The following is a 53,820-nucleotide window of genomic DNA, read 5'->3' as shown; positions in this document are numbered from 1 at the left end:
ATGTTCGGCACCAAGCTCTATCGACGTCCTCCGGACGGGCACCAGCCCCGATTTTCCCGGCCACGGGGCGGGACCGACAGGGCCCGGGATGACTACCAAACCCGACACCCAACCGTCAGGCCGATGACCCGACTTCACCCAATCAAGTTCAGTTGCCATGATGGACATCCTTCCGGGGCGCAACCCCTGATCTCGGAGATGCCCGTCGAAGCGGATCAAACCCACGTGTCCGCCGGTGCATCGGGCACGATGAGTGCCCACTCCCTCGATACTTCACATGCCAGAACCAGCCCGGCAGGAAGCAATACCGTGCGAATCGGCCGAGACCGGCGTGGCGGACAACCCGCCCAGCCGCCACACGACCTTACTCGGCCAGTCGTTCCGGACTATGCACATCCGATCACGCCAACTGATTCACGAGCTCAGAACAACATATTCGGGTGCCTGGCGGTGGATCCCCAGCGTCCTACTGAGACCGGAGCGGGTCGGGTCACACCTTCTTGACGACGATCGTGTCCGGCACCAGCTTCTCCAGGTCGTCGACGTCCGATGTGAAGACGGTGACCTGTCCCTTCTGCTGTCGCGCGATGACGGCGAGCACGGCGTCGATCGCGTACTTGTGGCCGTGCAACTTGGCGTCGGCCAGGAGTCGGCGTGCCTGGCGGGCCTCGTCCTTCCCGACGTCGACGACCTGGAGCCGGGACAGTACCCAGTCCCAGCGCTGTTCGGTGGTTCTGCCGTCGTACGCCTCGACCAGTGTCATCGGGGACGTCACCACCTCGGCTTCCCCGCGCGCCGCGAGGTCGAGCCAGGCGATCATCTTCCGGTCGCCGCGTACCGCAAGGGACAGGGCTTCACAGTCCAGTACGAAGACACGGAGGGGCCGCTGTCCGTGCTCACCGGTTCGCTTGTTCACGCAGTCTCTCCGGCGTTGTGCTTTCCGGTGGTTCGACGCCGCTCGTGTTCGGCGTCGAGTTCCTCCAGCTTGTCGAGCGCTGCCGCCTGCTCGACCTCAGTGACGGGGCCGTGCTCTTCCTGCAGCCAGTCGACCAGTTCCCGGAGCCGGTCCCGGTCGCGCTTGAAGCGCAGAGCCTCGGCGACGTACGCCGAGAGACCCCGCTCGGCCGCGTCCGCGCGGATCTCGTCCAGGAGATCCTCGGGAATCGTCACCGTTACCTTCTTTGTTGCCATACAAGAGACCATACTCTTGGTATTGCACTCCTTACCAGTGGGTCACGTGATCGATGCTCGGCGATCAGGCGGCCGTGGCGGGGCGTGGGCTGCCGTGGAAGACCTGGCTGGTGTGCCAGGAGCGGTGGATCGCCGCGACGGGGTGGGCACCCGGTTGGGGACCGATGAGCGGGCGGTCGGCGAGCGCTATGACGTGCTCCCGGGCGGCAGGACTCTGGCCGACGAAGCGCTGCGAGACCAGGATGCGGTGACCGTCACCGATGCCGAGGACGCCCTTGTCGAAGAGCTTGTGGTGCAGCGAGCACAGGCACAGTCCGTTTTCGACGTCGTCCGGGCCGTCGAACGCCCACCAGCGCACATGTGCGGCCTCCAGCCCGACCGGCACCGCGCCGATCCTGCCGTCGTAGCCGCAGAAGGCGCACTGGTACTCGTATGCCGTCAGGACCTGCTCCCGCATCCGGGGATCCCGCCGCCTGCGCACGGCCGAGAGCTGTTCGGTCTCCGCCGGCTCCAGCTCCAGGCCGACGGATTCGCACAGATCGCCGTGGAGCGAGGGCGGGAAGTTCAGATCGAGCAGGACCCGTGCCATCCGGCCGAGCAGCGACGGCTCCCGCCGCAGCGCCGCCCTTAGTTCCGGCGTCAGCCGCCCTGCGGCTCCGACGGCCCGCAGCTCCCGCACGCCACTGCCGGGGCTGCCCGGTCCGCCATCGGTGCGCACCTCCCACACGCCGTCGCTCACCAGATGGTGGAACGGGTAGGCGGGCGTCGTTCTGTTGGGTGGGCCGTACTCGGCCAGTAGCCGTCTGAGGTCGTCCTCCACTGCGCTGTACCGCAGTTCACCGTCCGCATCCTGCTGGAACCGGCCGAGCGCGTACAGGAACAGCAGCGGCTTGTGCGGAGCGCGGGTCCCGCTTCTGCTCCACTGCCTCAGCTTCGCGGTGCGCTCCAGCCAGTCCATGACCGGCGATCGTAGTGGTGTTGGGGTGCGGTGGTTTCGAAGGGGCTTGGGGAGCGAGTCGACTCCCAGATGGCGCCCAGACACCCTGCGGCATCAGCCTGGGGCCGCTGGCTTCGTGCCGACGTTGCCCGTTGTGGCCTAACGAGCCGTGCCGAGGCGACTTCGACGTGTCGTATCCAGGTGGCGCCATCGTTCGCGGGTCTGCCGCTCTCCGTCGATCCACTGTGCTCGCGCGGTGTGCTCGGGAAGCGGAAGGCCGGCCATGAAGTGCGCGATTTCGACGTAGTAGGCGTAGCACCGCTCTGCGTAAGTTCGCGCAGGCGGGTGATCGTGGTGGCAAGGTCGTCCTGGGCGTCGAGGGCGGCGTGGTGGAAGCACAGGGCCAGTTGCAGTTTGGCCGCGGCGTAGGAGATGCCGGAAACGTCGATTTCGGCGAGTAGGACGGCTGCCCGGTCGGGCAGGTCGGCGGCGAACCCGGCGTCGCGTACGAGTGTGGCGATGCGAGCGGTCATCTCGGTGGAGCGCAGGCTGAGGCGCGACAGCAGCCGGTCTGCCAGGTCGAGCTCGTCATCGGCCCGAAGCGGGTCAGTGAAGGCGACGGCGAAGGCGAGATGCGCCTGGACCATATCGGTCTCGCCGACCACACCGTGCTCTTCTGCTTCGCTCCGGGCTGCCAGGTAGGCGGCTGCCGCCCGCTCCATGTCACCTTGCACCCACCACACGTCTCCCGGCACCCGATGATGCCGCCCCTCCCAGCCCAGCCTCCCTGTGGCTTCGACCGCAGTCGGGAAGTCTCCGGACAATCGGCTCAGGTGTGCCGGACCGCGTCGAGCGGCAGAAGCCAGCCGACCGTCGGCGGAGGCGACGTGCTCCATGCCCTGGCGTGAATCGTCGGTCAGTCCGAGGTCCCGCTGGGCCTTCGTCAGGTAGTACGTGGCCAGTTCGCGGCTCTCACGGAGGTCTGCGCCGCGGGCACGGCTAATGCTGCCGACTCCGCGAGGAAACGATGGGCGCAGGGGCAACGAGCCGCAGCCCGTTTGAATCTTCGGTACGCGGTCGCAGTCGTCCGCGTCGCAAGCTTCAGCGCAGTCCTGGCTGGGTTCATCGCGGGGTTCTTCGGATTCCTGGCCATCGGTAAGAAGGCCGCGGACCGGGCCCACGACGCTCGCGAACTCGCCGAGTCCGAGATCGCCAAGACGCGCTCCGCGCTGGGGGAGACCATCGACGGGGGATGATCTCGCTCCCACGCCGTGCCGAAGTCTCCGCGGGCACGGTGGTGATCACACGGCTGCGCGCCAGGCCGGATCCGGTTCCACTCGGTCTCGTCCTCGCCAGTCACCCTGAGCAGGCCGAGGAAGAAGTCCCCGCCCGCCCGCTGTACTTCAGGTGGTATCCCTCGGGAGCACACTGCCGCGCTGCGTCGAAAGCCCTGCGGTAGCGTGCCCGCGCCTCGTCGTTGGGGTTCGGGATCCGGAGGAACCGCCTAGCCTGCTGTACCTCCGCGATCAAAGCGGCGCCGACTTCCGCCGGCGACGGCCGTGGGGACTTCGCTGCGCGCTGCGGCGCCGGCTCCGTCTTGGGCGAGGCGTGGCTTGCTCCCGCGGGGGAGGAGCCGGTCGTGCCTTTGGCTCGGAAACCCTCGAACGCCGCTCGCGCGGAGCCGGTTCCGGCCGGTCCGGGTGGTGGCCGTGCTCCAGGTGGAAGCGTCCCGCGTCGGTGATCTCCGCAGTCGGCTCCCAAATGGCTCCCAAAATGGGCCCGCGAAGCAAATCAGGCCCGGCGCTGATCTCTCAGCACCGGGCCTGACCTGGTGTTTCTCTGTCGGGGTGGCGGGATTTGAACCCACGACCTCTTCGTCCCGAACGAAGCGCGCTGCCAAGCTGCGCTACACCCCGATCGTCGCCACTCGTCGCGGCGACATCGATTACTTTAGCGGACCGACGGCCGGAGACGAAATCCGGTTTTCGCGAGGCCGCAGGCCAGGGGGCCCCGTCCGGCCGGGGTCAGTCGCGGGCGGTCAGCGTGAGGAGCGTCGCCTCCGGTGGGCAGGCGAAGCGGACGGGCGTGTAGCGGTTCGTGCCGCAGCCCGCCGAGACGTGGAGGTACGAGCGGTTGCCGGCGGCCCGGTGGGTGGAGAGGCCCTTGACCCGGTCCGTGTCGAGGTCGCAGTTCGTGACGAACGCCCCGTAGAAGGGAAGGCACAGCTGCCCGCCGTGCGTGTGGCCGGCCAGAATCAGCGGGTAGCCGTCCGCGGTGAACGCGTCGAGCGTGCGCAGGTACGGCGCGTGGACGACCGCGAGGGACAGGTCGGCGCCGCTCTCCGGGCCGCCCGCCACCCGCTCGTACCGGTCCCGCTTGATGTGCGGATCGTCGAGGCCGGTGAAGGCGATCTCGTACCCGTCGATCTTGAGCGTGCCGCGGGCATTGCTGAGGCCCAGCCAGCCCGCGGCGTCGAAGGCCTCGCGCAGCCCCTCCCACGGGTTGTGGACGACGTCGACGGCGGGCGCGTTGCCGTTCAGACCGTGGCGGCCCTGGGCCTTCTCGATCAGGTAGCGGGCCGGGTTGCGCAGCTTGGGGCCGTAGTAGTCGTTGGAGCCGAAGACGTACACACCGGGAAACTCCATGAGCGGCCCGAGCGCGTCGAGCACCTCCGGCACGCCCTCCGGGTCGGACAGGTTGTCTCCGGTGTTGACGACGAAGTCGGGGCGCAGCCCGGCCAGCGACTGGAGCCACCGCCGCTTTTTTTGCTGCCCGCTGACCATGTGGATGTCGGAGACCTGCAGGACGCGCAGCGGGCGCATGCCCTGCTGGAGTACCGGAACGGTGATTCGCCTGAGTCTGAAGGACCGGGCCTCGAAGCCGGCGGCGTAGGCGAGACCGGCCGCGCCGACTGCCGCGATTCCTGCGGTGATTTTCAGGGGGGCTCCGAAGCGTGCGCGCATGCGCCCATCGTCGCAGACGGCGGTACGCGCAGTCCGCGCCCCTGGGGAAACTGACAGGCGTTCGTCCGCGGCCACCTGCAACACTGGGGCCCATGACCACGCTCAAGTCCAAGCTGCAGGAAGACCTCACCGCGTCGATCAGGGCGCGCGACGAGCTGCGCTCCGCGACGCTCCGACTGACACTCTCCGCGATCACCAAGGAGGAGGTCGCGGGTAAGTCGGCACGCGTGCTGTCCGACGACGAGGTGCAGAAGGTGATCGCCCGCGAAGCGAAGAAGCGCCGTGAGGCGGCCGAGGCATTCGCCCAGGGCGGCCGACCCGAGCAGGCGGAGCGGGAGAAGGCGGAGGGCGTGATCCTCGCCGAGTACCTGCCCAAGCAGCTGTCGGACGAGGAGCTGACCGCGATCGTCACCCAGGCCGTCGAGGAGGCCAAGGCGGCGGGCGCCGAGGGGCCCCGCGCGATGGGGGCGGTCATGAAGATCGTGAACCCGAAGGTGGCGGGCCAGGCCGAGGGCGGCCGGGTGGCCGCCGTGGTGAAGAAGCTGCTCGTCGGCTGAGCACTGACGGCCGGCCGGGAGACACGGGACTGCGGAGCCCGGGCAGGTACTCGCGATGTAGCAGATAAATGGAGGGGGGCACCCGGCGGGCGCCGGGTGCCCCCCTCTGCATACGCGCCCAGGTGAGCCTCTGCATAACCGCCCGTGTCTCGCCGCGGCTTTCGGGGCTTACGGCCCGTTGCCGCCGCCGTCCTGGCCACCGTTCGTCTGGCCACGGTTCTGGCCGCCGCCGATCAGGTCCGGCGGGAACGAGATTCCCGGCCAGGGGTTCTGGCCACCGTTCCCGCCGCCGCCCGGCCGGCCGGGCCTGCCCGGCTTGTCGTCTTCGGGCCGCTCCTCGTCCTCGCGGTCGTCCTCCCGCGGTGCGTCGGGGATGTGGACGGTGTTGAAGGAGGGAGCGGGCTTGCCCTCCAGCGCGCCGCTCACCGCGTCCTTCCAGATCGGGCCGGGGACCTGACCGCCGAAGACCTTGCCGTGGTACCGGCCGCCGATGGTGATGTTCTCCATCTCCACCTGCTGGCTGGCGCTGCCGACCCAGACCGCTCCGGAGATGTTCGGTGTGTAGCCGACGAACCAGGCGTTCTTGCGCTCGTCCGTCGTACCCGTCTTGCCGGCGCTGTCCCGGCTGCCCAGGCCGGCCTGCTCACCGGTACCGGAGTCGATCACGCCGCGCAGCAGGGTGTTGACCGTGTCGGCGGTCTGCTCCGACATGGCCCGCGAGCAGTGGGACTTCGGCACCGCCAGACTGTCGCCGTTGGCGGTCTGGATGGACACGATGGCGATCGGCGTGCAGTACGTGCCGCGGTTGGCGAAGGCTGCGTACGCGTTGGCCATCGTCAGCGGCGAGATACCCGTCGAGCCGAGGGAGAGCGAGGAGGGCACCTCCGGCAGCTTGCTGCCGTCGCCCTGGACGACGCCCAGCTTGTCGGTCATCTCGATGACCGGGCACATGCCGGTCCGCTCGAGCATCTGCACGAAGTAGGTGTTGACCGACTTGGCCGTCGCCTCCTTCATGGCGTACGGCCCGACCTCGGACTCGTTCTCGTTCTCCACGGTGAAGCCGCCGTTGTTGACCCACGGCCTGCCGCTGCACGTCTGCACGGAGGCCGGGTAACGCATCTCGTACGGCGCCGGGAAGGTCTGTGTCGGCGGCATGCCGCCTTCGACGGCCGCCGCGGCCAGGAAGGGCTTGAAGGTCGAGCCGGTCGGGAAGCCGTAGTTCGAGCCGCCCATCCGCTTGTTCACCGAGTAGTTGATCTGGGTCTCGTTGTTCCCGAAGCCGTACGGCTTGGACTGGCCCATCCCGAGGATCCGGCCGCTGCCGGGCTCGACCAGCGTCACCGCCGCGGCGACCTTGTCCCGCTGGTAGACGTGCTTCTTCACCGAAGCCTGGACCGACTCCTGGGCCTGCGGGTCGAGCGTCGTACGGATCGTCAGGCCGCCACGGTTCCAGATCTTGGCCCGCTCCTCCTTGGTCTTCCCGAAGACGGAGTCGTTGAGGAAGACCTCGCGTACGTAGTCGCAGAAGAAGCCGGCCCCGCTGACCGCGGTGATGCAGCCGTTCTTCGGCTTGCTCACCTTCAGCCGGATCGGTTTCTCCTTGGCCCGGTCGGCCTCGATCTGCGAGATGTCGCGGACATCGGCCATGCGCTGCAGCACGATGTTGCGCCGCTTCGTGGCCTCTTCGGTGTCGTTGACCGGGTCGTAGCGGCTCGGCGACTGGACGATCCCGGCCAGCAGCGCGGCCTCCTCCAGCGTCAGGTCCTTGGCGGGCTTGGTGAAGTAGCGCTGCGCCGCGGACTGGATTCCGTACGCCTGCTGCCCGAAGAACGTGATGTTGAGGTAGTTCTCGAGGATCTTCTTCTTACCGAGCTCTTCCTCGACCTGGATCGCGTACTTCAGCTCGCGGATCTTGCGGCCGAGGCTCTTCTGCTGTGCTTCGGCGACCTTGGTCGGGTCGTCACCCGCCTCCTCGACGAAGACGTTCTTCACGTACTGCTGAGTGAGGGTGGAGGCGCCCTGTGCGGCGACTCCCGACTGCGCGTTGCGGTTGAGCGCGCGCAGGATGCCCTTCAGGTCGATTGCGCCGTGCTCGTAGAAGCGCGCGTCCTCGACCGCGACGATCGCCTTCTGCATGTACGGCGAGACGTTCTTCAGCGGCACGACCTGGCGGTCGCGCGAGTAGACGGTCGCGATCTGACCGCCCTTGGCGTCGAGGATCGTGGTGCGCTGACTCAGGGGCGGTGTCTTGAGGTTGGCCGGGATCTCGTCGAATCCCTCGACGGTGCCCTTGGCCGCGAGGCCGAGTGCTCCGGCCGCCGGCAGCGCGATGCCGGCCAGCACGATTCCGGAGAGCACAGCGACACCGAGGAACTTTGCGGCCTGCTGGGTCCCGGTAAGACCTCCGCCCGAGCGCGTGTTTGCCATGGAGGGCAGCCTACGTTCTCATTCGCCGGACACGCGTATATGCCTTGGCCTAAGCTGCTCTCAACTGTCACAGCAGTGGGGTTTTGTATCAACCCCCATCGTGGATTCCGCTTCCCCCGAATGAGGCGGACCCATGTCCGAATCCGCCTCATGCGTCATTCGGCGCCCGTTGTGACCCAACTGACATTTCCCGATTTACCGGGCATCTCACACATGTCGCCCGCTCACTCCGTCGGGTGATCTGCCGCTTACGCATAGTCCGTTCGGACCATTCAAGATTGGGCCCGAAGGGGGTGTTGCGCTGTGCCCACCTTCCGTAACGTCCTCAACTGGCAGCGGTGAATATGCCGCTGCCGCCGTGGGGGAGCCTCGATTCGGGAGAGGACGGCGCCGGCATGGGCTGGGTAACCGACTGGAGTGCGCAGGCAGCCTGCCGCACTACCGATCCGGATGAACTGTTCGTACAAGGGGCAGCGCAGAACAGGGCCAAGGCGGTGTGCACCGGTTGTCCGGTGCGGACCGAGTGCCTGGCCGACGCACTCGACAACCGCGTCGAGTTCGGCGTGTGGGGTGGTATGACCGAGCGGGAACGCCGCGCACTGCTGCGCAGGCGTCCCACCGTCACCTCATGGCGTCGGCTGCTCGAGACCGCTCGCACCGAGTACGAGCGCAGCACGGGCATACTGCCCGTCGATGTGGAGGCCGACGAGGCTTACGAGACATACGCAGCGGTGGGCTAGCCGACCGACGGCCCGCCAGGGCGTACCGACAGCTCAGGCCGGACGACCGGTCGCGAGCCGGTCACCGATGGCCCGCAGGCCGGTGAGGTCGTGCACATCACCGGCAAGGGCGGCCACTTCGGCCACCGCCACTTCGGGGTGGAGCGAGGTGAAGCGGTCACGCGTTCGCTGTTCACGCGTGATGACTTGCATGCGTTCGGCATGCAGTCGCAGCAGGCCTGCGGTCAACTGCTCGACCGAAGGCTCGTCCGGCTCGTCGTCGGATTCGGTGGGATCCGTGGCGGGTGAGAGGCCGGCATCGGTGACCGGGTGGGGGTCGGTGACCGGGTCCGCATTGGTGACCGTGACGTCACCCACACCAGCCTTCCCGGCCTCCTGATCCACAATGCGGGTCTCGTCAAGATTTTCTGCGGCGGCAAGCGCCCGCTCGGCCGACAGCTGGGCGGCGCCGCTGCCGTGCACCCGGTTCAGCACGAGCCCGGCGAGAGGCATGTCCTCCGCGGCCAGCCGCTCCACGAAGTACGCCGCCTCCCGCAGCGCATCCGGCTCGGGCGCCGCGACCACGAGAAACGCCGTGCCGGGAGCCTGGAGCAGCCGGTAGGTGGCGTCGGCACGGGTCCGGAAGCCGCCGAACATGGTGTCCATCGCACTCACGAACGTCTGTACGTCGCGCAGCAGCTGACCCCCCAGCAGTTTGCCGAGGGTGCCGGTCATCATCGACATGCCGACATTGAGGAACTTCATCCCGGCCCGGCCGCCCACCTTGGCGGGCGCCATCAGTACCCGGATGAACTTGCCGTCCAGGAAGGATCCCAGCCGCTTCGGCGCGTCCAGGAAGTCCAGTGCGGACCGGCTCGGCGGGGTGTCCACGACGATCAGGTCCCACTCGTCGCGCGCCCTGAGCTGGCCGAGCTTCTCCATCGCCATGTACTCCTGCGTGCCCGCGAAACCGGCCGACAGGGACTGGTAGAAGGGGTTCTCCAGGATCGCGCGGGCCCGCTCGCCGTCCGCGTGCGCCTCGACGATCTCGTCGAAGGTGCGCTTCATGTCGAGCATCATCGCGTGCAGTTCGCCCTGACCCTCGCCACCGGTGCCGTCGGCGCCGTCGATGCCCTTGACACGGCGCGGCACATTGTCGAGCGAGTCGATGCCCATGGACTGGGCGAGCCGACGGGCAGGGTCGATCGTGAGGACCACGACCTTGCGGCCGCGCTCGGCCGCCCGTACGCCCAGGGCCGCCGCCGTCGTCGTCTTGCCGACTCCGCCCGCCCCACAACAGACGATGATCCGGGTACCCGGATCATCGAGCAGGGGGTCGACTTCGAGCAGGGGCGCCGCGTCCAGAGTCATGAAGTCCCTTGCCTCCGTAGTTCGGTTGCCAGCCGGTAGAGCCCCGCGAGGTCCATACCCTCGCCGACCAGCGGGAGTTCGTACGTCGGAACGTCCAGCCGGGCCAGTACGGACCGCTGCTCGCGCTCCAGCTCGACCCGCTCGGCATGTTCCCTGGCCTGTTCCAGCAACGGGTCCACGAGCCGCTCGGCGAGACCGCCACGGCGCGCCCCGCCGAGGCCCGCCTGGGAGAGCGCCTTGGCCACGTCGGTGCGCCGGTCGCCGGCCGCGGACCGCAGGGCCTCCTCGTCGAGGAGGTGCGGCCTGACCATGTTCACCACGACCCTGCCGACGGGCAGTTCGGCGGCGCGCAGTTCGGCGATGCCGTCGGCGGTCTCCTGGACCGGCATCTCCTCGAGCAGAGTGACGAGGTGAACGGCCGTCTCGGGGGACTTGAGGACCCGCATCACGGCCTGCGCCTGGTTGTGTATCGGTCCGAACTTGGCCAGGCCCGCGACCTCGTCGTTCACATTGAGGAAGCGGGTGATGCGGCCGGTCGGCGGGGCGTCCATCACCACGTAGTCGTACGCGTACGTGCCCTGCCCGTGCTTGGAATCAGGAGGAGTCTTGCGACGGACGGCCTCGCAGGCCTTCCCCGTCAGCAGCACGTCCCGGACGCCCGGCGCGATGGTCGTCGCGAAGTCGATGGCGCCGAGTTTCTTCAGCGCCCGGCCCGCACCGCCCAGTTTGTAGAACATCTGGAGGTAGTCGAGGAGCGCCCGCTCGGCGTCGATGGCCAGCGCGAACACCTCGCCGCCACCTGGTGCGACCGCGATTTTCCGTTCCTCGTACGGGAGTGCCTCCGCGCCGAAGAGCTGTGCGATGCCCTGCCTGCCCTCCACCTCCACCAGAAGTGTGCGTCTGCCCTCGGTCGCGAGGGCGAGCGCGAGTGCGGCGGCGACCGTGGTCTTTCCGGTACCGCCCTTGCCGCTGACGACCTGGAGCCTGCTCACGTCTTCGAGCCTAACCAGTCGGGCCACGGGCTACGCACGAGGCTGCCCTTCTCAGGCATTACGCTCGGCTCCATGACGAAGTGGGAATACGCGACCGTGCCGCTGCTCGTGCACGCGACCAAGCAGATTCTGGACACCTGGGGCGAGGACGGCTGGGAGCTCGTCCAGGTCGTGCCCGGGCCGAACAACCCCGAGCAGCTGGTGGCTTACCTGAAGCGGGAAAAGGCATGAGCGGGAGCGCCGGTGCTGTCGAGGCCAAGCTCTCCGAACTCGGCCTGACCCTTCCGGCGGTCGTCCCGCCGCTGGCCGCGTACCAGCCGGCGGTCCGGTCGGGCGTGTACGTCTACACGGCGGGCCAGCTCCCGATGGTGGAAGGCAAGCTTCCGGTTACCGGCAAGGTCGGCGGTGAGGTGACCCCCGAGGAGGCCAAGGACCTGGCGCGCATCTGCGCGCTGAACGCCCTGGCCGCCGTCAAGTCGGTCGCCGGCGACCTGGACCGTATCGCGCGGGTCGTGAAGGTAGTCGGATTTGTCGCCTCGGCCTCCGACTTCACCGGCCAGCCGGCCGTGATCAACGGCGCGAGCGAGCTGCTGGGCGAGGTCCTCGGCGAGAAGGGCGTGCACGCCCGGAGCGCGGTGGGCGTCGCGGTGCTGCCGCTGGACGCGCCGGTCGAGATCGAATTCCAGGTCGAGCTCGTCGAGGACTGAGCCACCCGACGGCGCGGGCTCCGGCTGGTTGCCTCTCGAACATCTCAGCGGCAGCGCATAGCATCCGGCCATGTCCAATGGTCAGTGGTACCCGCCGGAGTGGCCCGACCGGATCCGCGCCCTCGCGAACGGCGAGCTCACCGCGGTGGCCCCCAAGCGGGCCGCCACCGTCATGCTGCTGCGCGACCCCGTGGACCACGGGGACGCCGGTGGCGGGCCGGCCCTGTACATGCTGCGCAGACGCGCCTCCATGGCCTTCGCCGGAGGCGCGTACGCGTATCCCGGCGGCGGAGTGGACCCCCGCGACGACGACCACCTGGTCGGCTGGTCCGGGCCCTCGCTCGACGAGTGGGCCGTGCGGCTGGGCGCCGACACCGCCTCCGCGCAGGCCATCGTGTGCGCGGCGGTCCGGGAGACGTACGAGGAGGCGGGCGTCCTGCTCGCCGGGCCCACGGCCGGCACAGTGGTCAGCGACACCACAGGTGACGACTGGGAGGCGGACCGGGCCGCGCTTGTCGCCCGCGAGCTGTCCTTCGCGGACTTCCTGGACCGGCGGGGCCTGGTACTGCGCTCGGACCTGCTCGGCGCGTGGGCGCGCTGGATCACGCCGGAGTTCGAGCCGCGCCGCTACGACACCTGGTTCTTCGTGGCCGCCCTGCCCGAGGGACAGCGCACCCGTAACGCCTCCACCGAAGCGGACCGGGTGGTGTGGATCAGGCCCGCCGAGGCGGCCGAGGCGTACGACAGGGGCGAGCTGCTGATGATGCCGCCCACGATCTCGACGCTGCGCGAGCTCCAGCGGTACGCGACGGCCGCCGAAGCGCTGGCAGCCGCGTCCGGCCAGGACCTCACGCCCGTGCTGGCTGAGGCACGCTTGGAGGAAGGCGAGCTGGTGCTCAGCTGGCCGGGCCACGAGGAATTCACCAAGCGCCTCCCGGCTGGAGGTACCCCATGACCGACGCCACAGCCCTCCCCGGACAGCCGCGCGGCGGTGTCCTCTCCGGTCCCGCGACCCCCCGGGCCGTCAACGTGCTCGCTCCCAACGCCTCCCCGATGACCCTCGACGGCACCAATACGTGGATCGTCTCCGAGCCCGGTTCCGACCTGGCCGTGGTCATCGACCCCGGCCCGCTGGACGACGTACACCTGCAGGCGGTCATCGCCACCGCCGAGAAGGCCGGAAAGCGGATCGCCCTCACCCTCCTCACCCACGGGCATTCCGACCACGCGGAGGGCGCCGGACGTTTCGCCGAGCTGACGCGTACTCCGGTACGCGCCCTCGACCCCGCCCTGCGCCTCGGCGACGAGGGCCTGGCCGCCGGTGAGGTCGTCACGACAGGCGGTCTGGAGCTTCGCGTGGTGCCGACTCCCGGCCACACCGGCGACTCGCTCTCCTTCCATCTCCCCGCCGACCGGGCGGTGCTGACGGGCGATACGGTGCTCGGCCGCGGTACGACCTTGGTCGCCCATCCCGACGGCCGCCTCGGCGACTACCTCGACTCGCTGCGCAGGCTGCGGTCCCTGACCGTCGACGACGGGGTGCAAATGGTGCTGCCGGGTCACGGGCCGGTGCTCGACGACGCCCAGGGGGCGATCGAGTTCTACCTGGCCCACCGAGCCCACCGGCTGGCGCAGGTCGAGACGGCGGTGGAGAACGGATACTCGGCGCCGGCGGCCGTGGTGGCCCGCGTATACGCGGACGTGGACCGCTCGCTGTGGCCGGCGGCCGAGCTTTCGGTGCGCGCGCAGCTCGAGTACCTGGAGGATCACGGGCTGATCTAGGGGCTGAACGCCCCGGCCCCCAGCTTGGCGGCGGCCGCCCGGTCGCCGTCCGTCGGCTCGTCGTACCGCGCGAGGAGCACGTCGAGGTCCGAGCGCCCGGGACGGGCATCGCCGCGCGGCACCGAGCCGTACAGGTACGCGCTGTGCAGCCGGCGTCCGAAGACCCGGGGCAACCGCTCCCGTACGGCGGCGACGACGGCCAGGAAATCCGGCTGCACGTGCCCGAGGGACCCCTCTCGCTCGATGCAGCCCCTACTGTCCTGCCCGGTCCCGTTCATGTCGCCAACCGTGCCCGCCCGTACCCCCGGGCACCCTGCTGACACGGAGTCCTCGAGGGTGCCCTACGCTCCGGTCGCAATCTTTCGACGTTCCTGGGGGGAACCGCTGTGTTCGTGCTGTCCATCCTGCTCGTCATCGCCGCGGTGGTGCTGTACTTCGTCGCCCGTGCGCGCGACACCAAGGGACTGAAGGCCGGCGCCTGGGCGACCGGCGTGGCCGGCCTGTTCGCCGCCATGGCCAGCTGTCTGTACGTGGTGAGTGCCTACGAGGTCGGCGTTCCGGTGGCGTTCGGCAAGGTCGGTGCGCCCATGACGTCGGGCATGCACCTCAAGTCGCCGTTCGCCAACGTCACCTCGTTCTCCACCCGCCCGGTGGACCTCAACCTCTCCGACAAGGACGTGATCGAGGTGCGCTCCTCGCAGGGCGGCGTGATGTACGCGGAGGTGACCGTGAAGTGGGCGGTGACCCCGTCCAAGGCCGTGGAGCTGTACCGGCTCGCCGGCAGCGAGTCCGCCATCCAGCAGCGGCTCGTCTACCCCGACAGCCGGGAGATCGTCCGCAACGTGTTCGCTCGGCACACCAGCGAGCAGGGCTACGCCAGCGCCCGGGAGAAGATCAACACCGAGATCGCCGAGCTGATCAAGGAGCGCCTGGCGCCGCGCGGGATAGCCGTCACCACCGTGAACCTGCGCAATGTGAAGCCCTCCGACCAGCTGCAGAGCCAGATCGACCGCAAGATCCAGCAGCAGCAGGCGACCGAGCGTGCGACGGAGGCCTCCCGTACGGCCAAGGCAGAGGCGGAGCGCCGCCGGATCGAGGCCGAGGGCATCGCCAAGGCCAACAAGATCCTCAATGAGTCATTGAGCGACAAGGTGCTGCTCAACCAGTGCATCGAGGCGTACAAGGAAGCCGCGCAGAAGAACCCGGTGTACGCCGTGCCCTGCGGGTCGGGCGACGGCACGCCGGTGATCGTGGACGGCACCAAGCGCTGAGGCACCGGGCACACGCGAAGGGGCGCCCCGCCGGCTGCGGGGCGCCCCTTCGTATGCCTTCGTCTGTACCAGCGGTGTGCTGCGCGGCGGTGCCGTCAGCGCGAGCGCTTCGCGAGGCGCTCCACGTCGAGCAGGATCACCGCGCGCGCCTCCAGGCGAAGCCAGCCGCGGCCGGCGAAGTCGGCGAGGGCCTTGTTGACCGTCTCGCGGGAGGCGCCGACCAGCTGCGCCAGCTCCTCCTGCGTGAGGTCGTGCACCACGTGGATGCCCTCCTCCGACTGCACGCCGAAGCGGCGCGAGAGGTCGAGGAGCGCTCGGGCCACGCGGCCGGGCACGTCGGAGAAGACCAGGTCGGACATCTGGTCGTTGGTCTTGCGCAGCCGGCGGGCGACCGCGCGCAGCAGAGCCGTGGCCACCTCGGGGCGGACGTTCAGCCAGGGCTGGAGGTCGCCATGGCCGAGGCCGAGCAGCTTGACCTCGGTCAGCGCGGTGGCGGTGGCGGTACGCGGGCCCGGGTCGAACAGCGACAGCTCGCCGATGAGTTCGCCGGGGCCCAGGACGGCCAGCATGTTCTCGCGGCCGTCGGGGGAAGTGCGGTGCAGCTTCACCTTGCCCTCTGTGACGACATACAGCCGGTCACCGGGGTCGCCCTCGTGGAACAGGGCGTCGCCGCGTGCGAGGGTCACCTCGCTCATCGAGGCGCGGAGCTCCGCGGCCTGCTCGTCATCGAGCGCCGCGAAGAGCGGGGCGCGCCGCAGAACGTCGTCCACGAGTTCTCTCCTATGTCGACCTGCTCAGGGGACCGTGGTCCCCATTTTGCCGGACGGTTCAAACAGTGCGATCAATCACAAGTTTGCCGGACGCGTGTGGCGTGCTGTGCGGCAGGGGGCCAATTGGAGGGCCGTTCCGCCGGGGCCGGGGCGAATGTCAGTCCCTGCCTTTAGGCTGGCCGGGTGTCCAATACGCCGGTGAGAGCACAGGCCAAAGGGGCCGCGCGAGTGAACGCAGCCCACGATTCCGCTGTGGGCGAACGTAAGTCCGCGAAGAAGAGAGCGCCCATCGAAAAGGCGACAAAGCAGTCAAAACCATCTAAGTCGGAATCCAGACTAGCCATGGTCCGCCGTGCGCGCAGGATCAACCGGGAGCTGGCCGACGTCTATCCGTACGCCCATCCGGAGCTCGACTTCCGGAATCCCTTCGAGCTCCTGGTCGCGACGGTTCTGTCCGCCCAGACCACCGACCTCCGGGTCAACCAGACCACCCCCGCCCTCTTCGCCGCCTATCCGACGCCGGAGGACATGGCGGCCGCGGTCCCGGAGGAGCTCGAGGAGCTCATCCGCCCGACCGGTTTCTTCCGGGCCAAGGCCAAGTCGCTCATCGGCTTGTCGACGGCCTTGCGGGACAATTTCGGAGGCAATGTGCCGGGCCGCATCGAGGACCTGGTCACCCTGCCGGGCGTGGGCCGGAAGACGGCGTTCGTCGTCCTCGGCAATGCCTTCGGCGTCCCCGGGATCACGGTCGACACCCACTTCGCGCGGCTGGCGCGCCGCTGGAAGTGGACCGATCAGGAAGACCCGGTGAAGATCGAGGCGGAGATCGCCGAGATCTTCCCCAGGAGCGACTGGACGATGCTTTCGCATCGCGTGATCTTCCACGGCCGCCGGATCTGCCACTCCCGCAAGCCGGCGTGCGGCGCCTGCCCGATCGCGCCGCTCTGCCCGGCGTACGGCGAGGGCGAGACGGATCCGGAGAAGGCGAAGAAACTTCTTAAGTACGAGAAGGGCGGCTACGCGGGCCAGCGGCTGAGCCCGCCGGAGGAGTACCTGGCAGCAGGCGGCATCCCCGCCCCGCCGGCGTCGCCGTCGGAGGCGGGCGCTTGAAGGGCGACGCATGGAGGGTGACGGCCCGAGCGGAACGATCTGCCGGACGCCAGGCGTTGTGACGAACGACGGGGGTGCCTATGACACGCGCTAGCGAGACATACGACGGCGAGATCGCCGTGACGAGCCGGGGTCTGCCCGAGTGGCTGACTCCGGTGGCGCGTGCCGCGGAGAACGTGCAGCCCCAGCAGCTCAGCCGCTTTCTTCCTCCGGAGAGCGGCGTGGGCCGGCAGTCCGCAGTGCTGATCCTCTTCGGAGAAGGCGAGTCGGGTCCCGAGATGCTGCTGATGGAGCGTGCGAGCAGCCTTCGCTCGCATGCGGGCCAGCCTTCCTTCCCCGGTGGCGCGCTGGATCCGGAAGACGGTGATCCGCAGACTACCGGGCCGCTGCGGGCGGCCCTGCGCGAGGCGCGGGAGGAGACGGGGCTGGACCCGGCAGGGGTCCAGCTCTTCGGCGTGCTGCCCCGCCTCTACATCCCCGTGAGCGGCTTCGTCGTGACCCCGGTCCTCGGCTGGTGGCGTGAGCCGACCCCGGTCGGCGTGGTCGATCCGGCGGAGACGGCCAGGGTTTTCACGGTGCCCGTGGCGGATCTCACGGACCCGGACAACCGCGTGACGTGTGTGCATCCGCGGGGCCACCAAGGCCCGGCATTTCTAGTCGAATCGGCTTTGGTGTGGGGGTTCACCGCCGGGCTGATCGACCGGATCCTGTACTTCGCCGGATGGGAGCGCCCGTGGGACCGTGCCAAGCAGGTCCCGCTCGACTGGCGCGCATGAGACGGTGGCCCACGTGAACGTGCTGGACATTCTGTTGCTGGTTGCCGCCGTGTGGTTCGCGATCGTGGGCTACCGCCAGGGCTTCGTCGTGGGCATCCTGTCCGTGATCGGCTTCCTGGGCGGTGGACTCGTCGCCGTCTACCTGCTGCCTCTGGTCTGGGATCAGCTGACCGGCGAGGCCGAGGTGTCGACCACCGCCGCGGTTGTCGCGATCGTCATCGTCATCGTGTGTGCCTCGGTCGGGCAGGCGTTCACCACCCATATCGGCAGCAGACTGAGACGGCAGATCACCTGGTCGCCGGCGCGCGCCCTGGACGCCACAGGCGGCGCGCTGGTGAACGTCGTGGCGATGCTGCTGGTGGCCTGGCTGATCGGCTCCGCCCTCGCGGGCACGTCGCTGCCGACACTGGGCAAGGAGGTCCGTAACTCCAAGGTGCTGCAGGGCGTCTCACAGGTGATGCCCGAGCAGGCCGACACCTGGTTCACGGACTTCAGCTCGGTCCTCGCGCAGAACGGCTTCCCGCAGGTCTTCAGCCCCTTCTCCAACGAGCCCATCACGGAGGTCCAGGCACCGGACCCGGCGCTGGCCAACAGCCCGGTCGCGGCGCGTGCGAAGCAGTCCATCGTCAAGGTGGTCGGTACGGCGACGAGCTGCAGCAAGGTCCTGGAAGGGACCGGCTTCGTCTTCGCCGACCGCAGGGTGATGACGAACGCCCACGTGGTCGGCGGCGTCGACGAGCCGACCGTCCAGATCGGCGGCGAGGGCAAGCTGTACGACGCGAAGGTCGTGCTCTACGACTGGCAGCGCGACATCGCCGTCCTGGATGTGCCGACGCTGGATGCGCCCCCGCTGCGGTTCTCCGAGGCCGATGCGCGCAGCGGAGACAGCGCGATCGTCGCCGGCTTCCCTGAGAACGGCTCGTACGACGTCCGCGCCGCGCGCGTCCGCGGCCGTATCAACGCCAACGGTCCGGACATCTACCACCGCGGCACCGTGCAGCGTGACGTCTATTCGCTGTTCGCGACGGTCCGCCAGGGCAACTCCGGCGGCCCGCTGCTCACGCCCGACGGCAAGGTGTACGGCGTCGTGTTCGCGAAGTCGCTGGACGACCCCAACACCGGATACGCACTGACTGTCGACGAGGTCCGCGAGGACATCCAGCTCGGCCTCGCGGCGAACCAGCAGGTCGACAGCCAGGGCTGCGCGCTCTGACGCGGCGCTGTGGTTTTCAGCCGCGAGGATGACGCAGGCGCGCCGATACCCAGCGGGCCCGGCGTCGGAGAATGCGCGGAATACCGAGCCGGGGATCATGGCCCTGATCTTGCGGGCCGCCCCTCTCGTGGGTGCTCAGCGAAGTCGCCGAGCGGCGGTTGCGTGATGCGTCACCGTAGTCGTGCGTCCAGCCCATACCCCGACGTCTGCCCGTGCCCCAAGGTCGGTAACCGCCTTGGAGACGGCCAATTGGCCTATGCGGGAGGCATTTGGCTGTTCGTCAGACAACTGTTCCCCGGTTGGCTGAACTCAGCGGTCCGGTTCGGGGTCCTTGAGCCAGTTGACGAGTTCGGTGGAGAACGCCACGGGATCTTCCTCGTGGGGGAAGTGCCCCAGGCCGTCGAACAATCGCCACCGGTACGGCGCTTCCACGTATTCCCCGGACCCGGCCGCGCTGCGCGTGCGCATCACCGGGTCGAGCGAGCCGTGCAAGTGCAGCGTCGGGACGCGCAGCGGCCGCTTCATCCGTCGGTTGAACTGGATGCCGTCGGGCCGTGCCATCGAACGCACCATCCAGCGGTACGGCTCGATCGAGCAGTGCGCCGTCGAAGGGATGCACATCGCGCGTCGGTAGACCTCCACGGCTTCCTCGTCCGGCAGCCGCGGCCCGGACCAGTCGCGGATCAGGTCGCCCACCAGGGCCCCGTCATCGGCGACGAGCCGGCGCTCCGGGAGCCATGGCCGCTGGAAACCCCAGATGTACGACCCGGCCGCGGTCTGCTTGAAGTCGGAGAGCATCGCGGACCGCCAGCGGCGCGGATGCGGCATGGACGAGACCACCAGCCGGCGCACCAGCTTGGGCCGCATCACGGCCGCGGTCCACGCGAGGTAGCCGCCCAGGTCGTGTCCTACCAGTGCCGCGTCCGGTTCGCCGAGGGAGCGGACGACACCGGTGATGTCCAGGGCGAGGTTCGCCGGGTCGTAACCCCGGGGCGTACGGTCGCTGCCGCCGACCCCGCGCAGGTCCATCGCCACCGCCCGGAAACCGGCGTCGGCGAGCGCGGTCAGCTGGTGCCGCCACGACCACCAGAACTGGGGGAAGCCGTGCAGCAGCAGCACCAGTGGCCCGTCACCCAGCTCGGCGATATGGAAGCGCGCACCGTTGGCCGCGACGTCACGGTGGGTCCAGGGACCGTCGAGACGCACGACAGAGGAAGGTGTACCGGAGCCGGAATCAGGGGCCGTCATGAAGATGAGCGTGCCACAGCTACCGGCCGGTCACTTACCGGGCGGCCGGTGACGGGACGGGGATGCGGTTTGACGGTCCCCAGCACGGCGGCGGTCTGCTTGGCCGAGGCGATGGACTTCTCCGGCGGCTTGACCTTCTTGAACTTGGTCATGGCGAACAGCGCGGCCAGCCCGGCGATCAGCAGAAACGCTACGCCGACGATCAGGAAGCACCACGCGAGGCCGAGTCCCAGGTTGTGGATGCCGTACGCGGCGGCGAAGCTCAGTACGGGCAGGGAGAAGAGGGCGAGCACTCCCGCGACACCGATGGCGGTGCCCCCGATACCCGCCCGCTTGACATCCTGCCGCAGTTCGGCCTTGGCCAGTGCGATCTCGTCGTGCACCAGGGCGGACATCTCGGCGGTGGCCGAGGCGACCAGCTGGCCGAGACTGCGCTCGGCCCCTTGGTCCGCTGCACTCATCAGCTCTCTCCTCCTGTTGGCTACGGATCTGATGTCGAATCATGCCGGACTGTCGTCTTCCCTGCCCGCTCCTGCTGTCACTTCCGCCATCCGGCGGTGCTCGGCGGCCTTCTCCTCGTAGATCGCCGCCATCCGCAGGTGGTACTCGGGCTTGTCCATCTCGTAGATGTCGGGGATGCCGTCCTGGTCGTCGTCGCGCTCCTCCTCCGCGGTTAGCGCGCGGTACTTGCGGTCGCGCAGTTTGAGGAGGACTCCGGCGATCACGGCGGCGATGAGCGAGCCCATCAGCACGGCGGCCTTCACCTCGTCGGCGAGCCCCGGGTCCTCGGCGAAGGCAAGTTCACCGATCAGAAGGGAGACGGTGAAGCCGATTCCGGCGAGGGAGGCGACGGCGAGCACATCGGGCCAGGCGAGGTCCTCGTTGAGCTCCGCCCGGGTGAAGCGGGCGGCCATCCAGGTACCGCCGAAGATGCCTATCGTCTTGCCCGCGACCAGCCCGAGGACGACCCCGAGGGTCTCGGGGCGGCTGAACACATCGGTCAGGGCGCTGCCGGAGACGGACACGCCGGCGGAGAACAGCGCGAACAGCGGTACGGCGAGGCCGGCCGACATGGGACGCACCAGGTGCTCGATGTGCTCGCCGGGGGACTGCGCCTCGCCCTCACGCCTGGTGCACCGCAGCATCAGGCCCATGGCGACACCCGCGATGGTGGCATGGACCCCGCTGTTGTACATCAGGCCCCAGATGACGAGGGCGAGAGGGACGTAGAGGTACCAGCCGCGTACGCCCCAGCGCAGCAGAAGCCAGAAGACCGCAAGCCCCACCAGGGCACCGCCCAGCGCCACGAAGTCGATCTCCTCGGTGAAGAAGACCGCGATGATCAGGATCGCGAAGAGGTCGTCGACCACGGCGAGAGTGAGCAGGAAAGCGCGGAGCGCGGACGGCAGTGAGGTACCGATGACCGCCAGCACGGCGAGCGCGAAGGCGATGTCGGTGGCGGTCGGGACCGCCCAGCCGTCCAGCGAGCCGCCGCCGAGCGCGTTGACCATGACGTACACGCAGGCCGGCGCGGCCATGCCGCAGATCGCGGCGATCACGGGGAGGGCGGCGGCCTTGGGGTCGCGCAGTTCGCCCGCGACCAGCTCACGCTTGAGCTCGATGCCGGCGACGAAGAAGAAGACGGCGAGCAGGCCGTCGGCCGCCCAGTGCTGGATGGAGAGGTCGAGGCCGAGGGAGGCGGGGCCTATGTGGAAGTCGAGCGTGCTCTCGTAGCCGGCCTGCAAGGGGGTGTTCGCCCAGATGATTGCTGCGATCGCGGCCATGAGGAGGAGTACGCCGCCGACGGTCTCGGTGCGCAGCGCGTCCGCTACGAACCTTCGCTCGGGGAGGGAGAGCCGACCGAGAAACTTACGGGGTGTTGGGGTGGGCGCGGCCACTTGGGAAGACCTCCGGTCGGTCCGGCAGATTGCATGGCGAAGCAGTTGCCGACCAGACTTCCCGGCGCTCCCGGACGAGCTCCTTGTCGCGATATTGACGCGGTGTCCACTTTACCCGGGGCACGCAAGGGCGCAGCTGGTGATCATCACTTTAAGCGCAAAGAGGGCATCCGGCGCGCTGCGCCGAATGCCCTCCGGGGTGGTTCTGATCAGTCGTCCGAGGCCGCGCTCGGCAGCTTGTCCTGGATGAGGGCCATGACCGAGGAGTCGGTGAGCGTGGTGACGTCTCCCAGTTCCCGGTTCTCCGCGACGTCGCGCAGAAGCCGGCGCATGATCTTGCCGGAACGGGTCTTCGGCAGTTCGGCCACCGGCAGGATCCGCTTCGGCTTGGCGATCGGGCCGAGCGTCGTACTGACATGACTGCGCAGGTCGTGGACGAGGTTCTCGTCCTCGGACGCTGTGCCGCGCAGGATGACGAAGGCGACGATGGCCTGACCGGTCGTCTCGTCCGCGGCTCCCACGACCGCCGCCTCGGCCACCTTGGGGTGCGAGACGAGCGCCGACTCGACCTCGGTCGTCGAGATGTTGTGGCCGGACACCAGCATCACGTCGTCGACCCGGCCGAGCAGCCAGATGTCGCCGTCCTCGTCCTTCTTGGCGCCGTCGCCCGCGAAGTACTTGCCCTGGAAGCGCGACCAGTAGGTGTCGATGAAGCGCTGGTCGTCGCCCCAGATGGTGCGGAGCATCGCCGGCCACGGCTCGGTGAGGACGAGGTAGCCGCCGCCACCGTGCGGGACCTCGTTCGCCTCGTCGTCCACGACGGTGGCCGCGATGCCGGGCAGTGCACGCTGGGCCGAGCCGGGCTTGGTCTCGGTGACGCCCGGCAGCGGCGAGATCATCATCGCGCCGGTCTCGGTCTGCCACCAGGTGTCGACGATCGGGGTCTTGCCGGCGCCGATCTGCTCGCGGTACCAGATCCAGGCCTCGGGGTTGATCGGCTCACCGACCGAGCCGAGCACGCGCAGCGAGGACAGGTCGAACTTGGCGGGGATGTCGTCTCCCCACTTCATGAACGTACGGATCGCGGTCGGCGCGGTGTAGAGGATCGTGACGCCGTACTTCTGGATGATCTCCCAGAAACGGCCCTGGTGCGGAGTGTCCGGCGTGCCCTCGTAGATGACCTGGGTCGCGCCGTTGGCCAGCGGGCCGTACACGATGTACGAGTGGCCGGTCACCCAGCCGATGTCCGCGGTGCACCAGTAGACGTCGGATTCGGGCTTGAGGTCGAAGACCGCGTGGTGCGTGTACGACGTCTGGGTGAGGTAGCCGCCAGAGGTGTGCAGGATGCCCTTCGGCCTGCCCGTCGTACCGGAGGTGTAGAGGATGAAGAGCGGGTGCTCCGCCTCGAACGCCGCGGGGGTGTGCTCGGTCGACTGCTGCCCGACGAACTCGTCCCACCAGATGTCCCGGCCCTCGGTGAACGAGGTGTCCTGACCTGTGCGCCGGACCACCAGGACGTTCTTGACCTGCGGGCACTTGGTGACGGCCTCGTCGATGGCCGGCTTGAGCGCGGTGGGCTTGCCGCGCCGGTAGCCGCCGTCCGCGGTGATGACCAGCTTGGCGTCGGCGTCCTGGATGCGGGAGGCCACGGCATCGGCCGAGAACCCGCCGAAGACCACCGAGTGCGCGGCGCCCACGCGGGCGCAGGCCAGCATCGCGATGACGGCCTCGGGGATCATCGGCAGGTAGACCGCGACGCGGTCGCCCGCCTGGACGCCCAGCTCGGTCAGGGCATTGGCCGCCTTGGAGACCTCGTCCTTGAGTTCGGCGTAGGTGATGGCCCGGCTGTCGCCGGGCTCGCCCTCGAAGTGGATGGCCACGCGGTCGCCGTTGCCCGCCTCGACATGGCGGTCGACGCAGTTGTACGCGACATTGAGCTTGCCGTCGGCGAACCACTTCGCGAAGGGCGGGTTCGACCAGTCCAGGGTCTCGGTCGGCTCGGTGGCCCAGGTCAGCCGCCGGGCCTGTTCGGCCCAGAAGCCCAGCCTGTCCGCCTCGGCCTGTTCGTATGCCGCCGCCGTGACGTTGGCATGGGCGGCCAGTTCGGAGGGCGGCGCGAACCGCCGCTCCTCCTTGAGCAGGTTGGCCAGGCTTTCGTTGCTCACGACATCTCCCTTTCCCAGGGTGTCCGTTGTGTCCCGGGTCATAGCTCATCAGTCCGATGCCCGACTGACAAGGGTCTACCGAAAATTGGTTTAGACCTGTGTCCCATCGGGTGACTGCCGACGACTGTTCCACGGCGTGCGGCCTCTCCTCGCCGGGCGGGACGAGGAGAGGCCATTCGGTCTCACGGACGGCGCGGGAGAGCGGTTCAGGCAGTTCAGGCGGGTGTTACCGCGAGCGCCGCAGGCGCGACACTGTTGAACACTGCCTCTCCGTCGGCGAGCAGGTAGGCCTGGGCCTCGCCGACATGGAAGTACATGCCGTGCAGCTCGAGCGTGCCCTCCGCGAGACGTCGTGCCACGGATTCGTGGGCCCGCAGATGCTCCAACTGCTGCACCACATTGGTCAGGCACAGCTGCTCCACCGCATCGGCCGCGGCGCGGCCGGAGATCCGCGCCCAGGAGCCATGCCGGCTCGCCATCCGGTCCAGACTGGGCAGCCCGTGCCGCAGCCAGCGGGACAACGGGGTCTCGGGCATGCCGGGTGGGGCGTTCAGCAGGGCCTGCATGGCCCCGCAGCCGGAGTGTCCGCAGACGGTGATGCTGCTCACCTTCAGCACGTCCACCGCGTACTCGATGGCCGCCGCGACCGAGTCGTCCGTCGACTCGGCGCCCGGCAGCGGCACCAGGTTGCCCACATTGCGGACGGTGAACAGATCGCCCGGTCCGCTGGAGGTGATCATGCTGGTCACCAGCCGGGAGTCGGCGCAGGTGAGGAAAAGCTGCGAGGGACGCTGCCCCTCGCGCGCCAGCCGGGCGAGCTCATTCCGGACCAGGGGGGCGGTGTCGCGCTGGAACGCGCTGATACCGCTGACCAGTTGTCCGCCCTGCTTGGGGGACGCGGGGCGGGAAGCGGGATTGGCCGAGGTGGCGGCCTGGCCGGTCGGGGCCACGGTCTTGTGGTCGCAGTGGTTGCGCCAGGGCGTCCAGGGCCGGCAGCAGGTGTGGGCGTCCTGCCCCGGCTCGGCGATCCGGGTACCTGCCCGGCCGGTGACCTCCACCGCGCCGCCCTGCGCGATATGCGCGTCCTGCCACCCCTGCAGCGTCTCGTACGCCGCGTGGTCCATGAACGACCCGTCCAGCTCGACGATCGCGTCGGCACCCTGGGGGACCAGGTTCAGTGCCCGGCTCAGTCGGGGGACGGCCAGGAAGGTCAGCTGCCCCCGGGCGCGGATCCGGTGGACCCCGTCCCGTACTTCGGAGGTGATGCGGGTCCTTGCCAGCCGGTGCAGAGCGACCGCCACGGCCACCGCGATCCCGACGGCAACCCCCTCCAGCACTCCGGCCAGCACGACGGCGACCCCGGTGGCCGCGTACACCAGCACTTCGCGGTGGCGGGTAACACTGCGCATGTGCGTGATGTTGACCATCTGCACGCCGACGACCATCACCAGCGCGGCCAGCGCTGCCAGCGGAATCAGATCCAGTACGGGTACGAGCAGCCCGGCCGCGAGCAGCACCCACACTCCGTGCAGCATGGTCGATCTGCGGCTGATCGCACCGGCGCTGACGTTTGCCACGCTGCGCACCGCGACCCCGGTGATCGGAAGTCCGCCCAGTGCGCCGGAGACAATGTTCGCGGCGCCCTGGCCGCGCAGTTCTCGGTCGAGGTCAATGCGTGGGGGCCTGGCGGCGGGGGAAACGGGGGTGCCCGTGACAGAGGACACGGGCGCTTGACGAGCGGCCACCAGTTTGTCCGTGGCCACCGCGGACAGCAGCGATTCGACGCTCCCGACCAGGGTGATGGTGAGGACGGCGGCGAGAATTCCGAGAACCGCTCCCTGAGGCATCTCGGGGAGGGCGTGGCTGCGCCAGGACGGCAGGTCCACCCGGGGCAGACTCAGCCCGGCCAGTGCGGCGACGGCGGTCGCCGTGCCCACAGCCGCGAGAGCGGCCGGTACCTTGCGCAGACATCGTCCGGTACGGCCGGGAATGCGCGGCCAGGACAACAGGACGACGACGGTGAGCGCGCTCACCCCCAGCGCCACCGGATGCAGATGGGTCAACTGGGCGGGCAGTCCCAGGAGGTTGTCCACGGCGGAGCTCTGCGGGGTGCCGCCGAGGACGATGTGCAGTTGAGCGAGGGCGATGGTGACGCCGATGCCCGCCAGCATCCCGTGCACGATCGCCGGGCTGACCATCAGTGCGGAGCGGGCGGTCCGCAGGAGAGCCAGGCCGAGTTGCGCGACTCCGGCGAGCACGGTGATGGCGCAGGTGGTGCGCCAGCCGTACCGCTGGATCAACTCGGCCGTCACTACGGTGAGTCCGGCCGCCGGCCCGCTGACCTGCAGCGGGGCGCCGCCCAGCCGCCCGGCGACGAGCCCGCCGACGGCGGCCGCCACCAGGCCCGCCTGGAGCGGCGCGCCGGTTGCGAGCGCGATGCCCAGGGACAGTGGCAGTGCGATCAGGAAGACGGCGATCGAGGCGGACAGATCGGCGCCCGGGTCGGGCCCCAGCAAGCCGAAGCGTCGGCCCCCCCCGGGCGGAGGGGCGTGTGGCCGTCGGCTGGGGGTTGTGTGTGAAGAGCGGTCGGTGCGGGTGGGGACGCAGGCAGACATGGTTTCCCGTCTCCTCCGGGGCAGCGCGGTCGCGGAACGTGGGGGTCGCGGCCGTGGGTCACGGCTGTGCAGCGGCGGGATTCTCAACTCTCGGTAAATGAATCGTAATGCAGGGTAAAGGAAACGGGAGGATATTTCGGGCAAATGGCTTAAGCATTCATCCCCAAGAGTGAATAAGCATTTAATACGGCTTGTCATGCCTTTTCTCGGACCGTGTCGTGCGACGTTGAGCGGCGCGCCGTGTCAGCGGCGGCACTCGACGTTGAGGGAACCCGGGAAGAGGTGGGCGGATGATGGCCGCCACTAAAAAAATCGCCGGCGGCATCGTCGTCGCGGCGCTGGCAGTGGGGATCGCAGGCTGCACGGGCGGTGAGCCCGCCACGGAGGGCCCACGGGGCCCGCAGAAGAGGGCCCCCGCCCCCGCCCCCGCTCCCGCCGCACCCAGGGAGGTGGTGGGGCTGATCGGCGACGGCTCGACCGCGTTCACGGGCCGCCAGCCGAACGTTCCCGAACCACAGAAGCTGTATCCCGGCGAGAAGCCCCCGCAGTTCGTGGTGTTCTCGTGGGACGGCGCCGGGGAGGACAGTCAGAAGCTGTTCTCGCACTTTCGCAAGGTGGGCAGAAAATACGACGCGCAGATGACGTACTTCCTCAGTGGGGTCTATCTGCTACCTGAGGAGAAACGTCACTTCTACAACCCGCCCCAACACGCGCCCGGCCGCTCCGACATCGGCTTCGGCGACCTCAAGGGCATTAAGGAGACCGTGCGGCATCTGCGCGGCGCGTGGCAGGAAGGCAACGAGGTCGGCACTCACTTCAACGGCCACTTCTGTGGGCCGGACGGGGGAGTCGGAACCTGGTCGGTCGAGGAGTGGAAGAGCGAGATCGCGCAGGCCAAGTCCTTCGTGAAGAACTGGAAGACCAACGCCGGCCTGCCGTACGAGAAGGCTCTGCCTTTCGACTACGACAAGGAGCTCATCGGAGCCCGCACGCCTTGCCTCGAAGGCCAGCGCAACTTCATGCGGGCAGCACGGGAGCTGGGCTTCCGGTACGACTCCAGCGGCATCAGCAAACAGATCTGGCCGCAGAAGGCGGAGGGCCTCTGGGACCTGCCGCTCCAACTCGTCCCCATGCCCGGACGGGGCTTCGAGACGCTTTCCATGGACTACAACTTCATGGTCAACCAGTCCGGCCAGACCTCCCAGGGCGCCCCCTCGATGCACAAGTACTGGGGCAACCAGATGCGTGACGGGCTGCTGCAGGCCTTTCACCGCGCGTACCGGGGGAATCGCGCCCCGTTGATCATCGGAAACCACTTCGAGTCCTGGAACGGCGGCACGTACATGCGTGCCATCGAGGAGACCATCAAGACGGTCTGCCCCCAGCGGGACGTGCGCTGTGTGTCCTTCCGCCAGCTGGTCGACTGGCTGGACGCGCAGGATCCGCAACTGATCAAGCGAATGCGCACGCTCGGCGTCGGTAAGGCGCCGAAGGAGGGCTGGGCGGCCTTCCTGGCCGCCCAGCCGGCTTCCCCGGCGGCTCCCCGTGCCCCGGCGGGCGCAGCCTCCGCACCGCCCGCCGACCCACGGGCCGGTCAGCGATAACGGCTGTTCGCACGACGAGCGCCCGTGCCTCAGCTGGGCTGGGGGACCGGCGCGTGCTCGCCGAGCACGAAGGCGGGGTCGACCTGGGCTGCCAGGTCGGCCCCCGTCTTCGCGTTGCCCCAGCTCTCCGCGTTCTTCAGGTGGAAGTGCACCATCTGGCGTGTGTAGCGCTCCCAGTCGCGGCGTTCGTACGAATCCTCGGCCGCGTCCTGGAGGGCCTGCAGCGCAAGCCGGTTGGTGGCCTCCAGCAGCTCGAAGCGTGGTGGGCGGCCTTTCTCCATCGAGCGCACCCAGTCGGAATGCCCGACGGCGACGAGCAGGTCGTCCCCCACCTCCGTGCGCAGGAACTCGAAGTCGTCCTCGCCCTGCACCTTGTTGCCGACCACCTTGAGGGAGATGCCGAAGTCCCGCGCGTACTCCCTGTACTGGCGGTACACCGATACGCCCTTGCGGGTCGGCTCGGCGACCAGGAAGGTCATGTCGAACCGGGTGAACATGCCGGAGGCGAAGGAGTCGGAGCCCGCGGTCATGTCGACGACGACGAATTCGTCGGGGCCGTCGACGAGGTGGTTCAGGAACAGTTCGACCGCGCCGACCTTGGAGTGGTAGCACGCCACGCCCAGGTCGGATTCGGCGAAGGGACCCGTGGCCATCAGCCGGATCACTCCGTCGTCAAGCTGTACAGGGCGCGCGCACGCGTCGTACACCGGGTTGTCCTCGCGGACCTTCAGCAGGCGTGACCCGGTGCCGGGGGGAGTCGTCTTGATCATCGTCTCGGCGGAGGCGATGCGTGGGTTCGAACCTCGCAGGTACTCCTTGATCAGGGGAAGGTGCGCGCCCATGGCGGGCAGCGCGAGGGCCTCCTCCTCGTCGAGGCCGAGGGCGGCCCCCAGGTGCTGGTTGATGTCGGCGTCCACCGCGACGACGGGGGCCTCATTGGCGGCAAGGTGGCGGATGAAGAGCGAGGACAGCGTGGTCTTGCCGCTGCCGCCCTTCCCTACGAAAGCGATCTTCATGTTCACCAAGGGTAATCGCATGATCGCTGCCTGTTGTCGAGTGGAGTGAAGAAGACCACTCCAACGTGGGGTGCGCGGGATGGGTGCGTAGGCTCCTTACCTATGAGTACGTCAGCCGATCCGCTCGCCGCGCTGGGCTCGCTTCCCGGCGTCGCCGACTCCGTGGACTCCGTACGCAAGGCCGTTGACCGGGTCTACGGTCACCGCGTCATGCGCCGCCGCAGTACCGAGGTCACCTCAGAGGCCGCGCTGCGCGGTGCTCGCGGCAGTGCGGCGCTTTCCGGCGCCGACTGGGCGCTCGAAGAGGTGCGCCGCCGCACCGACTTCAGCAATGACGCCGAGGCGCTGACCGTCGGCGCGGCCCTGCGGCTGACCGCGGAGGCCGGCCAACTGCTCAGCATCTGGCGGCAGTCGCCGCTGCGCGTGCTGGCACGGCTGCATCTGGTGGCGGCGGGCGGTGCCGCGCCTGACGACTCGGTGGGCCGCCCGCGGTTCGCAGGGGAAGCCGTCGACGAACCGCTTCTCGAGCTGCCGCTGCCCGGCGCGGACGAGGTGGCGGGCCGGCTCGAGGGTCTGTCGCAGCTGATCATCGCGGGCGGATCGGCCCCGGCGCTGGTCACGGCCGCGGTCGTGCACGGTGAACTGCTTGCGCTGCGCCCGTTCGGCTCGTACAACGGCCTGGTCGCGCGGGCCGCCGAGCGCATTGTGCTGGTCGGCAGCGGTCTCGACCCCAAGTCGATCTGCCCGGCCGAGGTGGGCCATGCCGAGCTGGGCCGCGCTGCCTATGTCGCGGCGCTCGACAGCTATGTCTCCGGGACGCCCGAAGGCATGGCGGCCTGGGTCGCGCACTGCGGGCACGCGGTGGAGCTGGGAGTCAGGGAGTCGACGGCGGTCTGCGAGGCGCTGCAGCGCGGCGCTGCCTAGCGGCAGAGGGATGCCAGGTCGGGAACAGGGTTGCGGCGACACCGTGAAGCTTATGGTGTCGCCGCTGGCATGTCCGTCCAGTTACCAAGCGTCCTCGATATATGCCCATCAGGTCGGGATCTTCTGCCCGTCACCTGGTGCGGCTGGCCCGTAATCGACGGGTCGACGTCGCGTGGGTGCTCGACTTTCATGCTTCGGTCCGTGGGCCTTACTGCGTTATTAAGGTCATCCTCTCGGATCTGTCCTTGGTCTCGCGGGCCGTTAAGTCCTTTCTACTCCTGAACCGAGGGAAGCGGAAGTGCTGACTGCAGTTCTTTACTTTTAGGTTCAAATTGAACTGAATCGGACGCGCGAAATTGACGCAGGTCAGGCCGGCGTGGGGACGGCGGCGGCGCGGCGCCGAGTGGCGTACCAGACCAGCCCGGCCGTCGCTGCGGCCGCACCTACAGCCGCGGCCGCCACCAGGGCGGGTCGCGTCGGCATCGAGAACCCTGGTAGCCGCTGCTTGAGCCGGACGGGCCGGTTGAACACCAGAATCGGCCATCCGCGCGTGAGTGCCTCGCGGCGCAGGGCCCGGTCCGGGTTGACGGCGTACGGGTTTCCCACCGAGCCGAGCATCGGGACATCGGTCACGGAGTCGCTGTAGGCGAAGCAGCGGTCCAGGTCGTACCCCTCGGATTCCGCCAGTTCCTTGATCGCCTCAGCCTTGGTGGGGCCGTACGCGTAGTACTCCACCTCGCCGGTGAAGCAGCCGTCCTCGCCGACGACCATGCGTGTGGCGACCACCCGGTCGGCGCCGAGCAGCTCGCCGATGGGTTCGACCACCTCGGCGCCGGAGGTGGAGACGATCACGACATCGCGGCCGGCGGCGTGGTGCTCCTCGATGAGGGACGCCGCCTCGTCGTAAATGAGCGGGTCGATGAGGTCGTGCAGAGTCTCGGCGACGATCTCCTTGACCAGCTGGACGTTCCAGCCTTTGCAGAGTGCGGAGAGGTACTCGCGCATGCGCTCCATCTGCTCGTGGTCGGCGCCGCCCGCGAGAAAGACGAACTGGGCATATGCGGTCCGCAGTACCGCCCTGCGGTTGATCAAGCCGCCTTGATAGAAGGACTTACTGAAGGTCAGAGTGCTTGACTTCGCAATGACTGTCTTGTCCAGGTCGAAGAACGCAGCCGTGCGCGGCAAGGAGTGGTTTTCCACGGGCCGAGCATATGCGCCCACCATTCGGCGTAAGCTGGGGCGCGTGGGTTTGCCTGAGAAGGCTCTCGGGTACACCATGGAAGTCACGGATCGTTCGCGACCGTGCTAACCCGGTCCGACTCCTCCCCCCCCGAGTCGGCCGTGGGGACGACCCCCGCTCTCCCCCCCGGCGGGGGTCGTCGCATGTCCGGACGCGTTTTCGCCTCTTGGTTCTGGCTCGTTCCGACCCTCCTGCCCCCTCGCGGTCCTCGCCGCCCACGGCCGTTGACTACCGGACTCGTCACTGAGTGTAGTTGTTTCGCTGCGCAGTGGAAGTCACTGGTATGGGTGAGCGGGATATTCACAAGTGGTGAGCAGTCCACAGTTTTTGAGCAAGATCCACACGCTTTCCAGGATCGCTGCACGGTGATTCCGCCCGCGAAGTTCGCGGATGCGGGATTTGTAGCGAGAAGAGGCGGAGATCGTGGCCGGATCCATCACTTCCGAGCGACTGCTGAGCGCCGAAGGGCGCCAGGGCAGACCGCTGATCGTCACCGAGGACGCGGAGCTGCTCGACGACCTGCTGCGGTTGTGCGCGGCGGCCGGCGTCGAGCCCGAGGTTCACCATGGGGTACCCGAGCGGGGAGGCGGTGGCAGAGGCGGAGGCGGCTGGGACAGTGCGCCGCTGGTGCTGGTCGGAGACGATGCCGCGCCCCGGGTGCGAGGCGCTGCGCGTCGGCGGGGAGTGCTCCTTGTCGGGCGGGACCAGGACGACCCCGGAGTCTGGCGGTTGGCCGTGGAGATCGGCGCCGACCATGTGCTCCGCCTCCCCGATGCCGAGGCCTGGCTCGTCGACCGGATCGCCGATGTGGCGGAGGGGGCGGGGCGACAGGCGCTCACGGTCGGGGTGATCGGCGGGCGAGGCGGAGCGGGTGCTTCGACCCTGGCCTGCGCGCTCGCCGTGACCGCCGCCCGTGGCGGAGAACGGGCGATGCTGATCGACGCCGATCCGCTCGGCGGCGGCCTGGACGTACTGCTCGGCGGGGAGAGCGCCGAGGGGTTGCGCTGGCCGGATTTCGCCGGCTCGCGCGGCAGGGTCGGGGGCGGCGCGCTGGAGGAGTCGCTGCCCGAGCTGCACGCACTGCGGGTCCTCAGCTGGGACCGCGGGGATTCTGTGGTCATCCCGCCGACGGCCATACGGACGGTGCTGGCCGCTGCGCGCAGGCGCGGTGGCGTGGTGGTCGTGGACCTGCCCCGGCGGGTGGACGAGGGCGTGGCCGAGGCGTTGGCTCAGCTCGACCTCGGGCTGCTCGTGGTGCCTGCCGAGTTGAGGGCCGTCGCGGCGGCGAGCCGGGTGGCGTCGATGGCGGGCATGGTGCTTCGCGACCTCCGGGCGGTGGTGCGTGGGCCCTATGCCGCCGGGCTGGACGAGGAGTCGGTGGCCCGGTTGCTCGGACTGCCGCTCGCGGGCGAACTGCCGGTCGAGCCGGGACTGCTGGATGCTCGGGACAGCGGAGCCCCGCCGGGTGGCAGTGTGCGGAGTCCGCTGGCCAGGTTCTGTGCGGCGTTCTGGGCCGAGGCCCTGGCGGGGGGTGTTCCGTCATGAGCGCCCAGTTGCTGGACGCGGTGCGCCGGCGCCTCGCCGAGAGTGGTGCGGACCCGACCCCGGCGCGGGTCGCGGCCGCTCTACGTGCCCAGGGGCGACTCCTCGGGGACACGGAAGTGCTGGGCGTGGCCGAGGAGTTGCGATCCGAACTCGTGGGCGCCGGGCCGCTGGAGGGGCTGCTCGGCGACCCGGGGGTCACCGATGTACTGGTGGCCGCGCCGGACCGGGTGTGGGTGGACCGGGGGCGCGGGCTCGAGCTCACCAGCGTCTCGTTCACCGACGCGGGCGCGGTGCGAAGTCTGGCTCAGCGGCTGGCGGCGGTGGCAGGGAGGCGGTTGGACGATGCCCGCCCCTGGGTGGACGCCCGGCTGCCGGACGGGACCCGGCTGCACGCGGTGCTGCCGCCGATCGCCGTCGGCTCGGCCTGCCTCTCCCTGCGAGTGGTCCGGCCCCGGGCCTTCTCGCTGGGCGAGTTGGTCGAGGCGGGCACGGTGCCGCCGGACGGGGACAGGGTGCTGCGGGCACTGATCGATGCCCGGCTCTCCTATCTGATCAGTGGTGGAACGGGCTCAGGGAAGACGACGCTGCTGAGCTCACTGCTGGGGCTGGTGGGGCCCGCGGAGCGGATTGTGCTGGCCGAGGACTCGGCGGAGCTCCGCCCCGAGCATCCGCACGTGGTCCGGCTCGAATCGCGTCCGGCCAACCAGGAGGGCGTGGGCCTGGTGACCTTGAAGGACCTTGTGCGGCAGGCGTTGCGGATGAGACCCGACCGGCTTGTAGTGGGCGAGGTGCGAGGCGAGGAGGTCACCGATCTCCTGGCCGCCCTGAACACCGGGCACGAGGGCGGCTGCGGGACTGTGCACGCCAATGCGGCGGCACATGTTCCCGCGAGGCTGGAGGCGCTGGGGACGGCGGCGGGACTGGACCGGGCGGCCCTGCACAGCCAGTTGGCCGCCGCGCTGTCGGTGGTGGTCCATCTCGCGCGGGACCGGGGAGGGCGGCGGCGCGTTGCCGAGGTGCATGTACTGGAGCGGGATGCGGCCGGGCTGGTGGTGACCGCGCCGGCGCTGCGGTGGGGTGCGGAGGCGTTCGTACATGAGCGGGGCTGGGGGCGGCTGCGGTCGATGCTCGGGGGTGCGCTGTGACGGGTGTCGCGCCGGTCTGCGCGGCGGCGGTGTGTGCGGGGGCGGCCGCGTGGCTGGTGGGCGGGCGGGAGCAGTCCCTGCGGCGGGCGATGTTGATGCTCGCCGGAGGCGAGCCGACCACATCCGGTCCTTCGTGGGGACGGCTGCTGAATACGGCGCGGGCCCGTGTGCGGCGGGAGTGGGTCTGCCTGGTGGTGGGGGCACTGGTCGCTGTAGTGGGGGAGTCGGTGCTGCCGCTGGCCGCGGGCGCGGCGGCCGTGCCCCTGGCAGCTCGTTGGCTGCGGGCGCGGAAGCGGGCCCGGGAGCGGGCGTGGCGTGCCGGCGAGGTGATCGCCCTGTGCGGGGCGGTGGCGGGGGAACTCCGTGCAGGGCTGCAGCCGGGGCAGGCGCTCCGAAGGGTGGTACGGGGTTTCGCCCCCGGGGCCGGTGGACTTGGGAGTGCCGAGGGGGCGGTGATGTCCGCCGCACGGTTCGGCGGGGACGTGCCCGAAGCGCTGCTGCAGTCGGCGCGGGAACCGGGTGCGGAAGGTCTCGTCGGGATGGCTGCATGTTGGCGGGTGTCGGTGGACGGCGGGGCCGGGCTCGCGTCCGGGCTGGACCGGCTGGAGGCCGCGCTGAGAGCCGAACGGGACCAGCGGGAGGAGCTGCGGGCCCAGTTGGCCGGAGCAAGGTCGACGGCGCTGGTGCTGGCACTCCTGCCGGTGGCGGGGTTGCTGATCGGGACCGCGCTCGGAGCCGGTCCCCTGTGGGTACTGCTGCACACCCCGGCCGGACTCGGATGCCTGATGGCCGGCGGGCTGCTGGAGGGTCTCGGCGTGTTCTGGGCCGGTCGCATCGTACGAGCGGGGGAGGACGCATGACCGGTGATGTTGTCCACAGGCTGGGGGTAGTGGTTTCGGTCGCTGCCGCCGTGGCGGCCCTTGGCTCCGCGCTTGCCGCGCGGATACGGGAGCGGGCCGTGAAGCGACGGCTGGCGGTGTTGCTCACCGCTGAGTGCCGGGCCCGGCCGGGCCGCCTTCCGCGTACGTGGGCGGTCGGCGTGAGGGGCTGGGCGGCTCCGCTGGGTGCCTTGGCCACCGGCTATGTACTGGTCGGCGGGGTGGCCGGGTGCATGGTGGGTCTGGCCGCGGCCTGGGGCGTACGCCGATGGCTCCGGGGCCGGAAGCCTTCGACCGGCGCGGTGGACCAGGTGGAGGCGGCGCGACAACTCCCGCTCGCCGCCGACCTGCTGGCCGCGTGTCTTGCCGCAGGGGCGGGACCGCGTGAGGCCGCCGAGGTGGTCGGGGAGTCGCTCGGCGGGCCGGTGGGCGAACGACTGGCCCGCGCCGGAGCGGAGTTGCGGCTCGGGGGTGAACCGAGTGCTGCGTGGGGGCGGTTGGCTGAGATACCTGGTGCGCGGGCGTTGGCCGGCTGCCTGGAAAGGGCCGCATGCACGGGCGCACCGGCTGCGGAGCCGGTCGCCCGGCTGGCGGCGGGGCTCCGGGAAGACCGGTCGAGGGCGGCGACGGCGAGAGCACAGCGTGCCGCCGTGCTCATCACCGCACCGGTGGGGCTCTGTTTTCTGCCCGCGTTCCTTGTTGTCGGAGTGGCGCCGGTGGTGATCGGTCTGGCGAGCGGCCTGCTGAACGGCAAGTGAGTCCGGCCAACGAGGCCGGCCAACGAGTCCGGCCAATGAGGCTGGCAAACGAGTGACGACCGAATGACTGATTTCTGGGGGTTGGTATGTGGGTGTGGAAGCGGATGCACGACGCGCTGAGCCGGTCGCGTGAGGACGCGGGGATGACGACGTCCGAATACGCCATGGGAACGATCGCGGCATGCGGGTTCGCCGCGGTGCTCTACAAGGTGGTCACCAGCGGCGCGGTCTCGTCGGCGCTGCAGTCCGTGATCGGGAAGGCGCTCGATGCGCAGTTCTGACCGGGGCTATGTGACCGCCGAGGCGGCCGTGGTACTGCCGGCGCTGGTGCTGTTCGCCGCGGCCCTGGTGTGGGCGCTGATGGCGGCGGCCGCTCAGATCCAGTGCGTGGACGCCGCGCGGGCCGGCGCCCGGGCGGCTGCCAGGTCGGAGCCCGGGCCCGCTGTGGTGGCTGCCGCTCGTTCGGCGGCCCCGGGCGACGCGCGGGTCGCCGTGGAGCGGGAGGGCGAGCTGTGGCGAGTACGGGTCGAGGCGCCGACGCCGGGACCGGACGCCCTGTCGATGCGGCTGAGCGCGCAGGCGGTGGCGTTGGCCGAGGACATGGTGGGGGCGGTGCCGTGAGGCGGGACGGCGCCGGCCGGCCCCTGGCCGCGGCCGGGGACCGGGGATCGGCGACGGTGTGGGCGGCGGTGGCGAGCTGTGTGCTCTGCGTGGTTTTCGCGGTCGTCCTGGCGATGGGGCAGGCGGTGGTGGCCCGCCACCGCGCGGGCGGGGCGGCGGACCTGGCCGCCCTCGCCGCCGCGGACCACTGGATGGAAGGGCCGGAGGGAGCCTGCGCCAAAGCCGCCGGGGTGGCCCGGGCACAGGGCACGCGCCTGGTGCGGTGTCACGTCCGCATAGAGGTCTCGGACGTGACGGCGGAGGCGGGCTTCGGGCCGTTCACCTCGGAGATCCGGGCCAGGGCTGGTCCCCCTGACCCACCGGCTCCACCGGCTCCACCGGCTCCACCGGCTCCACCGGCTCCACCGGCTCCACCGGCTCCACCGGCTCCACGGGGTTCACCCGGTCTACCGGGTGAAGTGGGTCCTTCGCCGGGTCCACCTGTTCCACCGGGTCCGGTGGGTGCGCAAGGGTCCTGACACTTGGTCCAGGTCTTTGCGGTCCGCCCGGCCGTGAGGCCCGGCGGACGGGGGATGAGAGCAGGTCGGGGCCGCCCGGTCAGCCCTCGGGCGCTCCGGTGAGGAGGGTGGTGAGCAGGCGGACGGCGCCCCGCTTGTGGAGGGGGTCATTGCCGTTGCCGCACTTGGGGGACTGAATGCAGGAGGGACAGCCCGCCTCGCACTCGCAGGACGCGATGGCCTCGCGGGTGGCCGTGAGCCACTCGCGGGCCGTGTGGAATGCGCGCTCGGCGAATCCCGCCCCGCCGGGGTGGCCGTCGTACACGAAGACCGTCGGCAGCAGGGTGTCCGGGTGGAGCGGGACGGAGACACCGCCGATGTCCCAGCGGTCGCAGGTGGCGAAGAGGGGGAGCATCCCGATCGACGCGTGCTCCGCGGCGTGCAGGGCGCCCCCCAGGATCTCCGGACCGATCCGGGCGGCGTCGAGCTGGTCCTCGGTGACCGTCCACCACACGGCTCGGGTGCGCAGGGTGCGTGGCGGCAGGTCGAGCTTGGCCTCACCGAGCACCTCACCCGTGATCAGCTTACGGCGCAGGTAGGAGACGACCTGGTTGGTGACCTCGACGGAGCCGTAGCAGAGCCGCCCGTCCCCCCACGGGATCTCGGTGTCGGTCTCCAGGACGCAGATGGCGGTGGTGTCGCGGGCGGTGGTCGAGTACGGCGGGCTGGCCTCCTCCACTAGGGCCACCGAGTCCTCCAGGTCCAGGTGCTTCACCAGATAGGTACGGCCCTGGTGGAGGTGGACGGCGCCGTCGTGGACGGCGGCGTGGGAAGCGGACTCGTCCACGGTGCCCAGCAGCCGGCCGGTGGCGGCCTCGACGACCTGGACCGGACGGCCGCCCTCCCCGCGGATGTCGGTCAGGTCTGCGGCCCGCTCACGGCGGGTCCAGTGCCAGGCCGTGGCCCGGCGCCGGAGCAGCCTGGCGGCCTCCAGCTGGGGCAGCAGCCCTGCGGCGGCCGGGCCGAAGAGGTCGAGGTCACTCTCGGTGAGTGGAAGCTCGGCGGCGGCCGCGCACAGATGGGGGGCGAGGACGTATGGATTGTCCGGGTCGAGCACGGTGGACTCCACCGGCTGCTGGAACAGCGCCTCGGGGTGGTGGACGAGGTAGGTGTCCAGCGGGTCGTCTCGGGCCACCAGGACCGCCAGGGCGCCCTGGCCCGAGCGGCCCGCGCGGCCCGCCTGCTGCCAGAGGGAGGCCCGTGTGCCGGGGTAGCCAGCGATGACGACGGCATCAAGACCGGAGACGTCGACGCCCAGTTCCAGGGCGGTGGTGGCGGCGAGGCCCAGGAGCTCGCCGGAGTGCAGGGCACGCTCCAGCGCGCGGCGTTCTTCCGGGAGGTAGCCCCCGCGATAGGCGGCGACTCGCTCGGGGAGGGAGCGGTCCACCTCGGCCAGCCGTTCCTGGGCGATGACCGCGATCAGCTCCGCGCCGCGCCGGGAGCGTACGAAGGCGACCGTTCGCACACCCTGCACGGTCAGATCGGTGAGCAGGTCGGCGGTTTCCGCGGTCGCTGTGCGGCGGACGGGGGCGCCCTTCTCGCCGTGCAGCTCGGTGAGTGGCGGCTCCCAGAGGGCGAAGACCAGCTCGCCGCGGGGTGAGGCGTCGTCGGCGACTTCCGTGACCGGCAGACCGGTGAGCCGGCCGGCCGCGACCGCGGGTTCGGCGGCGGTGGCGGAGGCGAGGAGGAAGACGGGGTTCGCGCCGTAGCGGGCGCAGAGGCGGCGTAGTCGGCGCAGGACCTGGGCGACGTGCGAGCCGAAGACGCCGCGGTAGGTGTGGCACTCGTCGATGACGACATAGCGCAGCGAGCGCAGGAAGGAGGACCAGCGGGGGTGCGAGGGCAGTATTCCGCGGTGCAGCATGTCCGGATTCGTGAGGACGTAGTTCGCGTACTGCCGGACCCACTCGCGTTCCTCGACCGGCGTGTCGCCGTCGTAGACAGCCGGCCGCACCGATGCGCCCAGGGGCCGCGCCAGGGCCTTCACGGCGCGGCGCTGGTCAGCTGCGAGGGCCTTGGTGGGGGCGAGGTAGAGCGCGGTCGTCCCCCGCCCGTTCGGGGCCTCGGCGCCGTCGAACAGGGTGGACAGTACGGGCGCCAGATACGCGAGGGACTTGCCCGAGGCGGTGCCGGTGGCGACGACGACGGACTCGCCGTCGAGGGCGTGCTCCGCTGCCGTGGCCTGGTGCGCCCAGGGGTGCTCGATGCCGGCGGCCTGGATGGCTGCGATCACTTCCGGCCGGATGCGATCGGGCCAGACTGCATGCCTGCCCGCTCGCGGGGGCAAGTGCTCCGTATGAGTGATGCGCGCAGCCCGGTTGGCCCCCTTGGCGAGCCGGTCCAGGACGGTGCCGGGGGAGGGGCGTGGGCCCGTGGTCTCCGTGGTCCGACCAGGGCGGTGATTGTTGGCCATCGGCACCGAGTGTGTCACTGGCTTGAAGGACAATGGTCTGAAGGCGTCGTGCACGCCCGCTGGTAAGTGATTGAATGCCATCGCGGCTGCCAATCCGTCCCCCGCCCTCGGATGGGGGAGGCCCCTGGGGGGCGCCGCTCGATAGCAAGGTGCTGGAGGATCCGTGGACCTGTCCCTGTCGACTCGCAATGTGTCCGGTCCCGCCGGCGACCGTACGGTCGTCGAGGTCGGTGGCGAGATTGATGTGTATACCGCGCCCAAGCTGCGCGAGCAGTTGGTCGAGTTGGTGAACGACGGCAACTACCACTTGGTTGTCGACATGGAGGGCGTGGACTTCCTCGACTCCACCGGACTCGGCGTGCTCGTGGGTGGACTCAAGCGCGTCCGGGCCCATGAGGGCTCCCTGCGCCTGGTGTGCAACCAGGAGCGCATTCTCAAGATCTTCCGTATCACCGGCCTGACCAAGGTGTTCCCGATTCACACCTCGGTGGACGAAGCCGTCGCGGCCACCGACTGACGGCTTGCCGGAGGAAGAGCAGGGGGCCGGGCCTTGAGCCCGGGCCCCTGAGTCGCACGCCCGTACGTCGAGGGGATCGCATGGCCACCGTTGAACTCCGCTTCAGCGCTCAGCCTGAGCACGTCAGGACGGCCCGCCTGGTGGCGGCCGCCGTGGCGCGTCGCGCCGGGGTGGAGGAGGCCGTGCTGGACGAGGTCAGGCTCGCTGTCGGCGAGGCATGCTCCCGTGCTGTCGGGCTGCACCGCAGCCATGGTGTGACCGCCCCCGTCCGGGTCGTGCTGACCGAGGAGGAGAAAGTGTTCTCCATCGAGGTCGGCGACGAAGTGCCCGGTCCGGCGGGAGCTTTGCCGGGCTCGCACGGCGGGGCCGACGCCGCGGACGCCGGGGGCGAGGACGAGGACGAGATGGGCCTCGCCGTCATCAGCGGACTCGTCGACGACGTGGAGGTGGGCGCCGACGAACTCGGCGGACTGATTCGGATGAGCTGGCCGAAGCCCCCCAGCCACCCCCTGCACTGATCAAACCTCTCTTTCCATCTTTCTTTTTCTCTCTCTCGTTCACCACCGCGGCCCTGCTGAGCAGGGCCTTTTTCATTTATCTAGATCATTTCGCTGGCGTCAATGCTTTTGCCCCATTACCGCTTTCGAGGGTACTGGTGAGGCAGGATCTTCGGCTGAGTAGCGAGGGAAGGCCGAATCCGTTTACCGCGCTCTGTTTTGATCTAGTGCGGCTCCCTACAATCCGTCCACATCTTGAGCTCTTCGCGTCAAGGAGGACGAATGACGGGGCTCTTCACCCCTCACCAGCAAGACCACCCCTCTACCCTCGCAGCAGCGGTTCTCACCGACGACAACCGTCTCATCGTGATCGTCATCGCGGCCGTCGCCCTCGCGGCGCTCGTCGTGGCCCAGTTGCTGGTCCGCCAAGTCCTGGCGGCCGGCGAAGGCACCCAGAAGATGAAGGAGATCGCGGCAGCCGTACAGGAGGGCGCAAATGCCTACCTGGCACGGCAGTTGCGCACGCTCGGTGTATTCGCCGTGGTCGTGTTCTTCCTGCTCTTCCTGCTCCCTGCGGACAACTGGTCGCAAAGAGCCGGACGTTCGGCATTTTTCCTGGTCGGCGCGCTCTTCTCGGCGGCGACCGGATACATCGGCATGCGCCTGGCAGTACGGGCGAATGTGCGCGTGGCAGCGGCCGCGCGTGAAGCCACTCCCGCGGAAGGCGAACCGGCAAAGGATCTGACGGCCGTCGCACACAAGGCCATGAAGATCGCTTTCCGCACGGGCGGCGTGGTCGGCATGTTCACGGTGGGCCTCGGCCTGCTCGGTGCTTCCTGTGTCGTCCTCGTCTACGCCGCTGACGCTCCCAAGGTGCTGGAGGGCTTCGGCCTCGGCGCCGCGCTGATCGCCATGTTCATGCGTGTGGGAGGCGGCATCTTCACCAAGGCCGCCGACGTCGGCGCCGACCTGGTCGGCAAGGTCGAGCAAGGCATTCCGGAGGACGATCCGCGCAATGCCGCGACCATCGCCGACAATGTGGGCGACAACGTCGGCGACTGTGCGGGGATGGCTGCGGACCTCTTCGAGTCGTACGCGGTGACGCTGGTGGCCGCGCTCATCCTCGGCAAGGCCGCGTTCGGCGACGCCGGGCTCGCCTTCCCGCTGATCGTTCCGGCGATCGGTGTCATCACAGCGATGATCGGCATCTTCGCCGTGGCGCCCCGGCGCTCAGACCGCAGCGGGATGACCGCCATCAACCGTGGCTTCTTCATCTCGGCGGCGATCTCCCTCGCCCTGGTCGCGGCGGCGGTCTTCGTCTACCTGCCCTCCTCGTACGCCGAGCTGAACGGCGTCACCGACGCCGCTGTCCGTGCGCACGGCGGCGACCCGCGGATTTTCGCGCTTGTCGCGGTGGCCATCGGTATCGTCCTTGCCGCGCTCATCCAGCAGTTGACCGGCTACTTCACCGAGACCAACCGGCGCCCCGTACGGGACATCGGCAAGTCCTCGCTGACCGGGCCCGCCACCGTCGTCCTCGCCGGCATCTCCATCGGCCTGGAATCCGCCGTCTACACCGCGCTGTTGATCGGCCTCGGCGTCTACGGCGCGTTCCTGCTCGGCGGTACGTCCATCATGCTGGCGCTCTTCGCGGTGGCCCTGGCCGGTACCGGCCTGCTCACCACGGTCGGTGTCATCGTCGCCATGGACACCTTCGGGCCGGTCTCCGACAACGCGCAGGGCATCGCGGAGATGTCCGGCGACGTCCAGGGCGCCGGTGCCCAGGTCCTCACCGACCTCGACGCCGTCGGCAACACCACGAAGGCGATCACGAAGGGCATCGCCATCGCTACCGCGGTTCTCGCCGCGGCGGCGCTCTTCGGCTCGTACCGCGACGCCATCGCCACTGCGGTCGCGGAGGTGAACGCGAAGGCCGGCGACATGGGCCTGAGCCTGGACATCTCTCAGCCCAACAACCTGGTGGGCCTGATCCTGGGCGCCGCGGTCGTCTTCCTCTTCTCGGGCCTGGCGATCAACGCGGTCTCGCGGTCGGCCGGGGCCGTGGTCTACGAAGTGCGGCGGCAGTTCCGCGAGCACCCCGGGATCATGGACTACACCGAGAAGCCGGAGTACGGGCGCGTTGTCGACATCTGTACCAAGGACGCGCTGCGGGAGCTGGCCACGCCCGGCCTGCTCGCCGTGCTGACCCCCATCGCGGTGGGCTTCTCGCTCGGTGTGGGCGCGCTGGGCTCGTTCCTGGCGGGCGCGATCGGCACCGGCACGCTGATGGCGGTGTTCCTCGCCAACTCCGGTGGTGCGTGGGACAACGCCAAGAAGCTTGTCGAGGACGGTCACCACGGCGGCAAGGGCAGCGAGGCCCACGCCGCGACCGTCATCGGCGACACGGTCGGAGACCCGTTCAAGGACACGGCGGGCCCCGCGATCAACCCGCTGCTCAAGGTGATGAACCTCGTGGCCCTGCTCATCGCTCCCGCGGTGGTGCAGTTCAGCTACGGTGACGACGCCAGTGCCGGCGTCCGTGCGGTGGTGGCGACCCTCGCCATCCTCGTCATCATCGCCGCGGTGTACATCTCCAAGCGGCGCGGCATCGCCGTGGGTGACGAAAGCAACGCGGAACGGGTCCCGAAGTCCGCTGATCCGGCGGTGGTTTCGTAGTACCTGCTCAAAGGACGGGCGGGCGGCGCGGATTGACGCGCCGCCCGCCCTTTTCTGCGCGGACGTGAGGCTCATCTCCCTTGGTGCAAATGGCTATAAGATGGTCAATATCGGTTATACGAGCTGCGGATGTCGCCCACTTGGCGTGTATGTTCCGGGGCCGAGAACCTTGGAAGGGGACCGATCCGGTGAACAAGAAGCTTGCAGCCGCGCTGTCCGGCGGTGCGGTACTCGTGCTCGCGCTCTCGGGCTGCAGTGACGACAGCGACGACAAGGTGAACGCCTGGGCCAAGAAGGTCTGCGACCAGGTGCAGCCCCAGGTGAAGAAGATCGAGGAAGCGAACACCGCGATCCAGAAGGAGACGACGGACCAGAGCAAGGCGGACGTCGTCCAGAAAACCGACTCGGCCGCCTTCCAGTCGATGTCGGAGGCGTACAAGGCGATGGGCGCCGCGGTGAAGAGCGCCGGCGCCCCGCCCGTCGAAGACGGCGAGAAGACTCAGCAGGAGGCGGTCAAGGAGCTCGACGGGATCTCCGCGGCCTACGCCAACCTGAAGAAGCAGGTCGACACCCTCAACACCAAGGACCAGGCCAAGTTCGCCGACGGCCTCAAGGGCATCGCCGCCGAGCTCGACAAGCTCAGCAAGAGCGGTAACCAGGCGCTGACGAAGCTGCAGTCCGGCGAGGTCGGCAAGGCGATGAAGAAGCAGCAGAGCTGCCAGCGCTCGGCCGCGCCCTCGCCGGCGTAGGGGAGGAGCCGGGGCCCGGGACCCCCGTTCCGGCGCCGCGCGGTGAGGTCTGACCGCCCCACCGCGCCGCGGTCGCACGCGATGTCGGTGCAGGAGGCCACAATGGGCGGGTGAGTAAGACCAGCCTTCCCGCGCCCGACCGTTCCTCCCAGCTGCGTGACGCACTGCTTCGCGCCGGCTTCACCGCGGACGGGCTGCTCGACCTGCTCGGTGCGCCCGCGTATGCCGCGCTCGCCCGCAGCGAAACGGTCCCCGCCGTGCGGGCCACCCGCGACGACGGCCCCCTGCAGACGCTCGTCCGGCTCTTCCTGCTCCAGCGCCCCGTTCCCTTCGCGCACGCCGCGGCCGCGCTGCCCGTCGAGGACGCCCTGGCCGACGGCTGGGTGACCCGGGACGGCGACGAGGTGCGGGCGGCCGTCGACGTGCGGCCGTACGGCGGACCGGAGGGGCAGGACTGGTTCATCGTGTCCGACCTGGGATGCGCCGTCGGCGGTGCCGGGGGCGTCGGCAGCCGCGAGGAGGCCGTCGTCCTCGGGGTGGGCGGCGCGTCCACCACGCTCGCCGGAATCACCGTCCGCACACCCGTCGCCAAGGCCCTCGATCTCGGCACCGGTTCCGGCATCCAGGCCCTGCACGCCGCACAGCACGCCACCCGGGTCACCGCCACCGACCTCAACCCCCGCGCGCTGCACTTCACCCGGCTCACGCTGGCGCTCTCCGGAGCGCCTCAGGCGGACCTGCGGGAGGGGTCGCTGTTCGAGCCGGTGGCGGACGAGACGTACGACCTGATCGTGTCCAACCCGCCCTTCGTCATCTCGCCCGGCATCTCGCCCGGCGCCCGGCTGACGTACCGCGACGGCGGGATGGGCGGCGACGACCTGTGCCGCACGCTCGTCCAGGAGGCCGGCGACCGGCTGAACGCCGGCGGATACGCGCAGTTCCTCGCCAACTGGCAGCACGTGGAGGGCGAGGAGTGGCACGACCGGCTCCGCTCATGGGTGCCACGAGGCTGCGACGCGTGGATCGTGCAGCGCGAGGTGCAGGACATCACGCAGTACGCGGAACTGTGGCTGCGCGACGCCGGCGACCACCGGAGCGACCCCGCCGCGTACGACGCGCGGTACGCGGCCTGGCTGGAGGAGTTCGAGGCGCGCAAGACCAAGGCGGTCGGCTTTGGCTGGATCACCCTCAGGAAGTCCGGTTCGGACCGCCCGTCGATCGTCGTGGAGGAGTGGCCGCACCCCGTCGAGCAGCCGCTCGGTCCGACCGTTCAGGCCCACTTCGAGCGGCAGGACCATCTGCGTCGGCACGACGACGCGGCGCTGCTGGCGGGCCACTTCAGGCTGGCGGACGAAGTCGTACAGGAGCAGGTCGGCATGCCCGGCGCCGAGGACCCCGAGCATGTGGTGCTCCGGCAGAACCGCGGTATGCGGCGCGCCACCAAGGTCGACACCGTCGGCGCGGGCTTCGCGGGCGTGTGTGACGGAACGCTCAGCGCCGGGCGGATCCTGGACGCCATCGCCCAGCTGCTCCACGAGGACCCGGTCCTGCTCCGCGACCGTACGCCCGAGGCGATCCGGCTGCTGGTGGAGCAGGGGTTCCTCGAACCGGTGGGCAGCGACGTGGCTTCGGTCACCGGCCCCGCGTGAGCAGAAACACCGCCCGCTGAGCTGCTCGGCCCGACCCGGCGGCCTTCCGGGGACGGAGGGGGTCGAGGGGCTGGAGTGAAACCGTCGGCGTAGCGGAAACCGGCCATCGCCGGAACCTCGATCGGGCGGTGTTCACTTGTGGTTCGCGCGGCCGACGCCCCGGCGTGTCAGCCTCCCCGTCCGGGGGGCGCCCCGGCGTCGGAAACGGGGAGAGGTACGGACATGGAGAGCGGACCCGCGATCTTCGCGGCCACGACGTTCGCGCTGTTCGGCGCCGGGCTGCTGGTCTGGACGGCAGCACGCGTGCTGCACCGCGCGCCGGTCGCTCACGGCGTGCGTCCCGCCGCCTCCGTCACACTTGCCGCACTGGCCGGGACAGGGGCTCTCGTCCTTGCGGCGTGGTGCTTCTGGAGGTTCTGAAAACTGGCTCTCCGGCGGCATCGGCATGTCGGAGCGGAGGTCGGGGCGGCACGAATGGCACTAGTCGGGTTACCGTTCGAGTGGCCGTTGCGGGCTTCTGCCGTTTGACACGGGGGCGGGTTGTACCGTCACACTCCGCAGCGTCACCGTATGCCACAGAGTGCCGACCGGAGAGAAGAGCCAAGTTGTCCCCGACCAGCGAGACCGCAAAGGGCGGCCGCCGACTCGTCATCGTCGAGTCTCCTGCCAAGGCGAAGACGATCAAGGCCTACCTCGGCCCGGGTTATGTCGTCGAGGCGAGCGTCGGGCACATCCGCGACCTCCCGAACGGCGCCGCCGAGGTGCCCGACAAGTACACCGGCGAGGTCCGCCGCCTCGGCGTGGACGTCGAACACGACTTCCAGCCCATCTACGTCGTCAACGCCGACAAGAAGGCCCAGGTCAGGAAGCTCAAGGAGCAGCTGGCCGAATCCGACGAACTCTTCCTCGCCACCGATGAGGACCGCGAGGGCGAAGCCATCGCGTGGCACCTCCTGGAGGTGCTGAAGCCCAAGGTCCCGGTCCACCGGATGGTCTTCCACGAGATCACCGAGCACGCGATCCGGGACGCTGTCGCCAACCCGCGCGAGCTGAACAAGCGCATGGTCGACGCCCAGGAGACCCGCCGCATCCTCGACCGCCTCTACGGCTACGAGGTCTCGCCGGTCCTCTGGAAGAAGGTCATGCCGAGGCTGTCGGCAGGCCGGGTGCAGTCGGTCGCGACCCGTCTCGTCGTCGAGCGTGAGCGCGAGCGCATCGCATTCCGTTCCGCCGAGTACTGGGACCTGACCGGCACGTTCTCCACCGGGCGCGCCGGTGACGCGTCCGACCCCTCGACCCTCGTCGCCCGGCTGAACACGGTCGACGGCCGGCGCATCGCACAGGGCCGTGACTTCGGCTCGACCGGGCAGCTCAAGAGCGATGTCCTGCACCTCGACGAGGCGACCGCGCGGGCCCTGGCGGCCGGCCTCGAAGGCGCGTCGTTCAGCGTCCGGTCCGTCGAGTCGAAGCCGTACCGTCGCTCTCCGTACGCGCCCTTCCGTACGACGACCCTGCAGCAGGAGGCCTCGCGCAAGCTCGGCTTCGGTGCGAAGGCGACCATGCAGGTGGCCCAGAAGCTGTACGAGAACGGCTTCATCACCTACATGCGTACCGACTCGACCACGCTGTCCGACACCGCGGTCTCCGCGGCTCGGGCGCAGGTCACGCAGCTGTACGGTGGCGACTACCTGCCGGACAAGCCCCGCACGTACGCAGGCAAGGTCAAGAACGCGCAGGAGGCGCACGAGGCGATCCGGCCTTCGGGCGACCGCTTCCGCACACCTGCCGAGACGGGCCTGACCGGTGACCAGTTCCGGCTGTACGAGCTGATCTGGAAGCGGACCGTCGCCTCCCAGATGAAGGACGCGGTCGGAAACTCGGTCACCGTGAAGATCGGCGGCCGGTCGAGTGACGGGCGGGACGCGGAGTTCTCCGCATCCGGCAAGACGATCACTTTCCACGGCTTCATGAAGGCGTACGTCGAAGGCGCCGACGATCCGAACGCCGAGCTCGACGACCGCGAGCGGAGGCTGCCGCAGGTCGCCGAGGGTGATGCCCTGTCGGCCGAGGAGATCACGGCGGACGGCCACTCGACGAAGCCGCCGGCCCGTTACACCGAGGCCTCGCTGGTCAAGGAGCTCGAAGAACGCGAGATCGGCCGCCCGTCGACGTACGCGTCGATCATCGGCACCATCCTGGATCGCGGATACGTCTTCAAGAAGGGGACCGCTCTGGTCCCGTCCTTCCTGAGCTTCGCCGTGGTCAACCTCCTGGAGAAGCACTTCGGACGGCTCGTCGACTACGACTTCACCGCCAGGATGGAGGACGACCTCGACCGCATCGCCCGGGGCGAGGCCCAGTCCGTGCCGTGGCTGAAGCGCTTCTACTTCGGTGAGGGCGACGCGGCTGCCGGTGCCGCCTCCGCGGCCGGCAACGGCGACGGGGACCACCTGGGCGGCCTGAAGGAGCTGGTGACCGACCTGGGCGCGATCGACGCCCGGGAGATCTCCTCGTTCCCGGTCGGCGAAGGCATCGTGCTCCGGGTCGGGCGCTACGGCCCGTACATCGAGCGCGGCGAGAAGGGCGCGGAGGGCCACCAGCGGGCCGACGTGCCGGAGGAGCTCGCGCCGGACGAGCTGACCGTGGAGTACGCGGAGGAGCTGTTCGCCAAGCCGAGCGGCGAATTCGAGCTGGGCACCGACCCGGTCAGCGGCAACCCGATCGTCGCCAAGGACGGGCGTTACGGTCCGTACGTCACGGAGATCCTGCCCGAGGGCACCCCGAAGACCGGCAAGAACGCGGTCAAGCCGCGGACCGCCTCGCTCTTCAAGTCGATGTCCATCGACACGGTCACACTCGACGACGCGCTCAGGCTGATGTCGCTGCCCCGGGTCGTCGGTGCGGACGCCGAGGGCGTCGAGATCACCGCGCAGAACGGCCGGTACGGCCCGTACCTGAAGAAGGGCACGGACTCCCGGTCGCTCGAGTCCGAGGAACAGCTCTTCACGATCACGCTGGAGGAGGCGCTCGCGATCTACGCGCAGCCGAAGCAGCGCGGGCGTGCCGCGGCCAAGCCGCCGCTGAAAGAGCTGGGCACGGACCCGGTGAGCGAGCGTCCCGTCGTGGTGAAGGACGGCCGCTTTGGCCCGTACGTGACGGACGGCGAGACGAACGCGACGCTGCGGCAGGACGACGACGTCGAGACGATCACTCCTGAGCGCGGTTACGAGCTGCTCGCTGAGAAGCGGGCGAAGGGGCCGGCCAAGAAGACGGCGAAGAAGGCCACCGCCAAGAAGGCCACCGCCAAGAAGGCGCCGGCGAAGAAGGCGACGGCTGCGAAGAAGACCGCCGCCAAGAAGACGACGACGGCGAAGAAGACGGTCGCGAAGAAGACGGTCGCGAAGAAGACGACCGCGGCCAAGACGACGGCGGCGGCGAAGAAGACCGCGTCGAGCGTGAACGCTTCCGTGGACGAGTAGCGGACGAGCAGCACCCGTGCAGTCGGCCTCGCCGGGGCTCAGGAGCCCCGGCGAGGCCGTCGCGGTCACTTGTTCGGGTGGACCGGCATGGATCGGCGCGCTCCGGATAGGCTGGGCGGATGACGCGAGCCGAGCAGCCAACGGTCGTGACCACTTCCTCCGACGAAGCCCTAGCCGCGGACTCACGCGAGCGCGCGGTGCGCGCGCTGCTGCGCTTCCCTCCGCTCCGGCGGCTGTGGAGTGCGCACCTGGTCGGGGGCATCGGCGACGCGCTGGCCCTCCTGGTGCTGGTGCTGCTGTCGCTTCAGGCCGCAATCGCCGAGGGCTCGTTGGGCGGGGGGTACCGGGGCGCGGCCTTCGCCGTCGCCGCGGTGCTCGGAGTGCGGATTCTCGCCACGGTGCTGTTCGGCGCCGTTCTGCTGGGGCCGCTCTCCGCGTTGACCGCGCCCGGTGGCTCACTCGACCGCCGCTGGACCATGATGGCGGCGGACGGGGTGCGGATAGCGCTGTTCGTCGTCGCGCCGCTGTGGATCGACTGGACGCCCGACCAGGCTCTCGCGTTCCTCCTCGCCACCGTTTTCGTCGCAGGTGTCGCCGAGCGTTTCTGGACGGTCGCCAAGGAGAGCGCGGCGCCCGCGCTGCTGCCCGCGCCGCCGCCGGAGGGGGCAACCGTACGGCCGCTGCCGGACCGCACCGACGCGCTGCGCCGCCTCTCCCTTCGTACGAGCTTCGTCGCGGTGCCCGCCGCCGCTGCCGTGCTGCTGCTCGCCACCCTGGTGGGCAATCTGCTCGGCACCGGCATCGAGTGGTTCTCGCTCCATCAGGCGGCCCTGGGGTCGTACGTCGCGGCCGGACTCTTCGCGGCATCCGTCTCCGTGCTGTACCTGCTCGAGCTGCCCGATACGCAGACGCCCCGGCCGCGATCCCCGCTGGAGGGGCTGCGCCGCCCGAAGACCGGAAACGGGGCCGACAAGGGCCGCACGGGTGCGATCCCGCTGCTCGTACTGGCCTGTGCGGCGGTGGCGGGCGCGGTCGCGTCCGCAGTGGCCGTATCCGTCCTGCACGCCGTGGACCTCGGTGGCGGCCCGGCCGCCTTCGCCCTCCTCGTGCTGGCGCTGACGGGCGGCACGGTCCTCGGTATCCGCGGTGCGCAGAAGGTGCTGCCCGCCCTTTCGCGCCGGCGGCTGCTTGCCCTGGCCATCGCACTCACCGGCCTGGCGCTGCTCGTCATGGGCCTGGTCCCCGACACCGCGACCGTACTGATCATCGCCCTCTTCGCCGGCTTCTGCGCGGGTGTCGCGGCCAACGCCGGGCACACGCTGCTGGAGCAGGAGAGCGAGGAGTTCCGCCGGGCCCGTACGACCGAGCACCTGCACGCCGTCGTACGCGTCTCCATCGCCCTCGGCGCTGTCGCGGCCCCGCTCCTGGCCGCCGCAATCGGCCCGCACCGGCTGGCCAACGGCAGCTTCGCCTTCGCCCACGGCGGCGCGGCCTTCACGCTGATGCTGGTGGGCGCCCTGCTGCTGCCCGTGGCGGCGATCGTGTTGGCCAAGGCGGACGACCGGCAGGGAGTGCCGCTGCGGCGCGACCTGCGGGACGCGATCCGGGGCGGGGAGCCCACCCGGGCGCCCGCGACCACCGGTTTCTTCCTCGCCCTGGAGGGCGGCGATGGTGCCGGGAAGTCCACGCAGGCGGAGGCTCTCGCCGAGTGGATCCGGGCCAAGGGACACGAGGTCGTCGTCACCCGGGAGCCGGGCGCGACACCGGTCGGCAAGCGGCTGCGGTCGATCCTGCTGGACGTGTCGTCGGCCGGGCTCTCGAACCGCGCCGAGGCGCTGCTGTACGCCGCCGACCGTGCCGAGCATGTCGACACGGTGGTCCGGCCCGCGCTGGAGCGGGGCGCGGTGGTCATCTCCGACCGGTACATCGATTCGTCCGTGGCCTACCAGGGCGCCGGCCGCGACCTCTCGCCGACCGAGATCGCCCGTATCTCACGCTGGGCGACGGACGGACTCGTTCCGCATCTGACCGTGCTCCTTGACGTCTCCCCCGAGACCGCGCGGGAGCGCTTCACCGAGGCGCCGGACCGGCTGGAGTCCGAGCCCGCGGAATTCCACCAGCGGGTACGAGCCGGGTTCCTGACCCTGGCCGCCGCCGATCCGGGTCGGTACCTGGTGGTCGATGCGGGCCAGGAGCCCGAGTCGGTGACGACGGTCGTGCGGCATCGGCTCGACCAGATGCTGCCCCTCTCGGACGCCGAAGTGAAGGCGCAGGAGGAAGCGCGGAAGGCGGCGGAGGAAGAAGCGCGCCGGCGGGCCGAGGAGGAGGCCGCCCGCAAGGCGGAGGAGGAGCGGCTGGAGCGCGAGCGGCAGGCGCAGCTCGCCAAGCTCCGGGCCGAGGAGGAAGAGCGCAAGCGCCGCGAGATCGCGGAGGCGCAGCAGCGAGAGATCGAACGGCAGGCGGAGGAGGCGCGGCAGCGCGCGGACGAGGCACGCCGGCTCGCCGAGGCGGAGCGGGCACGCCGCCTTGCGGAGGAGAAGACGCTGGCGGCGGAGCAGGAGCGCCGCCGGCGGCAGGCGGAGGAGGAGGCGCGGCTCCGGGCGGAGGCGGAGGAGCGCCGCGTGGAGAAGCAGCGCAAGGCGGAGGAGGCGTTGCTCAGGGCGGAGGAGGCCCGTCGGCTGGCGGAGTCGGCGGCCGCCGCGGCCGCTGCGGTGTCGGCCTCGGCCCCGACTGTGCCGACCCCGGCGGTCGGCCCGGAAGAGGTGACCCGGACGGTCCCGGCACCGGTCGACCCTCAGGCCGGCCCGGCGGACGAGACAGCGGTGCTGCCGCCGGTTCGGGACGATGTGGCCCGTCCTGCCGACGAGACGGCTGTGCTGCCTCCGGTACGCGAAGCCGGTCCGGGCGACCCCGCTGACCGGGTTCCGCCGGGCATTTTCCGGGATGAGCGGGAGGCTCCGGCCGAACGCACCCGCGAGCTGCCGCAGGTCGACGCTGGGGGACGGCCGCGCCGCCGCTCGGACTGGGCCGAGGAGACCCCGCTGGACGACCTCCCCACCCTGGCGGACGAACTGCTGGGCCCCCGCGACGATGCGGAAGAAGCCCCTGACGAGCGCCGCCGCTAGGGATCCCGCCCCGGCGGCCCCGCTGCCGCCGGGGCTGTCAGCGGAGTGGCCCACAATGGGGCCGTAGGGGTACGACGCGCAGAGGGCGGGATCCGCATGGCCGTATGGGACGACCTGGTGGGCCAGGACCGGGTGCAGGAGCAGCTGGCCGCCGCCGGGCGGGATGCGGACGCCCTGGTCACGGCCATCAGCGCCGGCGACCCGCCTCCCACGGCATCGAAGATGACGCACGCCTGGCTGTTCACCGGTCCGCCCGGCTCGGGGCGGTCCACCGCGGCCCGCGCGTTCGCGGCGGCGCTGCAGTGCACCAGCCCTGACCGCGCGCTCGGCGGCGCGCCCGGCTGTGGTTTCTGCGACGGTTGCCACACCACCCTCGTGGGCACCCACGCGGACGTCGAGGTCGTCCGCACCGATCTCCTCTCCATCGGCGTGAAGGAGACCCGGGACCTGGTGCGCCGCGCCCAGCTGTCACCGGCCGTCGGCCGCTGGCAGGTGATCGTCCTGGAGGACGCCGACCGCCTTACCGAGGGCGCGGGGAACGTCTTGCTGAAAGCCGTCGAGGAGCCCGCCCCCCGCACGGTGTGGTTGCTGTGCGCGCCGTCACTGGAGGACGTGCTGCCGACGATCCGCTCGCGCTGCCGGCACCTGACCCTGCGTACCCCCTCCGTGGAGGCCGTCGCCGACGTGCTGGTCCGGCGGGACGGGATCGAGCCCGATGTCGCCACGGCCGCCGCCCGCGCGACCCAGGGGCACATCGGCCGGGCCCGCCGCCTCGCCACCGACGAGCGAGCCCGCGCCCGCCGCGAGGCGGTGCTGAGACTGCCTCTCCGCATCGACGACATCGGCGGCTGCCTCAAGGCCGCCCAGGAACTGATCGACGCCGCCGCCGAGGACGCCAAGCAGGTGGCGGAGGAGGTCGACGCCAAGGAGACCGAGGATCTGCGCGCCGCACTGGGCGCCGGGGCGGGCGCGGGAAGCAGAATGCCGCGCGGCACGGCGGGGGCGATGAAGGAGCTGGCCGACAGGCAGAAGCGGCGTTCGACCCGTACGCAGCGGGACAGCCTCGACCTTGCCCTGATCGACCTGACCGGTTTCTACCGGGACGTGCTGGCCCTCCAGCTGGGCTCCCGGGTGGCGATCGCGAACGTCGGGATGGGGGACGAACTGAACCGGATCGCACAGGGCTCGACGCCCGAGCGCACCCTGCGCCGCATAGAGGCGGTCATCGCCTGCCGCGAAGCCCTCGACCGCAATGTCGCCCCGCTGCTCGCGGTCGAGGCCATGACGATGGCGCTCCGGGCGGGCTGACCGGATCACCAGTCCCCTGACCGCGACACATCACTCGTAAGAGGGTGAAGCGGGCGAGCCGCCGTGCTGGGGAGTTACGCTCCGGTGATGGACACCAGGCGCCTGCTCCGCACCACCGGGACCGTACTCGCGGCCACCGGACTGTTCATCTCCGGCTGTACGAGCGGGGGCTCTGGCCCGACGGCCTCGGCGTCCGCCCAAGGCGGCGCGGCGACCCCCGGCGTGGCCGCCGACCTCAGGCCGTACTACGACCAGAAGCTGACCTGGCGCGACTGTGGTGTCCAGGGATTCGAGTGCGCGACTATGAAGGCCCCGCTCGACTACGAGAGGCCCAACCCCGCCGAGGACCTGGATCTCGCAGTGGCCCGTAAGAAGGCCACCGGACCGGGACAGCGCCTCGGATCGCT

The 53,820-nt window shown here is 69.9% G+C and carries 48 protein-coding genes, 1 tRNA gene and 1 pseudogene (1 of these 50 running past the window's edge); 30 read left to right on the top strand and 20 right to left on the bottom strand.

Features of this window, described 5'->3' with window-relative positions; genetic code table 11:
• Positions 1 to 490 precede the first annotated feature (490 nt).
• The 4 genes from AB0M62_RS20160 to AB0M62_RS20145 all read right to left on the bottom strand — a co-directional run bounded on the left by AB0M62_RS20160 (position 491) and on the right by AB0M62_RS20145 (position 2,862).
• On the bottom strand, positions 491 to 916 hold the full coding sequence (locus AB0M62_RS20160) for a PIN domain-containing protein (RefSeq protein WP_366075601.1): 426 nt from the start codon (positions 914 to 916) through the stop codon (positions 491 to 493).
• A complete protein-coding gene (locus AB0M62_RS20155; RefSeq protein WP_366075600.1) occupies positions 913 to 1,191 on the bottom strand; it encodes a CopG family transcriptional regulator in 279 nt (92 codons plus the stop codon). Before AB0M62_RS20155 ends, AB0M62_RS20160 begins: the two co-directional genes overlap by 4 nt.
• Before the next feature lie 64 nt (positions 1,192 to 1,255).
• Entirely contained in the window at positions 1,256 to 2,149 is an 894-nt protein-coding gene (locus tag AB0M62_RS20150) for a phosphorothioated DNA-binding restriction endonuclease (RefSeq protein WP_366075598.1), read from the bottom strand.
• Positions 2,119 to 2,862 (bottom strand): hypothetical protein, encoded by a 744-nt coding sequence (locus tag AB0M62_RS20145; protein WP_366075597.1) that lies wholly within the window; start codon positions 2,860 to 2,862, stop codon positions 2,119 to 2,121. The genes AB0M62_RS20150 and AB0M62_RS20145 overlap by 31 nt, the downstream gene beginning before the upstream one ends.
• A gap of 324 nt (positions 2,863 to 3,186) precedes the next feature.
• Between AB0M62_RS20145 and AB0M62_RS20140 the strand changes: the two genes are divergently transcribed.
• Positions 3,187 to 3,384: a hypothetical protein gene (locus AB0M62_RS20140; RefSeq protein ID WP_366075596.1), complete on the top strand. Its 198-nt coding sequence runs from the start codon at positions 3,187 to 3,189 to the stop codon at positions 3,382 to 3,384.
• Between the two features lie 586 nt (positions 3,385 to 3,970).
• Here the strand turns inward: AB0M62_RS20140 and AB0M62_RS20135 are convergent.
• Together AB0M62_RS20135 and AB0M62_RS20130 are read right to left on the bottom strand one after the other, a co-directional pair.
• Positions 3,971 to 4,044 (bottom strand) — tRNA-Pro (locus AB0M62_RS20135).
• A gap of 108 nt (positions 4,045 to 4,152) precedes the next feature.
• The gene (locus AB0M62_RS20130; RefSeq protein WP_366075595.1) at positions 4,153 to 5,091 is read right to left on the bottom strand and encodes a metallophosphoesterase; all 939 of its coding nucleotides are present in this window, start codon (positions 5,089 to 5,091) and stop codon (positions 4,153 to 4,155) included.
• A 92-nt stretch (positions 5,092 to 5,183) separates the two neighbouring features.
• Between AB0M62_RS20130 and AB0M62_RS20125 the strand changes: the two genes are divergently transcribed.
• Positions 5,184 to 5,648 carry a GatB/YqeY domain-containing protein gene (locus AB0M62_RS20125; RefSeq protein ID WP_366075594.1) on the top strand — a complete coding sequence of 155 codons (465 nt, stop codon included), beginning with the start codon at positions 5,184 to 5,186 and terminating at the stop codon, positions 5,646 to 5,648.
• A 168-nt stretch (positions 5,649 to 5,816) separates the two neighbouring features.
• Here the strand turns inward: AB0M62_RS20125 and AB0M62_RS20120 are convergent, their stop codons facing one another.
• The gene (locus AB0M62_RS20120; RefSeq protein WP_366075593.1) at positions 5,817 to 8,075 is read right to left on the bottom strand and encodes a transglycosylase domain-containing protein; all 2,259 of its coding nucleotides are present in this window, start codon (positions 8,073 to 8,075) and stop codon (positions 5,817 to 5,819) included.
• Between the two features lie 395 nt (positions 8,076 to 8,470).
• Between AB0M62_RS20120 and AB0M62_RS20115 the strand changes: the two genes are divergently transcribed.
• Positions 8,471 to 8,815, top strand: coding sequence for a WhiB family transcriptional regulator (locus AB0M62_RS20115; RefSeq protein ID WP_366075592.1), 345 nt, complete (start codon positions 8,471 to 8,473; stop codon positions 8,813 to 8,815).
• Positions 8,816 to 8,848: 33 nt separating this feature from the next.
• On the opposite strand, the gene AB0M62_RS20110 is transcribed toward AB0M62_RS20115, so the two are convergent.
• On the bottom strand, positions 8,849 to 10,165 hold the full coding sequence (locus AB0M62_RS20110; protein ID WP_366075590.1) for an ArsA family ATPase: 1,317 nt from the start codon (positions 10,163 to 10,165) through the stop codon (positions 8,849 to 8,851).
• A complete protein-coding gene (locus tag AB0M62_RS20105; RefSeq protein WP_366075589.1) occupies positions 10,162 to 11,157 on the bottom strand; it encodes an ArsA-related P-loop ATPase in 996 nt (331 codons plus the stop codon). Before AB0M62_RS20105 ends, AB0M62_RS20110 begins: the two co-directional genes overlap by 4 nt.
• 72 nt (positions 11,158 to 11,229) lie before the next feature.
• Here AB0M62_RS20105 and AB0M62_RS20100 point away from each other — a divergent pair, with 72 nt between their 5' ends.
• From AB0M62_RS20100 to AB0M62_RS20085, 4 genes are all read left to right on the top strand, one after another.
• Positions 11,230 to 11,388: a DUF4177 domain-containing protein gene (locus AB0M62_RS20100; protein ID WP_003967454.1), complete on the top strand. Its 159-nt coding sequence runs from the start codon at positions 11,230 to 11,232 to the stop codon at positions 11,386 to 11,388.
• Positions 11,385 to 11,864, top strand: a complete 480-nt coding sequence (locus AB0M62_RS20095; protein WP_366075588.1) for a RidA family protein — start codon at positions 11,385 to 11,387, stop codon at positions 11,862 to 11,864. Before AB0M62_RS20100 ends, AB0M62_RS20095 begins: the two co-directional genes overlap by 4 nt.
• A gap of 70 nt (positions 11,865 to 11,934) precedes the next feature.
• Complete coding sequence (locus AB0M62_RS20090) at positions 11,935 to 12,819, top strand: NUDIX hydrolase (RefSeq protein ID WP_366075587.1); 885 nt, start codon at positions 11,935 to 11,937, stop codon at positions 12,817 to 12,819.
• On the top strand, positions 12,816 to 13,646 hold the full coding sequence (locus AB0M62_RS20085; RefSeq protein WP_366075586.1) for an MBL fold metallo-hydrolase: 831 nt from the start codon (positions 12,816 to 12,818) through the stop codon (positions 13,644 to 13,646). Before AB0M62_RS20090 ends, AB0M62_RS20085 begins: the two co-directional genes overlap by 4 nt.
• A 32-nt stretch (positions 13,647 to 13,678) precedes the next feature.
• Here AB0M62_RS20085 and AB0M62_RS20080 read toward each other — a convergent pair.
• Positions 13,679 to 13,924: pseudogene (locus AB0M62_RS20080) on the bottom strand (nucleotidyltransferase domain-containing protein); the annotation flags it as partial.
• A gap of 108 nt (positions 13,925 to 14,032) precedes the next feature.
• Between AB0M62_RS20080 and AB0M62_RS20075 the strand changes: the two are divergent.
• Complete coding sequence (locus AB0M62_RS20075) at positions 14,033 to 14,917, top strand: prohibitin family protein (protein WP_366075585.1); 885 nt, start codon at positions 14,033 to 14,035, stop codon at positions 14,915 to 14,917.
• 95 nt (positions 14,918 to 15,012) lie between these two features.
• Here the strand turns inward: AB0M62_RS20075 and AB0M62_RS20070 are convergent, their stop codons facing one another.
• Positions 15,013 to 15,687, bottom strand: coding sequence for a Crp/Fnr family transcriptional regulator (locus AB0M62_RS20070; protein WP_123460131.1), 675 nt, complete (start codon positions 15,685 to 15,687; stop codon positions 15,013 to 15,015).
• Between the two features lie 288 nt (positions 15,688 to 15,975).
• Between AB0M62_RS20070 and nth the strand changes: the two genes are divergently transcribed.
• From nth to AB0M62_RS20055, 3 genes are all read left to right on the top strand, one after another.
• Entirely contained in the window at positions 15,976 to 16,797 is an 822-nt protein-coding gene (gene nth, locus AB0M62_RS20065) for an endonuclease III (RefSeq protein ID WP_366075613.1), read from the top strand.
• An 80-nt stretch (positions 16,798 to 16,877) separates the two neighbouring features.
• Entirely contained in the window at positions 16,878 to 17,573 is a 696-nt protein-coding gene (locus tag AB0M62_RS20060; protein ID WP_366075584.1) for a CoA pyrophosphatase, read from the top strand.
• A gap of 13 nt (positions 17,574 to 17,586) precedes the next feature.
• Positions 17,587 to 18,786, top strand: a complete 1,200-nt coding sequence (locus AB0M62_RS20055) for a MarP family serine protease (RefSeq protein WP_366075583.1) — start codon at positions 17,587 to 17,589, stop codon at positions 18,784 to 18,786.
• A 16-nt stretch (positions 18,787 to 18,802) separates the two neighbouring features.
• Here AB0M62_RS20055 and AB0M62_RS20050 read toward each other — a convergent pair whose 3' ends face one another.
• The 6 genes from AB0M62_RS20050 to AB0M62_RS20025 all read right to left on the bottom strand — a co-directional run bounded on the left by AB0M62_RS20050 (position 18,803) and on the right by AB0M62_RS20025 (position 26,712).
• Positions 18,803 to 18,982: a hypothetical protein gene (locus AB0M62_RS20050; protein ID WP_366075582.1), complete on the bottom strand. Its 180-nt coding sequence runs from the start codon at positions 18,980 to 18,982 to the stop codon at positions 18,803 to 18,805.
• Positions 18,983 to 19,095: 113 nt separating this feature from the next.
• Complete coding sequence (locus AB0M62_RS20045; protein ID WP_366075581.1) at positions 19,096 to 20,034, bottom strand: alpha/beta hydrolase; 939 nt, start codon at positions 20,032 to 20,034, stop codon at positions 19,096 to 19,098.
• Positions 20,031 to 20,495, bottom strand: a complete 465-nt coding sequence (locus tag AB0M62_RS20040; protein ID WP_366075580.1) for a phage holin family protein — start codon at positions 20,493 to 20,495, stop codon at positions 20,031 to 20,033. The genes AB0M62_RS20045 and AB0M62_RS20040 overlap by 4 nt, the downstream gene beginning before the upstream one ends.
• Before the next feature lie 39 nt (positions 20,496 to 20,534).
• Positions 20,535 to 21,932: a Na+/H+ antiporter NhaA gene (gene nhaA, locus AB0M62_RS20035; RefSeq protein WP_366075579.1), complete on the bottom strand. Its 1,398-nt coding sequence runs from the start codon at positions 21,930 to 21,932 to the stop codon at positions 20,535 to 20,537.
• A gap of 209 nt (positions 21,933 to 22,141) precedes the next feature.
• Complete coding sequence (gene acs / locus AB0M62_RS20030) at positions 22,142 to 24,139, bottom strand: acetate--CoA ligase (RefSeq protein WP_366075578.1); 1,998 nt, start codon at positions 24,137 to 24,139, stop codon at positions 22,142 to 22,144.
• Positions 24,140 to 24,312: 173 nt separating this feature from the next.
• Entirely contained in the window at positions 24,313 to 26,712 is a 2,400-nt protein-coding gene (locus AB0M62_RS20025; protein ID WP_366075577.1) for a SulP family inorganic anion transporter, read from the bottom strand.
• Positions 26,713 to 27,002: 290 nt separating this feature from the next.
• Here AB0M62_RS20025 and AB0M62_RS20020 point away from each other — a divergent pair, with 290 nt between their 5' ends.
• A complete protein-coding gene (locus AB0M62_RS20020; RefSeq protein ID WP_366075575.1) occupies positions 27,003 to 28,316 on the top strand; it encodes a hypothetical protein in 1,314 nt (437 codons plus the stop codon).
• 29 nt (positions 28,317 to 28,345) lie between these two features.
• Here the strand turns inward: AB0M62_RS20020 and AB0M62_RS20015 are convergent, their stop codons facing one another.
• Positions 28,346 to 29,332 carry an ATP-binding protein gene (locus AB0M62_RS20015; RefSeq protein WP_366075574.1) on the bottom strand — a complete coding sequence of 329 codons (987 nt, stop codon included), beginning with the start codon at positions 29,330 to 29,332 and terminating at the stop codon, positions 28,346 to 28,348.
• A gap of 102 nt (positions 29,333 to 29,434) precedes the next feature.
• Between AB0M62_RS20015 and AB0M62_RS20010 the strand changes: the two genes are divergently transcribed.
• The gene (locus AB0M62_RS20010; protein WP_366075573.1) at positions 29,435 to 30,256 is read left to right on the top strand and encodes an oxidoreductase; all 822 of its coding nucleotides are present in this window, start codon (positions 29,435 to 29,437) and stop codon (positions 30,254 to 30,256) included.
• Between the two features lie 366 nt (positions 30,257 to 30,622).
• Here the strand turns inward: AB0M62_RS20010 and AB0M62_RS20005 are convergent, their stop codons facing one another.
• Positions 30,623 to 31,480, bottom strand: a complete 858-nt coding sequence (locus AB0M62_RS20005) for an HAD-IB family hydrolase (protein ID WP_366075572.1) — start codon at positions 31,478 to 31,480, stop codon at positions 30,623 to 30,625.
• 439 nt (positions 31,481 to 31,919) lie between these two features.
• Between AB0M62_RS20005 and ssd the strand changes: the two genes are divergently transcribed.
• The 7 genes from ssd (at position 31,920) to AB0M62_RS19970 (ending at position 36,961) form a co-directional block, all read left to right on the top strand.
• Positions 31,920 to 33,041 (top strand): septum site-determining protein Ssd, encoded by a 1,122-nt coding sequence (ssd, locus tag AB0M62_RS20000; RefSeq protein ID WP_366075571.1) that lies wholly within the window; start codon positions 31,920 to 31,922, stop codon positions 33,039 to 33,041.
• On the top strand, positions 33,038 to 34,186 hold the full coding sequence (locus AB0M62_RS19995) for a TadA family conjugal transfer-associated ATPase (RefSeq protein WP_366075570.1): 1,149 nt from the start codon (positions 33,038 to 33,040) through the stop codon (positions 34,184 to 34,186). The genes ssd and AB0M62_RS19995 overlap by 4 nt, the downstream gene beginning before the upstream one ends.
• A complete protein-coding gene (locus tag AB0M62_RS19990) occupies positions 34,183 to 35,046 on the top strand; it encodes a type II secretion system F family protein (RefSeq protein WP_366075569.1) in 864 nt (287 codons plus the stop codon). Before AB0M62_RS19995 ends, AB0M62_RS19990 begins: the two co-directional genes overlap by 4 nt.
• Positions 35,043 to 35,822 carry a type II secretion system F family protein gene (locus tag AB0M62_RS19985; protein WP_366075568.1) on the top strand — a complete coding sequence of 260 codons (780 nt, stop codon included), beginning with the start codon at positions 35,043 to 35,045 and terminating at the stop codon, positions 35,820 to 35,822. The genes AB0M62_RS19990 and AB0M62_RS19985 overlap by 4 nt, the downstream gene beginning before the upstream one ends.
• An 86-nt stretch (positions 35,823 to 35,908) precedes the next feature.
• Entirely contained in the window at positions 35,909 to 36,103 is a 195-nt protein-coding gene (locus AB0M62_RS19980; RefSeq protein WP_366075567.1) for a DUF4244 domain-containing protein, read from the top strand.
• The gene (locus AB0M62_RS19975; RefSeq protein ID WP_366075566.1) at positions 36,090 to 36,443 is read left to right on the top strand and encodes a TadE family type IV pilus minor pilin; all 354 of its coding nucleotides are present in this window, start codon (positions 36,090 to 36,092) and stop codon (positions 36,441 to 36,443) included. Before AB0M62_RS19980 ends, AB0M62_RS19975 begins: the two co-directional genes overlap by 14 nt.
• Positions 36,440 to 36,961: an Rv3654c family TadE-like protein gene (locus AB0M62_RS19970; protein WP_366075565.1), complete on the top strand. Its 522-nt coding sequence runs from the start codon at positions 36,440 to 36,442 to the stop codon at positions 36,959 to 36,961. Before AB0M62_RS19975 ends, AB0M62_RS19970 begins: the two co-directional genes overlap by 4 nt.
• 79 nt (positions 36,962 to 37,040) lie before the next feature.
• Here AB0M62_RS19970 and AB0M62_RS19965 read toward each other — a convergent pair whose 3' ends face one another.
• The gene (locus AB0M62_RS19965) at positions 37,041 to 39,494 is read right to left on the bottom strand and encodes a DEAD/DEAH box helicase (RefSeq protein ID WP_366075564.1); all 2,454 of its coding nucleotides are present in this window, start codon (positions 39,492 to 39,494) and stop codon (positions 37,041 to 37,043) included.
• An 82-nt stretch (positions 39,495 to 39,576) separates the two neighbouring features.
• On the opposite strand from AB0M62_RS19965, the gene AB0M62_RS19960 reads away from it, so the two are divergent.
• From AB0M62_RS19960 to AB0M62_RS19915, 10 genes are all read left to right on the top strand, one after another.
• On the top strand, positions 39,577 to 39,930 hold the full coding sequence (locus AB0M62_RS19960; RefSeq protein ID WP_366075563.1) for an STAS domain-containing protein: 354 nt from the start codon (positions 39,577 to 39,579) through the stop codon (positions 39,928 to 39,930).
• A gap of 80 nt (positions 39,931 to 40,010) precedes the next feature.
• On the top strand, positions 40,011 to 40,448 hold the full coding sequence (locus tag AB0M62_RS19955) for an ATP-binding protein (protein ID WP_366075562.1): 438 nt from the start codon (positions 40,011 to 40,013) through the stop codon (positions 40,446 to 40,448).
• 261 nt (positions 40,449 to 40,709) lie between these two features.
• Positions 40,710 to 43,103 (top strand): sodium-translocating pyrophosphatase, encoded by a 2,394-nt coding sequence (locus AB0M62_RS19950; protein ID WP_366075561.1) that lies wholly within the window; start codon positions 40,710 to 40,712, stop codon positions 43,101 to 43,103.
• A 188-nt stretch (positions 43,104 to 43,291) separates the two neighbouring features.
• Positions 43,292 to 43,852, top strand: coding sequence for a small secreted protein (locus tag AB0M62_RS19945; protein ID WP_366075560.1), 561 nt, complete (start codon positions 43,292 to 43,294; stop codon positions 43,850 to 43,852).
• Between the two features lie 110 nt (positions 43,853 to 43,962).
• Entirely contained in the window at positions 43,963 to 45,501 is a 1,539-nt protein-coding gene (locus AB0M62_RS19940; RefSeq protein ID WP_366075559.1) for a methyltransferase, read from the top strand.
• A 222-nt stretch (positions 45,502 to 45,723) separates the two neighbouring features.
• Positions 45,724 to 45,921 carry a hypothetical protein gene (locus AB0M62_RS19935; RefSeq protein ID WP_366075558.1) on the top strand — a complete coding sequence of 66 codons (198 nt, stop codon included), beginning with the start codon at positions 45,724 to 45,726 and terminating at the stop codon, positions 45,919 to 45,921.
• 185 nt (positions 45,922 to 46,106) lie between these two features.
• Positions 46,107 to 48,980: a type I DNA topoisomerase gene (gene topA, locus AB0M62_RS19930; protein ID WP_366075557.1), complete on the top strand. Its 2,874-nt coding sequence runs from the start codon at positions 46,107 to 46,109 to the stop codon at positions 48,978 to 48,980.
• A 119-nt stretch (positions 48,981 to 49,099) separates the two neighbouring features.
• Positions 49,100 to 52,105 carry a dTMP kinase gene (gene tmk, locus AB0M62_RS19925; RefSeq protein WP_366075556.1) on the top strand — a complete coding sequence of 1,002 codons (3,006 nt, stop codon included), beginning with the start codon at positions 49,100 to 49,102 and terminating at the stop codon, positions 52,103 to 52,105.
• A gap of 96 nt (positions 52,106 to 52,201) precedes the next feature.
• Positions 52,202 to 53,413 (top strand): DNA polymerase III subunit delta', encoded by a 1,212-nt coding sequence (locus AB0M62_RS19920; RefSeq protein ID WP_366075555.1) that lies wholly within the window; start codon positions 52,202 to 52,204, stop codon positions 53,411 to 53,413.
• Positions 53,414 to 53,500: 87 nt separating this feature from the next.
• Positions 53,501 to 53,820: the beginning of an alpha/beta hydrolase gene (locus tag AB0M62_RS19915; protein WP_366075554.1), read on the top strand. 1,228 nt of this gene lie beyond the right edge of the window; the window shows 320 of its 1,548 coding nt (coding positions 1-320); the start codon lies at positions 53,501 to 53,503; its stop codon lies off the right edge, out of view.

Source organism: Streptomyces sp. NPDC051219 (assembly GCF_040682335.1).
Lineage (GTDB): Bacteria > Actinomycetota > Actinomycetes > Streptomycetales > Streptomycetaceae > Streptomyces.
The sequence above is the reverse complement of the archived record's forward strand: the minus strand, read 5'-3'. Positions and strand labels throughout refer to the sequence as shown.

Bases quoted from the DNA above. Each gene is read 5' to 3' on its own strand.
- AB0M62_RS19950 (WP_366075561.1), top strand. From the start codon at position 40,710: ATGACGGGGCTCTTCACCCCTCACCAGCAAGACCACCCCTCTACCCTC.
- AB0M62_RS19965 (WP_366075564.1), bottom strand. From the start codon at position 39,494: ATGGCATTCAATCACTTACCAGCGGGCGTGCACGACGCCTTCAGACCA.
- AB0M62_RS20095 (WP_366075588.1), top strand. From the start codon at position 11,385: ATGAGCGGGAGCGCCGGTGCTGTCGAGGCCAAGCTCTCCGAACTCGGC.
- AB0M62_RS20125 (WP_366075594.1), top strand. From the start codon at position 5,184: ATGACCACGCTCAAGTCCAAGCTGCAGGAAGACCTCACCGCGTCGATC.
- AB0M62_RS20010 (WP_366075573.1), top strand. From the start codon at position 29,435: ATGAGTACGTCAGCCGATCCGCTCGCCGCGCTGGGCTCGCTTCCCGGC.
- AB0M62_RS20110 (WP_366075590.1), bottom strand. From the start codon at position 10,165: ATGACTCTGGACGCGGCGCCCCTGCTCGAAGTCGACCCCCTGCTCGAT.
- acs (WP_366075578.1), bottom strand. From the start codon at position 24,139: ATGACCCGGGACACAACGGACACCCTGGGAAAGGGAGATGTCGTGAGC.
- AB0M62_RS20025 (WP_366075577.1), bottom strand. From the start codon at position 26,712: ATGTCTGCCTGCGTCCCCACCCGCACCGACCGCTCTTCACACACAACC.
- AB0M62_RS20015 (WP_366075574.1), bottom strand. From the start codon at position 29,332: ATGAAGATCGCTTTCGTAGGGAAGGGCGGCAGCGGCAAGACCACGCTG.
- AB0M62_RS20090 (WP_366075587.1), top strand. From the start codon at position 11,935: ATGTCCAATGGTCAGTGGTACCCGCCGGAGTGGCCCGACCGGATCCGC.
- AB0M62_RS20150 (WP_366075598.1), bottom strand. From the start codon at position 2,149: ATGGACTGGCTGGAGCGCACCGCGAAGCTGAGGCAGTGGAGCAGAAGC.
- tmk (WP_366075556.1), top strand. From the start codon at position 49,100: ATGACGCGAGCCGAGCAGCCAACGGTCGTGACCACTTCCTCCGACGAA.
- AB0M62_RS19980 (WP_366075567.1), top strand. From the start codon at position 35,909: ATGTGGGTGTGGAAGCGGATGCACGACGCGCTGAGCCGGTCGCGTGAG.
- AB0M62_RS20060 (WP_366075584.1), top strand. From the start codon at position 16,878: ATGACACGCGCTAGCGAGACATACGACGGCGAGATCGCCGTGACGAGC.
- AB0M62_RS20085 (WP_366075586.1), top strand. From the start codon at position 12,816: ATGACCGACGCCACAGCCCTCCCCGGACAGCCGCGCGGCGGTGTCCTC.
- AB0M62_RS20045 (WP_366075581.1), bottom strand. From the start codon at position 20,034: ATGACGGCCCCTGATTCCGGCTCCGGTACACCTTCCTCTGTCGTGCGT.
- AB0M62_RS19985 (WP_366075568.1), top strand. From the start codon at position 35,043: ATGACCGGTGATGTTGTCCACAGGCTGGGGGTAGTGGTTTCGGTCGCT.
- AB0M62_RS19975 (WP_366075566.1), top strand. From the start codon at position 36,090: ATGCGCAGTTCTGACCGGGGCTATGTGACCGCCGAGGCGGCCGTGGTA.
- AB0M62_RS20040 (WP_366075580.1), bottom strand. From the start codon at position 20,495: ATGAGTGCAGCGGACCAAGGGGCCGAGCGCAGTCTCGGCCAGCTGGTC.
- AB0M62_RS20020 (WP_366075575.1), top strand. From the start codon at position 27,003: ATGATGGCCGCCACTAAAAAAATCGCCGGCGGCATCGTCGTCGCGGCG.
- AB0M62_RS20155 (WP_366075600.1), bottom strand. From the start codon at position 1,191: ATGGCAACAAAGAAGGTAACGGTGACGATTCCCGAGGATCTCCTGGAC.
- AB0M62_RS20100 (WP_003967454.1), top strand. From the start codon at position 11,230: ATGACGAAGTGGGAATACGCGACCGTGCCGCTGCTCGTGCACGCGACC.
- AB0M62_RS20120 (WP_366075593.1), bottom strand. From the start codon at position 8,075: ATGGCAAACACGCGCTCGGGCGGAGGTCTTACCGGGACCCAGCAGGCC.
- AB0M62_RS19995 (WP_366075570.1), top strand. From the start codon at position 33,038: ATGAGCGCCCAGTTGCTGGACGCGGTGCGCCGGCGCCTCGCCGAGAGT.
- AB0M62_RS20115 (WP_366075592.1), top strand. From the start codon at position 8,471: ATGGGCTGGGTAACCGACTGGAGTGCGCAGGCAGCCTGCCGCACTACC.
- AB0M62_RS20050 (WP_366075582.1), bottom strand. From the start codon at position 18,982: ATGGGCTGGACGCACGACTACGGTGACGCATCACGCAACCGCCGCTCG.
- AB0M62_RS20130 (WP_366075595.1), bottom strand. From the start codon at position 5,091: ATGCGCGCACGCTTCGGAGCCCCCCTGAAAATCACCGCAGGAATCGCG.
- AB0M62_RS19920 (WP_366075555.1), top strand. From the start codon at position 52,202: ATGGCCGTATGGGACGACCTGGTGGGCCAGGACCGGGTGCAGGAGCAG.
- AB0M62_RS20005 (WP_366075572.1), bottom strand. From the start codon at position 31,480: ATGGTGGGCGCATATGCTCGGCCCGTGGAAAACCACTCCTTGCCGCGC.
- AB0M62_RS19935 (WP_366075558.1), top strand. From the start codon at position 45,724: ATGGAGAGCGGACCCGCGATCTTCGCGGCCACGACGTTCGCGCTGTTC.
- AB0M62_RS19955 (WP_366075562.1), top strand. From the start codon at position 40,011: ATGGCCACCGTTGAACTCCGCTTCAGCGCTCAGCCTGAGCACGTCAGG.